At 63.0% G+C, this 47450-nt stretch carries 18 protein-coding genes and 1 pseudogene; 10 read left to right on the top strand and 9 right to left on the bottom strand.

Annotated features, from left to right (window positions below):
* Window positions 1-71 precede the first annotated feature (71 nt).
* Window positions 72-473 carry a lysozyme inhibitor LprI family protein gene (locus AC09SL_RS28120; protein ID WP_058544459.1) on the bottom strand — a complete coding sequence of 134 codons (402 nt, stop codon included), beginning with the start codon at window positions 471-473 and terminating at the stop codon, window positions 72-74.
* Window positions 474-616: 143 nt separating this feature from the next.
* On the opposite strand from AC09SL_RS28120, the gene AC09SL_RS28115 reads away from it, so the two are divergent.
* Complete coding sequence (locus AC09SL_RS28115; RefSeq protein ID WP_058544460.1) at window positions 617-1075, top strand: SRPBCC family protein; 459 nt, start codon at window positions 617-619, stop codon at window positions 1073-1075.
* A 477-nt stretch (window positions 1076-1552) separates the two neighbouring features.
* On the opposite strand, the gene AC09SL_RS28110 is transcribed toward AC09SL_RS28115, so the two are convergent.
* A complete protein-coding gene (locus AC09SL_RS28110; protein ID WP_058544461.1) occupies window positions 1553-2500 on the bottom strand; it encodes an AraC family transcriptional regulator in 948 nt (315 codons plus the stop codon).
* Between the two features lie 202 nt (window positions 2501-2702).
* On the opposite strand from AC09SL_RS28110, the gene AC09SL_RS28105 reads away from it, so the two are divergent.
* Window positions 2703-3440, top strand: a complete 738-nt coding sequence (locus AC09SL_RS28105) for an SDR family oxidoreductase (protein ID WP_058544462.1) — start codon at window positions 2703-2705, stop codon at window positions 3438-3440.
* Between the two features lie 60 nt (window positions 3441-3500).
* On the opposite strand, the gene inhA is transcribed toward AC09SL_RS28105, so the two are convergent.
* Window positions 3501-4184 carry an isonitrile hydratase gene (gene inhA / locus AC09SL_RS28100; RefSeq protein WP_058544463.1) on the bottom strand — a complete coding sequence of 228 codons (684 nt, stop codon included), beginning with the start codon at window positions 4182-4184 and terminating at the stop codon, window positions 3501-3503.
* Between the two features lie 99 nt (window positions 4185-4283).
* Here inhA and AC09SL_RS28095 point away from each other — a divergent pair, with 99 nt between their 5' ends.
* Window positions 4284-5276, top strand: a complete 993-nt coding sequence (locus tag AC09SL_RS28095) for a GlxA family transcriptional regulator (RefSeq protein WP_058544464.1) — start codon at window positions 4284-4286, stop codon at window positions 5274-5276.
* On the opposite strand, the gene AC09SL_RS28090 is transcribed toward AC09SL_RS28095, so the two are convergent.
* Together AC09SL_RS28090 and AC09SL_RS28085 are read right to left on the bottom strand one after the other, a co-directional pair.
* A complete protein-coding gene (locus tag AC09SL_RS28090; RefSeq protein ID WP_058544471.1) occupies window positions 5245-6147 on the bottom strand; it encodes an alpha/beta fold hydrolase in 903 nt (300 codons plus the stop codon). The genes AC09SL_RS28095 and AC09SL_RS28090 overlap by 32 nt on opposite strands.
* A 33-nt stretch (window positions 6148-6180) precedes the next feature.
* Window positions 6181-6558, bottom strand: coding sequence for a hypothetical protein (locus AC09SL_RS28085; RefSeq protein ID WP_058544465.1), 378 nt, complete (start codon window positions 6556-6558; stop codon window positions 6181-6183).
* Between the two features lie 630 nt (window positions 6559-7188).
* Between AC09SL_RS28085 and AC09SL_RS28080 the strand changes: the two genes are divergently transcribed.
* Window positions 7189-7554: a DUF6124 family protein gene (locus AC09SL_RS28080; protein ID WP_058544466.1), complete on the top strand. Its 366-nt coding sequence runs from the start codon at window positions 7189-7191 to the stop codon at window positions 7552-7554.
* Window positions 7555-7812: 258 nt separating this feature from the next.
* Here the strand turns inward: AC09SL_RS28080 and AC09SL_RS28075 are convergent, their stop codons facing one another.
* The 4 genes from AC09SL_RS28075 to tam all read right to left on the bottom strand — a co-directional run bounded on the left by AC09SL_RS28075 (window position 7813) and on the right by tam (window position 12640).
* A complete protein-coding gene (locus AC09SL_RS28075) occupies window positions 7813-9636 on the bottom strand; it encodes a glycoside hydrolase family 15 protein (RefSeq protein WP_064107115.1) in 1824 nt (607 codons plus the stop codon).
* Window positions 9629-10429 carry a glucose 1-dehydrogenase gene (locus tag AC09SL_RS28070; RefSeq protein WP_058544467.1) on the bottom strand — a complete coding sequence of 267 codons (801 nt, stop codon included), beginning with the start codon at window positions 10427-10429 and terminating at the stop codon, window positions 9629-9631. Before AC09SL_RS28070 ends, AC09SL_RS28075 begins: the two co-directional genes overlap by 8 nt.
* A gap of 215 nt (window positions 10430-10644) precedes the next feature.
* Window positions 10645-11778, bottom strand: coding sequence for a cupin-like domain-containing protein (locus AC09SL_RS28065; protein ID WP_058544468.1), 1134 nt, complete (start codon window positions 11776-11778; stop codon window positions 10645-10647).
* A gap of 91 nt (window positions 11779-11869) precedes the next feature.
* Window positions 11870-12640: a trans-aconitate 2-methyltransferase gene (gene tam, locus AC09SL_RS28060; protein ID WP_058544469.1), complete on the bottom strand. Its 771-nt coding sequence runs from the start codon at window positions 12638-12640 to the stop codon at window positions 11870-11872.
* 200 nt (window positions 12641-12840) lie between these two features.
* Here tam and AC09SL_RS28055 point away from each other — a divergent pair, with 200 nt between their 5' ends.
* From AC09SL_RS28055 to AC09SL_RS28030, 6 genes and pseudogenes are all read left to right on the top strand, one after another.
* Window positions 12841-13575, top strand: coding sequence for a thioesterase II family protein (locus AC09SL_RS28055; protein ID WP_058544470.1), 735 nt, complete (start codon window positions 12841-12843; stop codon window positions 13573-13575).
* 234 nt (window positions 13576-13809) lie between these two features.
* Complete coding sequence (locus AC09SL_RS28050) at window positions 13810-26724, top strand: non-ribosomal peptide synthetase (RefSeq protein WP_064107116.1); 12915 nt, start codon at window positions 13810-13812, stop codon at window positions 26722-26724.
* Window positions 26724-40487 carry a non-ribosomal peptide synthase/polyketide synthase gene (locus tag AC09SL_RS28045; protein ID WP_479571968.1) on the top strand — a complete coding sequence of 4588 codons (13764 nt, stop codon included), beginning with the start codon at window positions 26724-26726 and terminating at the stop codon, window positions 40485-40487. Before AC09SL_RS28050 ends, AC09SL_RS28045 begins: the two co-directional genes overlap by 1 nt.
* Window positions 40484-43708 carry a non-ribosomal peptide synthetase gene (locus AC09SL_RS28040; RefSeq protein ID WP_058542698.1) on the top strand — a complete coding sequence of 1075 codons (3225 nt, stop codon included), beginning with the start codon at window positions 40484-40486 and terminating at the stop codon, window positions 43706-43708. The genes AC09SL_RS28045 and AC09SL_RS28040 overlap by 4 nt, the downstream gene beginning before the upstream one ends.
* A 332-nt stretch (window positions 43709-44040) precedes the next feature.
* Window positions 44041-46503: a TonB-dependent siderophore receptor gene (locus AC09SL_RS28035; protein WP_058542699.1), complete on the top strand. Its 2463-nt coding sequence runs from the start codon at window positions 44041-44043 to the stop codon at window positions 46501-46503.
* Between the two features lie 275 nt (window positions 46504-46778).
* Window positions 46779-46856, top strand: a pseudogene (locus tag AC09SL_RS28030) (nucleoid-structuring protein H-NS); the annotation flags it as partial.
* Between the last annotated feature and the right edge of the window lie 594 nt (window positions 46857-47450).

The raw sequence follows: 47450 nt of genomic DNA, 5'->3' as shown, positions 1-47450 counted from the left end.
TGCCTGCAATAAAAAGTTTTGGCCAAAAAAAGGATGACCTGTAGAGATCATCCTTTTTTGCATCCGTGTTCTTAAGCCTCGGGTACTGGGCAGCTCAGATCCCCTTCCTTGCACTTGAGATAGGTCTTGAATGCCTCGATCCGGGTTTTGGTCTGGGCGGTGATGCAGTTGCTGTAGATCAGCGGATAGACGCTGCCGCCCTCGACCCCGGAGGCGGAGAAATTGCATTCGGCGTCACGGAAACCTATCCAGGCACGTTGCGCCTTGACCAGCATTTGCTTGGCCTGCGGATTGTCCTTCAGGCGTGCTGTGATCTGCTTGTACAAGCTGTTCAGCTCGTTGTCGGCGGCTTTATTTTCTTTGGCTGCGCATTGGTTCATTTCGCCTTGAGTGATGGCGTCGGCGCAATCGTCAGCTTGGGCAACGGTGACGAAAAGCAGCGGCGTCAGGGCTAGAAGCAAGCGTGGGGACATGTTTGGTCTCTCCTTGAGGGTTGAAAGCGCCGGGGGGAGTTTACATCGCTTTAAGACGGCGATCGCTAAACAAGGGGTTGATACAACTTTCCGGTTGGCCTTGTGGTCTTACAAGCCTACTGTTGAAACACAGGAGGTGACTTATGCATTCATCCGACCGCATTGAAAGAAAGATCCTGCTCAAGGCTCCGCGCTCTCATGTTTGGCGAGCCCTGGCCAACGCCGAAGCTTTCGGCCAATGGTTCGGTGTCGCCCTTGAGGGAAAACGGTTTGTGGCAGGGGAACGTACCCAGGGGCAAATCACTTATCCCGGTTACGAACATCTCATCTGGGACGTAGCGGTGGAGCGGGTGGAGCCCGAGCGGGTGTTCTCGTTTCGCTGGCATCCTTACGCTGTCGAGCCGCAGGTGGATTACTCCCAAGAGTCCGAAACCCGGGTGCAATTCGAACTCGAAGACATGGATGGCGGTACCTTGCTCAAAGTCGTGGAGTCGGGTTTCAACAACATTCCCGAGGCTCGCCGGCTCAAGGCTTTTCGCATGGACAGCCGTGGCTGGGACGAGCAGATGGCCAACATTGAAGCCTTCCTGAGCCAGTCTTGATCGGGGGCTGCTGAGGGGGCTGAGGGTTTTCGGAGGGGTTGTATAGCGAATGTCTTACACGAGATGGTAGCTATGTCGTCTATTTCATTTTGGATCCGAGGCGTAATCTGGACTCATCCACTGAAGCACAGGAAGTGCTCAGGATCAGGGACGATCGACCATGCAAGGAAAGCTATCGACAGGGAGTCGTAATGGTCTTGGAAAAACCCGCTTCGGCGGGTTTTTTTTCGCCCGCAAAAATCTGGAAAGGTCCTATAGCGAAACGCTTACACGCCGTTGCTGCTTTCTCGTCTTTTTCCAAGACACCGGTGGGCCTAATCTATGTTCATCCACTGGGTACAGGGAGTGCTCAGGGTCATGGATGATTGGATCAGGCATGGAACGCCGGACAGGAAGTCAAATTGGTCCTCAAAAAACCCGCCTAGGCGGGTTTTTTTTCGTCTGTGAAAAAGTGGCTCGATCCTGTTGCACCCAGGATCAGGCGCCACTGGCTTGCAGCGCCTGAGCACGCAAACGAGCGATGTCCTTGCTCGGGGAGGCGCCAAAAAGGCGGCTGTATTCACGACTGAACTGTGAAGGGCTTTCATATCCCAGCTTGTAGCCGATCGACGAAACGTCGCTGTTCTCTGCCAAGAGCAACCGTCGGGCTTCCTGCAAGCGCAGTTGTTTCTGGTATTGCAGCGGGCTCATGGCGGTCACGGCTTTGAAGCGGTGATGCAGTGCCGAAGGGCTGAGGTTGATCATTTTTGCCAGGCTGTCGATGCTCAGCGGCTCTGCGTAATGGGTATTGAGCCACTCGATGGCGCGGCTGATGCGATGGGTCTGGGTGTCGGGAATGGCGATTTCGTGCAAGCGCTGGCCTTGGGCGCCGCGCAACAGCCGGTAGAAAATCTCCTGTTGGGCCAACGGGGCGAGGGTGGCGATATCGTCCGGACAGTCCAACAGCCGCAGCAAGCGCAACATCGCGTCGAGTAACGGTGCATCGATACGGTCCAGGAACAACCCGCGTCCGGTTCTTTCGGTAGGCGCGCCGATAGGGCTAGTGTCAGCAATCAAGCGGCAGATCTGTGCCGGATCGATGTCGAGGCGGATGCACAGGTAAGGGCGCTCGGGGCTGGCTTCAATCACCTGGCCGGCCAGCGGCAGGGTCACCGAGACGACGAGGTAATTGAGGGGGTCATAGACGTAGCATTCGTCCGCCAGGTGCACCTCCTTGCGTCCCTCGATAATCACGCATAAACCAGGCTTGTGCACGCTGTGCAGTGCTCCGGTTGGCTGGTCGCTGCGAATCAGGTGCAAGGTCTCGATGGCTGTGGGGTGGACGCCGAATTCCGGTGCGAAGCGCATCATCAGGCTCGCCAGTTCGGCGCGGCGCTGGCTGACGCCGTCGTCTGGCGTGATGTGGATGGACGTGGATACCGACATGCCGATCAACCTCCCTGGCCAAATGAGTGGACCGCGCTAGTAAAGCCGATTGTGCGGCTGTCGACCAGAGCCGGTTTTATCACCACAGGATCGTGCAAGTGCGCAGGAGGATCCGGCTAACCCCGACCCCGGTCGGTTCCCTAATCTGGACCTGTCAAAACGCTCCCATTGGGGCCAACACATCCAGACGAGGGGAACCATCATGTCCGATATTCAAAACAAAGTTGTGGTCATCACTGGCGCCAGCAGCGGGATTGGCGAAGCTGCGGCGCGGTTGCTTGCGGCTCGCGGTGCTCGTGTCGTGCTTGGCGCCCGGCGCATCGATCGTTTGCAGACGTTGGTGCAAGAGCTCGAGACCGCCGGCCAGCAGGCAGTCTGTAAAGCCGTGGACGTGACCCGTCGCGAGGATGTCCAGCACCTGATCGACTTTGCTGTCGAGCGGTTCGGGCGGGTCGACGTGATCATCAATAACGCCGGGGTCATGCCGCTTTCCAAACTCGAGGCGCTGAAAGTCGAGGAGTGGGACCGCATGATCGACGTCAACATTCGTGGCGTGCTTCACGGCATCGCCGCCGGCCTGCCGTTGATGCAGCGCCAGCGCAGCGGCCAGTTCATCAACATCGCGTCCATTGGTGCCTACGCCGTCAGCCCGACTGCCGCCGTGTATTGCGCCACCAAGTTTGCCGTGCGGGCGATTTCCGAGGGCTTGCGCCAGGAAGTCGGAGGGGACATGCGCGTGACGGTGATTTCCCCTGGCGTGACCGAGTCGGAACTGGCCGAGAGCATTTCCGATGAAGGTGGACGTGCTGAAATGCGCGAGTTCCGCAGGATCGCCATTCCGGCCGAAGCCATCGCCCGGGCAATCGCCTACGCCATCGAACAACCGGCGGATGTGGACGTCAGCGAGCTGATCGTGCGACCCACCGCCAGCCCGTTCTGAGTCGTACTGACCCGACAGGAAAATCCTCATGTGGGAGCAAGCTTTGCTCCCACAGCTCAGCTATACCTCCAACCGCGCCGCAGCACGTTGGGCGATCTGCGAGCGCAGTTGGAACGACTCTGCGGTACGCCGGCGGGCTTGTTCCAGGACGCGCGTTGGCGCGGTGTCCGGGCTGCCGGCGTTGAACGGCGGGGCAGGGGCGTATTCGAGCTGCAGTTGGACCAGTTCGGCGGTGTCCTGGTCGAACAGTTCGGCTGCCAGGGTCAGGGCGAAATCGATCCCGGCCGTGATGCCGCCCCCGGTAAGTAGGTTGCCATCGCGGACCACGCGATCCTTGACCGGTGTCGCGCCCAAGGTTTGCAACAGGCTGTGATAGGCCCAATGGGTGGTGGCGCGCTTGCCTCGCAACAGGCCTGCCGCACCGAGCACCAGCGAACCGGTGCACACCGAGGTGATGTATTTCGCCTCGGCGGCCTGCCGCTTGATGAAGGCCAGCGTCTGCTCGTCTTCCATCAGGGGCCCGACGCCGGTTCCGCCGGGAACGCAGATCACGTCGAGCTTCGGGCAGTCCTCGAACGTGGTAGTGGGCAGCAACACCAGCCCGGTGCTGGCAGTGACCGGCGCCAGGTCCTTCCAGATCAGGTGGACCTTCACGTCTGGCAACGAGGCCAGTACGTCATAAGGGCCGGTCAGGTCCAACTGCTGGACTTGGGGGAATAACAGCAAACCGATCTGCAGCGTCATGTCGCGTGCTCCTTTGGATGATGCCCGAGGGGTGGACGGTTTTACTTTAGATCCGTAGGCTCTGGCGTATACGCCAATAAGCCCACGAATCACGCCAATATGCCCAACCTACCGAAAACCGTTCATGTACTGGCCTTCGCCAATGTGCAAGTGCTGGATGTCACCGGACCCTTGCAGGTGTTTGCCTCAGCCAACGACCTGGCGCGCCAGCAAGGCTTGCCGTTGCCCTACACGCCCAAGGTCATCGCAGTGGGTGGCGGGGCGGTGATGTCCTCGGCAGGGTTGGCGCTGTTAGCCGAGCCGCTGCCGTATGAAGGCAGCGACACGCTGTTGATCGCCGGTGGCTGGGGCGTGTACGAAGCGGCGAAGGACCCGGCGCTGGTGGCCTGGGTCAAGGAGCACGGCCTGCGTTCGCGACGGGTGGCGTCGGTGTGCACCGGGGCGTTCCTGCTGGCCGCCAGCGGTTGGCTGGACGGGCGGCGCGTGGTGACGCACTGGACCCGCTGCGAACAACTGGCCAAGCAGCATCCGCAGTTGCGGGTCGAACCCAACCCGATTTTCATCAACGACGGTCCGGTCTGGACCTCGGCCGGGGTCACGGCTGGCATCGACTTGGCCCTGGCACTGGTGGAGGAGGACCTGGGCCGCGCGGTGGCGCTGGAAGTCGCCCGGCAACTGGTGGTGTTTCTCAAGCGTCCCGGTGGGCAATCGCAGTTCAGCGTGACTTTGTCACTGCAAAAGCAGGGCAGTCGGTTTGATGACCTGCATGCCTGGATCGCCGAAAACCTCACCCGCGACCTGGGCCTGTCGAGCCTGGCTGCCGAGGTCGGCATGAGCGAACGCAGCTTTGTGCGGCACTACCGCGCCGACACCGGCCAGACCCCGGCGCGGGCGGTGGAGTTGATTCGCGTGGAAACCGCTCGCCGTCTGTTGTCCGACACCGCTGTGTCGATCAAGCGGGTGGCGGTGCAATGTGGCTTCGGCAGCGAAGAAACCCTGCGCCGCAGCTTTTTACGGGCCATGGGGGTGACGCCCCAGGCCTATCGCGAGCGGTTCGCCGTCAGCCCTCAAGCAGATCCAGTAATGCCTTGAGCGTGGCTTCGGGGGCTTCCTGTGGGATGTTGTGGCCGACACCGGCCAGCACGCGGCGCTCATAGAAACCCGTGAAATGCTCGGCGTCTTCATCGTGTTCCGGCGCTGGCCCCACGCCGTCGTCGGCACCGCACAGGGAAATGCTCGGTACGCTGATGGTCGGTTGTGCCGCCAGCCGTTCCTCCATCCACTCCAGCGTCGGGTCGCCCGGTGCGTACATGAAGCGATGGCGGTAGGAATGGATCACCACGTCGACGAAGTCCGGGTTATCGAACGATGCGGCGCTGAGGGGATAGCGTTCGGCGCCACGTTTCCAGGTCGGTGACCACAGGCGCCAGAGCAGTTCACACAGTTCACGTCGGTTCTGGGTCAGGCCCTCGACACCCCGCGCCGTGTGGAAATAGTACTGGTACCACAGGCGATGTTCGGTTTCCGGGTCCAGCGGCTGCTTGGAACGGGGAATGTCCTGCAGGTTGTAGCCGTCGCCAGTTACCAGGCAGCGAACGCGCTCGGGCCACAGCGCCGCGACGATACACGCCGCCCGACCGCCCCAGTCGTAGCCGCACAGCGCCGCTTGGGGGATGGCGAGTGCGTGCATCAGGTCCAGCAGGTCCTGGGCCAGCGCCGCTTGCTGGCCGGAGCGCAGGATGGCCGGGTTGTTGAACCGGGTCGGGCCGTAGCCGCGCAGGTAGGGCACGATGACCCAGTAGCCGCGCTCGGCCAAGGCGGGCGCGACTTCATCGAAAGCCCTGGGGTCGTAAGGAAAACCGTGCAGCAGGATGACTGGCTCGCCGCTGGCAGGGCCGTGTTCTTCGTAGGCGATGCGCAACAGCGGCGTCACGGCGAAGTTGACCTTGGGATCGAGGTTCATGCTGGCCTCCGGCATTGCCCGGCCCGGTAGCGGTCAGGCGGGTTCCTGGTTCACGTATTTGGCCCGATCCGGCGTGAACGTCACGATCATGTTCGTGCTGGAGCAGGTCAGGGTGCGCTCTTGGGCCAGGTCGATGTCCAGGTCTTCACCGCGCAGGCCCTGCCATTGGGCGAGGTACTTGAGACAGCCGAATTTTTCGTTTTTCTTCAAACTGCGGCTGACGCCACCTTTCCAGCCCAGTACCGGCAATTCACCGGCCAGGCAGCGTTGCGCCAGTTCGGGAAACTTCACCGCGCGGTCGCGGCCGATTTCCCAGCATTTGATCAGGCCCCGGTCCTGGCCCTCCCAGAGGTCTTCGCGGGTCAGGCCTGTTCGGGGTGGGGTGGTGATGGGGCGTTTGATATGGGTCATGTCAGGTCCTTGAGTCGGGTTTTTATCGGGCAGCTCCGCTGCACCCGTGAGAGCATCGATCTTAGGAGGGGTTTGGGGGGCTGGCAACTCGAAACGCGGCGTAACCATAAATGGGGCCGCAGGAACTGTGCAGGAACTGTGTAGGAGCTGTGCAGGAGCTGTGTAGGAGCTGTCGAGTGCAACGAGGCTGCGATCTTTCCCCATACACTTGAGTCTCAAGTGAAAGATCAAAAGATCGCAGCCTTCGGCAGCTCCTACAAGATGCAGTCCAGCGGGGATAAATCCCCTCGCCACAGTGGTGCGGTGTTCCTACAAAAAAATAGGCAAACCGGAATTTTCTGACGAGTCGCGGCGGTTGCCGGTTAGGAAAGGGCGGGGATAGGCTTTGCTCGTCGCTGCAAAATCAGCGACCGGGTTTGGTCACCCGTCCAATGTCAGGCGCACACGCGCCAACCTCAGCATGTCGGCGCTTTTTTGTGTGCTTGTCGGTATGCTTTGCGGTGGGCTGTGCGCGGGGCACTTTCGAGTGCGCCGGGTGCCTGACTTCCCGGTTGACCAACCTGCGTATAGCCCACCACCCTCGTTTGGTCACGAGGTGGGTGAGCTCAACTTCAAGTCAGGAGTTTCACAATGGTCAAGATCACCCCCAACCCTCCACGCGCCGAAGACCTCTCTGCCTACACCACCCTCGATTCAAAAAAACTCCGTGAAGCCGCCGACCGGGCGCTGAATATTCACCTGTCTCCTGCTCCAGCCAAACCCGACACCCAGGACGGCCAGGTCTTTTCAGTGGTTCCCGGCCTCAGCACCGAATCCGTGCTGACCACTCTCAGCGAAACCCTGGCCTCGGCTGATGCGCTGGTCAGTGACCTGACGTTCGATCTGGAAGGTTCCCGGCGGCATGTTGCGCTGGGGATTCAGCAGTTGATCGAGATGGCCAAGTTGCTGGCCAATCGTGCGTTGGATGACATCGAACTGACCAACTCAGCGCGGTAGTAGGAGCTGTGTAGGAACTCTGTAGCTGTGTAGGAGCTGTGTAGGAGCTGTGTAGGAGCTGTGTAGGAGCTGTCGAGTGAAACGAGGCTGCGATCTTTCCCAATACACTTGAGTCTCAAGCGAAAGATCAAGATCAAGATCAAGGTCAAGGTCAAGATCAAGATCAAAAGATCGCAGCCTTCGGCAGCTCCTACGAGGTGCAGCCCAGCGGGGATAAATCCCCTCGCCACAGGGATCGCGTTCAGGCTGAAGGGCAGTTCACGGCTGCCAATGCGTTTTCTCCCCGCTCAACTTGCGATCCAGGAAGCTCGCCGCGCTGATCAGCGCCAGGTGGGTCAGGGCTTGGGGAGTGTTGCCCAGGTGGTAGCCGTGGCTGTCGAACTCTTCGGCGTACAGCCCCAGCGGGTTGGCGTAGCGCAGCAATTGTTCGAATTCCAGTTGGGCTTTTTCCACGCGGCCGGCGCGGGCCAGGCATTCGACGTACCAGAACGAGCAGGCTGCGAATGAACCTTCGATGCCGCTGAGGCCGTCGATGGGGCTGTCGTCGTTGCGGTAGCGATAGACCATGCCGTCGCGCACCAGGTCTTTTTCGATGGCGTCGAGTGTCGAGAGCCAGCGCGGATCGCGGGCGCTGACGAAGCGCACCAGCGGCATCAACAGCATCGAGCCGTCCAGGGCGGTGCTGCCCAGGCGCTGGATGAAGTGCTGGTGTTCGTCGTTCCAGAAGTTTGTCCAGATGTCTTGGTAGATGGCCTGGCGGGTCTTGTCCCAGCGGACGAACGGGGCGGGCAGGGAGCGTTTTTCGGCCAGGCGGATGGCGCGGTCCACGGCGACCCAGCACATCAGCCGCGAATGCAGGAAATGCTGCTTGTCGCCGCGCATTTCCCAGATACCCACGTCCTTGTCCTGCCAGACCTTGCACACCTGGTCGACCACGTCGACGGTGTGTTTCCAGTCTTGATGGGAAATGGCTTCGCCGTATTTATTGACCAGGTACACGGCGTCCATCAGCTCGCCGAAAATGTCCAGTTGCATCTGTTTGTAGGCCAGGTTGCCGATCCGTACCGGCTGCGCATTGCCGAAGCCGCCCAGGTGCGGCAGCGCGGTTTCCGGCAGTTCCAGTCGACCGTCCAGGCCGTAGAGGACGTTGAGTTTGATCGGCTGGTCTCGGCAGTCGCTGACCCGCCCGCGCAGCCAGCGCATGTAGGCGTTGGCCTCATCGACGAAGCCCAGGCGCATGAAGGCGTAGACGGTGAATGAGGCGTCGCGGATCCAGGTATAGCGGTAATCCCAGTTGCGCTCGCCGCCGCGGGTTTCCGGCAGGCCGAAGGTGGCGGCGGCGAGGATGGCACCGTGTTTGCGCGAAGTCAGCAGCTTCAGTGCCAGGGCAGAGCGGTTGACCACTTCCCGCCAGCGTCCGCGATAATTGGATTGGGCGATCCAGCCGCGCCAGAACGCCAGGGTGCGTTCCAGGCATATCGCGCTGACATCGTCCTGAAGTCGCGGGTCGTCGATGCCGCCCAATAGGAATTCGGCGCTCTGGCCTTGTTCCAGGGTGAATTCGGCCACCGCCGCGTTGCCGTCCAGCGTCATGGGCTGGTCGGCACACAAGCGCAGGCTCGGTTGTCCCGGCGCCTCGAAACAGATGTGGGCAGCGTCCTGGCGCGCAGTGGTGGTGGCCCGGGCGTAGTCATGCCGCACCGCGCAACGCATGCGAAACGTCGCGCTGCCGACGGTCATGTGCACTTTGCGCATCAGCACCGGTAAATCATCCTCGCTGTCGCCGATGGGCAGCAGGTCGGTGATTTCCACCACGGCGCCGTCGCTCAGCCAGCGGGTTTGCAGCACGTTGGTATCGGGCAAGTAGATCTGCTGGCGACGGGCATGCGGCAGGTCCGGAGCCAACTGGAAAATGCCCGCTTCGGGGGTGTCCAGCAGCGAACAGAAGATCGATGGGCTGTCGAATTCCGGCCAGCAGAAAAAGTCGACGCTGCCTCGATCATTGACCAGCGCGGCGCTGCGCATGTCGCCGATGATGCCGTGGTTTTCGATGGGGCTTTGTGGTTCATGATTGTTAGCCATTGTCGCGAAACCCCGGATAAAGGCTCATCCCGCCATCGATGAACAACGTGGTGCCCACTACATAATCGGACAAGTCCGACGCCAGCCAGGCCACCGCGTTGGCGATGTCTTCCACGTCACCAATGCGACCGTAAGGAATCAGCTCCAGCAATTTCTGCTCCTGTTCGCCTTCTGTGGCGTCGCGGTTGATGGCCGTGCGAATGGCGCCCGGGGCGATGCTGTTGATGCGGATGCGCTGGTGGCTGGTTTCCTGGGCCAGGCTCTGCATCAGCAGATCGACACCGCCCTTGGATGCAGCATAGTTGGCGTGACCGGCCCAGGGAATGCGTTGGTGCACCGAACTCATGTGAATGATCTTGCCAGCGGCCCGGGACACGCCCTGGCGAATGCCCTGGCGATTGAAAATCCGCAGGGCGGCGCGGGCGCAGAGGAATTGGCCGGTGAGGTTGGTACCGATCACGGTGTTCCAGTCTTCCAAGTGCATGTCGACGGCGGGCGCGTCTTTCTGCAGGCCGGAATTGGCGACCAGGATGTCCAGCGAGCCAAAGGCTTCGAGGGTCTGGGCGAACAGCCGCTCGACGTCCGGCTCCTTCGAAACATCAGCACCGACGGCGATGGCGCGGCCGCCGTTGGCGTTGATTTCACGAGCCAAGTCTTGCGCCGGGCCGGCACTGGAGTGGTAATTGAGCACCACGGCGGCACCGGCCGCCGCCAATGCCTGGGCCGAAGCCGCGCCAATGCCGGAACTGGCGCCGGTGACCAGGGCAACCTGTCGGGCGAGGGAAATCTGCATGGTCTAGCACCTTGAATTGAGGGCCTTACCTGCTGACTGGCGTGAGGCGTGCAGAGTTCATTTGGGTGATGTAGGAGCTGCCGAGCGAAGCGAGGCTGCGATCTTTCCCCAGACACTTGAGTCTTAAGCGAAAGATCAAAAGATCGCAGGCTTCGCCAGCTCCTACACAGCCCAGCGGGAGCAAGCTCCCTCGCTACGAAAGCGGTGTTCGGCTGTTACCAACCCCGCCCCGAATTCACCCAGAAATTCACCGACAACGACGTAGACACCGACTCCACCTGATGAAACCAACCTTCAGGCAAAAACAGCAAATCCCCAGCATCCAATGTCACACGCAGGAACGTCACGTCCCGGGCGAGGGGGAAGCGTTGGTAGTCCGGCGCGTCCGGGTTGAAGTCACAGCCGTCCAGCCCGCCTTGGGGCGCCGTGGACCAGGTGCCCAGGGCTTCGCGATGGTGAGGCGCGGCGAGGGTGAAGGTTTTCTGGCCCCAGACCTGGGCGAACAGGTTGTCGGTGTCGTCGCGGTGCAGCGGCGTCAGGGTGCCCTTGGGGCCGATCCAGATGCGCGGCGGGATGAACAGCGAGGGGTCGAAGTAGGGCGGGTACTTGATCTGCTCCATCAGTTGCGCCGGCAGGATGTTGTTGCCCATGTAGGCCGGTGGTTCGCCGTCGGCGCCCTTGGTCGCCGGGCTGTCGAGGGCGGCGATGAAGTCGGCCATGGACGTGGAGCGAAAATCCCGTTCGGTGGAGAAGGTCTTCTTCACGTAGTCGCCGTGGCGGGTGATGCCTTGCAGCTCGGCAAAATGCACCAGGGATGCTTCGCGGCTGAGCTTGAACAACGGCCAGTCCTGCAAGGCATCGCTGATGACCAGCGGAATGCCGTGGGGCAAATAGTGCGCTTGAAACGCCTGCACCGACAGCTCGCTGCGAGGCCGACGCTCCACGCTGCGTTGGGTCGGCAGGCTGGCGGTGAGCTTTTCGCTGAAGCGCGACGGGGTGGGGTAGCGCTTGTTCATGTCGACCTTTTCCACCACGCCACCGCCATGCCGGGCATGGTCGATGATCTGCGGCAGCAACGTCGCCAGGCCCATGTTGCCGGCGATCTTCAGGCGCCCGCTGGCGAACAGTTCCTCGACATTGGCCATGCCGGCCATGATCCCGAGAAAATCCTTTTCTGCCACCTCGATGGTGACATCGGGGCTGGTGTGGCGGCCGGCCTGGGTGCGGCTGCTGGCCTTGACCTCGGACCAGTAGGCCTGGTGCGGACCGAACACGAATTGAAAGACGCCTTCGATACCAACGGCGCCGGCATTGGCGAACAGTTTGCCCAGGATGGTTTGCAGGTCCACGGCGGTCACTCTTGCGGGTTTTTGGTCTTAGCAGGTAACGAGGGCCTGGATCAGAAATTTAGTCCCCATCGCTGCGTCATCGACCGTCGCCCTAACGCGTCGCGACCATGAACACCCGGGGAAACGGCAGCAGCACCGTTCCATCGTCCAAGGTGGGATAGGCCTGTTCGATCGCCTTGAGGTACTGCGCCAGGTACTGCTCGCGCTGCGCCTCGTCCAGCGGTTCGAGAAACGGCCGCAAGCCGCTGCCCTTGAACCATTCCACCACGCCTGCGGCGCCATCGGCCAAGGGGTGATGGTAGGTGGTGCGCCACACATCGACGCGGCTGCAGTGGGGCTTGAGGATCGCGTAATACGCGCTGGCGTCTTCCACGTCGGTCCGCGAATCAGCCGCCCCGGCCAGTTGGTTGGCCCACGGGCCGTTGGCGGCGATTTCCCGCATCAGGCGGTGGGAAGGCTGGTGCAGGGTGTCGGGCATCTGGATCGCCAGGCTGCCACCGGGGGCGAGTTTTTCCACCAGCGAGGGCAGCAGGGTGGCGTGGTCGGGCAGCCATTGCAGCACGGCGTTGGCGAAGATCACGTCGAACGGCCCGGGTTCGTCCCATTGGCCGATGTCGACGGTGTCGAACGCTACGGCGGGCAGGCGTTTGCGTGCGGCGTCGACCATATCGCTGGAACTGTCCAGGCCGCGTACCGTGGCGTTGTTGAAATATTCCACCAGCAGTTCAGTGGAATTGCCCGGGCCGCACCCCAGGTCGATCACCGAGCGGGCCTGTGTGGGGGGAATGGCGGCGAGCAGGTCCCGGGATGGACGGGTGCGTTCCTGTTCGAAGGCGACGTATTGCTTGGCGGACCAGCCCATGGCGTTCTCCTGTGTGGTGCAGTGTTCGAGGTATCGCCAGTATAAGGTCGGGCGGGAAGATGAACCGCGTTATCGTTCATCGCGGGCAAGCCTTGCCCCCTCAAGGTGCCGTCATCTCGTAGCGAACGTCACGGTTTTGACTAAATCGGTGGGTTACGATTTCGTTATCTTGCTTACACGACCGATCGGAGAAAACCGCAGTGACCCAACTGACCCTGCTGTGCCTGCCTTATTCCGGCGCCAGCGCGATGGTGTACAGCCGCTGGCGGCGCAAGTTGCCGCAATGGCTGCACGTGCATCCGGTGGAATTGCCGGGACGCGGGGCGCGCTTCGACGAGCCGCTGCAAACCGACATGGGGCCGTTGGCGATGCAACTGGCACGGGAGCTGTCCGCGACGCTCCAGGCCCCTTACGCCTTGTTCGGCCACAGCCTGGGCGCGCTGCTGGCCTGCGAGATCGGCCATGCCCTGCGTGAGCTCGGCGGCCCGGAACCGGTGGCGCTGTTCGCGTCCGGCACCGCGGCGCCGACGATGCGCGCCGACTACGACCGCGGTTTCGCCGAACCGAAAACCGACGCTGAACTGATCGAGCAACTGCGCACCCTCAACGGCACCAGCGAAGAGATATTGGCCAATGAAGAACTGATGGCCCTGACCTTGCCGATCCTGCGGGCCGATTTTTTGCTGTGCGGACGTTTCCAGCCGCGGATCCGGCCTCCGCTCAACTGCCCGGTGCATGTGCTCGGTGGCACCACCGACAAGGCCACCACGGAGCAACTGATTGGCTGGCGCCAGGAAACCACGGGCAGCTTTTCGGTGGACATGCTGGCCGGTGGGCACTTCTTCATTCACGAGCACGAGGCCAAGGTGCTGCGGCTGATCAAGGATCAGTTGAGCGTGCATCATCGGCGGCATGGGTTGGCGATCAGCGCCTGACCTGCGGATTCCATAGCGGTTCATCGGTCCCTGTAGGAGCTGCCGAAGGCTGCGATCTTTTGATTTTGATCTGCTGATCTTTCGCTCGGGGCTCAATGGGCAGGGGAAAGATCGCAGCCTCGTTGCACTCGTCAGCTCCTACATTCTCAAGCGCTAATTTTTCCGGTTTGCATTCGTTTCATAGGGACGACTTGCCTTTGTGCCTTGTGCCCACTGATTCCGGATACCCCAGAAATGAATGCTGAAGACGCCTTGAAACTTGCTCGCCGGTTTATCGGGTTGCCCCTGGAAAAGCGCCGGATGTTCCTGGCCGCGCTGGACAAGGAGGGCGTGGAGTTCAGCGGTTTTCCCATCCCTAGGGGCGTCGAGGCCGAGGATCGCCAGGCGTTGTCCTATGCCCAGCAGCGCATGTGGTTTCTCTGGCAACTGGAGCCGGGCAGCGGCGCCTACAACCTGCCGGGAGCGGTGCGGCTCAAGGGCGCGTTGAGCCTGCCGGCGCTGGAGCAAGCTTTCGCCAGCCTGGTGGCCCGTCATGAAACCCTGCGCACGGTGTTCCAGCGCCAGGCCGACGACAGCCTTCTGCAAGTGCCCTCCAGCACTGCACTGGCGATCGGGCACAAGGACTTCAGTGCCTTGCCGGCTGCCGAACGCGAGCAGGCAGTGCGCCGGGCCGCCGAAGCACAATCGATGCAGCCCTTCGACTTGTCCAGCGGCCCTTTGCTGCGGGTCGAATTGCTCACGCTCGATGAGCAGGAACATGTGCTGCTGCTGACCTTGCACCACATCGTCTCCGATGGCTGGTCGATGAATGTACTGATCGACGAGTTCATCCGCTGCTACGACGCCCATGAAGCGGGCATTGCGCCGCAACTGGCCGACTTGCCGATCCAGTACAGCGACTACGCCTTGTGGCAACGCCGCTGGCTGGAAGCGGGTGAGCAGGCGCGTCAACTGGCGTATTGGCAGGCGCAACTGGGCGATGAACATCCCGTGCTGGAATTGCCCATCGATCACCCGCGCCCGGCGATGCCCAGCTATCGCGGCACGCGTTTTGAGTTTGCCGTGGAGCCGGCATTGGCCGAGCAACTGCGCACCACGGCCCAGCAGCACAACATCACTCTGTTCATGCTCCTGCTCGGCGCGTTCAATGTGTTGCTGCATCGCTATACCGGCCATACCGATATCCGCGTCGGCGTGCCCATCGCCAACCGCAACCGCGCGGAAACCGAAGGGCTGATCGGCTTCTTCGTCAACACTCAGGTATTGCGCACCGAGCTCGGCGGCCAGACCCGTGTCGATGAGTTGCTGCGAACGGTCAAGGAAGCGGCCCTCGGCGCCCAGGCCCATCAGGACCTGCCGTTCGAACGGTTGGTCGAAGCCCTGAAACTGGAGCGCAGCCTCAGCCACACGCCGCTGTTCCAGGTGATGTACAACCACCAGCCGCAAGTGGCCGACATCGCCAGCATCCGCACCGCCTCGGGGCTGGAGTTGTCGATGCTGCAATGGCAGAGCCGCACCACGCAGTTCGACCTGACCCTCGACACCTGGGAAAAGGCCGGCAAGCTGCACGCGGCGCTGACCTACGCCAACGATCTGTTCGACGCCGCCACGGTCGAGCGCATGGCCCAGCACTGGACGCGACTGCTGCAGGGCATGGTTGCCGACAGCCGCGCGCTCGTCGCTGAGTTGCCGTTGCTGGAAGCTGATGAGTACCAGTGCCTGATCCATGACTGGAACCCTGTGGACGCGCCGTTCGAGCAAGCATTGTGCATTCACCAGATGATTGCTCGCCAAGCCCAAGCCACGCCAGATGCCCTGGCCGTCACTTTCTCCAACACCCAACTGAGCTACAGCGAGCTCGACGGTCGCGCCAATCGCCTGGCCCATAAACTCATCGAATTGGGTGTAGGCCCGGAAGTGCGGGTGGGCGTGGCGATGCCGCGTTCCGAACACCTGCTGATCGCCTTGCTGGCAGTGCTCAAGGCCGGTGGCGCCTACGTGCCGCTGGACCCGGATTACCCGGCCGAGCGGGTGGCCTACATGCTCGACGACAGCCGTGCGCGGGTGTTGCTGACTGAGCAAGGGGTGGCGGCGACGCTGAGCGTGCCGGCTGAAACCACCGTGCTGATGCTGGATCGGATCGAGCTGGGGCAGTACCCACTGAGTGCACCGATCACCCAAGTCACGCCGGACAACCTCGCCTACGTCATCTACACCTCCGGCTCCACCGGCAAGCCCAAGGGCGTGGCGATTGCCCATCGCAACGTGCTGGCGCTGATCGACTGGTCTCAATCGGTCTACAGCCGCGATGACATCCAGGGTGTGTTGGCTTCGACATCGGTGTGCTTCGATCTGTCGGTGTGGGAGTTGTTCGTGACCTTGGCCAACGGCGGCTCGCTGATCATCGCCCGCAATGCCCTGGAATTGCCGCAACTGCCGGCCCGGGATCAGGTGCGCCTGATCAACACCGTGCCCTCGGCGATTGCCGCGTTGCTGCGCAGCGATGAGATCCCGGCCAGCGTGCGCATCATCAACCTGGCCGGTGAGCCACTGAAACAGAACCTGGTGGATGCGCTCTACCAGCGCCCCACCTGTGGGAGTGAGCCTGTGCAAGCAGGGCCAGTAGGAGCAAGGCCAGTAGGGGGAGGGACAGTAGGGGGAGGGACAGTAAAAGTAGGGCCTGTAGGAGCAAAGCCTGTGGGAGCAAAGCTTGCTCGCGATAGCCTCCTATCGGCTGGCCCATGTGTGACTGACCCACCGCCATCGCGAGCAAGCTTTGCTCCCACAGGCCTAGCTCCCACAGGTCTCGCTTCCACAGGTCTCGCTTCCACAGGTTCTGATCTTTCAGGATCTGCTTCCACAGGCTCACTCCCACAAGGGATCGAGCATGTGTACGACCTTTATGGCCCTTCGGAAGACACCACCTATTCCACCTGGACCCGCCGCACCGCTGGCGGCACGGCGAACATCGGTCGGCCCCTCAAGCACACCGCCAGCTACCTGCTCGACGCCGATCTGCAACCCGTCCCCCAAGGCGTTTCGGCAGAGCTGTACCTGAGCGGCGCGGGCATCACCCGTGGCTACCTTGGCCGCGCGGCGATGACCGCTGAAAAATACGTGCCCAACCCGTTTTCCACCACCGGCGAACGCCTGTACCGCACCGGTGACCTGGCCCGTTATCAGGCCAACGGCAATTTGCAGTACGTCGGCCGCATCGACCATCAGGTAAAGATCCGCGGCTTCCGTATCGAGCTGGGAGAAATCGAAGCGCGGCTGCAGCAACAACCCCAGGTGCGCGAACTGGCGGTGCTGGCCCAGGACGGCGAACACGGCCAGCAACTGGTGGCCTTCATCGTCCCGAGCGACGCCACCGTGCTGACCCAGGTCGAGGCCCAGGTGCACGTGCGCGAAACCCTCAAGGCCGCCCTGCGCGAACACCTGCCGGACTACATGGTGCCGGCCTACCTGGTGTTTCTCGCACAACTGCCGCTGACCCCCAACGGCAAACTCGACCGCAAGGCGTTGCCGGCCATTGACGGCAGCGAGCAGCAACGCGAATTCGTCGCGCCCGACAGTCCACTGGAAAAAGCCCTCGCGACGATCTGGCAGGACGTGCTGAACCTCGACAGCATTGGCCTGGAAGACAACTTCTTCGAGCTGGGCGGCGACTCCATCGTCTCCATGCAAGTGGTCAGCCGTGCGCGGCAGGCCGGGATCGTGCTCAATCCCAAATCGCTGTTTCAACACCAGACCCTGCGCAGCCTGGCACGGGTAGCGCGCCAGGGTGACAGTCATGCGATCGATCAGGGCCTGGCGCGCGGCGCGGTGCCGTTGACGCCGGTGCAGCATTGGTTCTTCGAGCGCGACATTCCCGAGCGGCAACACTGGAACCAGTCGCTGTTGCTGGTGCCTGGCGAGCGTCTCGACGTCGTGGCATTGGCATCGGCCCTGGCCCGTTTGGTTGAACACCATGACAGCCTGCGCCTGCGCTTTACCCAAGTGAACGGGCAGTGGCAGCAAGCCTATGCCGAGCCGTCGGCGGCCAGCCTGTTGTGGCAGCGGCAGGCGACGTCGGTGGAACAGCTCAACGCCCTGTGCGACGACGCCCAGCGCAGCCTCGACCTGGAAGACGGGCCGCTGCTGCGGGCCTTGCTGGTGGACATGGACGATGGCAGCCAGCGCTTGTTGCTGGCGATCCATCACCTGGTGGTGGACGGCGTTTCGTGGCGTGTGTTGCTGGACGACTTGCAAGCGTTCTACGGCCAGTTGCAGGCCGGTCAGGCGATCCAGGTGCCGGCCAAAACCAGCGCGTATGGGCAATGGGCCGCGCGCCTGCACGGGCATCTCGATGGCTTCATGGACAGCCTCGATTACTGGCGCGCCCAGGGCACTGCACCGGCGGGCAACGGCTTGCCATGCGATTACCCCGAGCCGCTGCTGCAAGCCCGTGACGAGCGCAAGGTCCAGGTGCGGCTGGACGCCGAACAGACCCGCCAACTGCTGCAACAGGCGCCGAAGGCCTACCGCACCCAGGTCAACGACCTGCTGCTGACCGCGCTGGCCCGTACGATCTGCCGCTGGACCGGCCAGGACAGCACGCTGATCCAACTCGAAGGCCATGGCCGCGAAGACCTGTTCGATGGCGTTGACTTGACCCGTACCGTCGGCTGGTTCACCAGCCTGTTCCCGGTCAGCCTCAGCCCGGCGCCGGCGTTGAGTGCCTCGGTCAAGGCCATCAAGGAACAACTGCGCGCCGTGCCGGACAAGGGCTTGGGCTACGGCGTGCTGCGCTACCTGGGCGAACCTGAAGTGCGTGCCGAACTGGCGGCCTTGCCGGCACCGCGTATCACCTTCAACTACCTGGGCCAGTTCGACCGGCAGTTCGACGACGGCGCGCTGTTCGTGCCGTCCAGCGAAGGCAGTGGCGCGGCGCAACATGCCCGGGCGCCGCTGGCGAACTGGTTGACGGTGGAAGGCCAGGTCTACGGCGGTGAGCTGTCCCTGAACTGGGGGTTCAGCGAGCGGATGTTCAAGCACCGGACCATCGAGACACTGGCCGCTGACTACCTCGCCGAACTCGGCGCATTGATCGAACACTGCTGCGCGCTGGAAACGCCGCAGGCCACGCCATCGGACTTCCCCCTGGCACGCATCCGCCAGGCGCAACTCGACAGCCTGCCGGTGCCCGCCGGGCAGTTGGACGACCTGTATCCACTGTCGCCGATGCAGCAGGGCTTGCTGTTCCACACCTTGTACGAGCAGGCGGCGGGGGAGTACATCAACCAATTGCGGGTGGATATCCAGGGCATCGATGCGCAGCGCTTCGCTGACGCCTGGCAGGCCACCCTCGACGCCCACGAAATCTTGCGTAGCGGCTTTGTCTGGCAGGGCGACCTTGAGCAGCCGTTGCAGATCGTCCGGCGCCAGGTCGAGTTGCCGTTCACGACCCTCGATTGGCGCGGGCGCGATCACCTCACCGACGCCTTGAATGAGCGCGCCGACGCCGAGCGCCGCCAGGGCTTCGACCTGGCCCAGGCGCCGTTGCTGCGCCTGGTGCTGGTGCAGACCGAGGCCGAGCGCTGGCACCTGATCTACACCCATCACCACATCCTGATGGACGGCTGGAGCAACGCCCAACTGCTCGGCGAAGTCCTGCAGCGCTACAGCGGTCGCTTGCCCAAGGCCAATGTCGGGCGTTATCGCGACTACATCGCCTGGCTGCAACGCCAGGACGCTCAACTGGGCGAGACGTTCTGGACCGACCAGTTGGCAACCCTGCAAGCGCCAACCCGGTTGGCGCGCGTCATGTCCGTCGGCGAAATCCACAGCGGCCACGGCGACCATTTCCAGACGTTGGACGCTTCTCGCACCCTGGCCCTGGAACAGTTCGCCCGCCAACAGAAAGTCACCCTCAACACCTTGGTGCAAGCGGCGTGGCTGTTGCTGCTGCAACGCTACACCGGCCATGACAGTGTCGCCTTCGGTGCCACCGTGGCTGGGCGTCCGGCGGATCTGCCGGGCATCGAGCAGCAGATCGGCCTGTTCATCAACACCTTGCCGGTGATCGCTGCGCCGCGTCCGGACCAGTCGGTCGGTGCCTGGCTGCAAGCCGTGCAGGCGCAGAACCTCAGCTTGCGGGAATTCGAGCACACGCCATTGGCGGACATCCAGCGCTGGGCCGGGCAGGGCGGCGAGGCGCTGTTCGACAACATCCTGGTGTTCGAGAACTACCCGATTGCCCAGGCCCTGGCAGAAGGTGCCGGGCAGGGCGCGGTGTTTGGCGAAGTCACCCACCTGGAGCAAACCCATTACCCGTTGAGCGTGGCCGTGACCCTCGGCCAGACCCTGACGCTGCACTACAGTTTTGACCGGGCGCATTTCAGCCCGACGGCCATCGAAGGCATCAGCGCGCATCTGTCGCAGCTGTTGGAGCGCTTCGCCGAGTCGGCGGTGCGTAACCTGGGGCAAATCGCCCTGGTCAGCGCCGAGGAACAGGCCTGGCAACAGGCCGCCAACTCTGCGCAGCCGTACCCGACCGACATCGCCGTGCATCAGCGCATCGCCGATCTGGCGGCGCAAAAGCCCCAGGCTACGGCGGTGATCTTCGACGGTCAGCGTTTCAGCTATGGCGAGATCGACCGGCGCGCCAACCAGTTGGCCCACGCCTTGGTTGCCCGTGGCGTGGGGCCGGAAACCCGCGTTGGCGTGGCCCTGCCGCGCAGCGAAGGGGTGATCGTCGCGCTGCTGGCAGTGCTCAAGGCTGGCGCGGCCTATGTTCCACTGGATACCAGTTACCCACGTGAACGCCTGGCCTACCTGATCGAGGATTCCGGGCTGGCGCTGTTGCTCACCGACTCCCGGGTGTCGGCGCAGTTGCCCCTGGCAGGCGCCGCCCAGGTGCTGGAACTCGATCGCCTGGACCTGAGCCAGCAACCGACCGACGCCCCAGCCGTGCGTATCGATCCGCAGAACCTCGCCTACGTTATCTACACCTCCGGTTCCACCGGCAACCCCAAAGGTGTGAGCGTGGCCCATGGTCCGCTGGCGATGCACTGCCAGGCCATCGGCGAGCGCTATGAAATGCGCGACAGCGATTGCGAATTCCATTTCATGTCGTTCGCCTTCGACGGTGCCCATGAGCGCTGGCTCACCAGCCTGACCCACGGCGCTTCGCTGCTGATTCGCGATGACAGCCTGTGGACCCCGGAGCAGACCTACAACGCGATGCGCGAACACGGCGTGACGGTGGTGGCGTTCCCGCCGGTGTACCTGCAACAACTGGCCGAGCACGCCGAGCGCGAGGGCAACCCGCCGAAGGTGCGCATCTACTGCTTCGGCGGCGATGCGGTGCCCAACGCCAGCTTCGAACGGGTCAAGCGCGCCCTCGATCCGGACTTCATCATCAACGGCTATGGCCCGACCGAAACCGTGGTCACCCCGCTGATCTGGAAGGCCGGCCGCGACGTTGTCTGTGGCGCCGCCTATGCGCCCATCGGCAGCCGCATCGGCGACCGCAGCGCCTACGTGCTCGACGCCGACTTGAACCTGCTGCCCCAGGGCATGGCCGGCGAACTGTACCTGGGTGGCAGCGGGCTGGCCCGGGGTTACCTGAACCGTCCGGGCCTGACGGCCGAGCGCTTTGTCGCCGACCCGTTCAGCGCTTGCGGCGGCTTGCTGTACCGCACCGGCGACCTGGTGCGCCAACGCGCCGATGGCACTTTCGATTATCTGGATCGCATCGACAATCAAGTGAAGATCCGCGGCTTCCGCATCGAACTGGGTGAAGTCGAAGCCAGCCTGCAAGCCCTTGAAGGCGTGCGCGAAGCGGTTGTCGTAGCCCAGGAAGGCGCTGCTGGCAGTGGCAAGCGCCTGGTCGCCTATGTGGTGGCCAATGAAGCCGTGCAAAAGGATTTCGCCGAGCACTTGCGTGACCAGCTCAAGGCGACATTGCCGGCGCACATGGTCCCGGCTTATCTGCTGCTGCTCGAATATCTGCCGCTGACCCCCAACGGCAAGCTCGACCGCAAGAACCTGCCCAAGCCCGACGTCAGCCAATTGCAGCAAACCTACGTGGCACCGCGCAGCACGCTGGAACAGCAACTGGTGTCGATCTGGCAGGACGTGCTCAAGCTCGCGCAAGTGGGCCTGCGGGACAATTTCTTCGAGCTGGGCGGTGATTCTATCGTCTCGATCCAGGTGGTCAGTCGTGCGCGTCAGGCCGGCATTCATTTCACCCCCAAGGACTTGTTCCAGCACCAGACCATCGAGGCGCTGGCGGCGGTGGCACGCCTGGGCGAAACCAGCCAAGCCGTCGATCAAGGGCCGGTGACCGGCGAGTTAACGCTGTTGCCGGTGCAACGGCTGTTCTTCGAACAGGCTATCCCCCAGCGTCAGCACTGGAACCAGGCGGTGATGCTCAAGCCGACACAAGGACTCGATGCGCGGGTGCTGGAGCACGCCTTGAACGCGCTGGTGGTGCATCACGATGGCCTGCGTTTGAGCTTTACCGACGCGGGCGAGGGTTGGCAGGCACGTTACCGTTCGCCAGCCAGCCACGGCGAAGACCTGCTCTGGTTGGCGGACGTGCCAGATGCTCAGGCCCTGGCAAACCTTGCCAACGCAGCGCAACGCAGCCTGGACCTGCAAGACGGGCCGCTGCTGCGCGCGGTATTGGCGACGCTGGCCGATGGCAGCCAGCGGCTGTTGCTGGTGATTCACCACCTGGTGGTGGACGGCGTGTCGTGGCGGATTCTGTTCGAGGATCTGCAAAGCGCCTACCGTCAGTTGTCCAGCGACCAGGCCTTGCAGTTGCCGCCCAAGACCACTTCGGCACGGGCCTGGGCCGAGCACCTGCAAGGCTATGCCGGCAGCACGCCGTTGCAGGAAGAGCTGGCGTACTGGCAGGCGCAGCTCGATGGCGTCGATGGGCAGTTGCCGATGGACAATCCACAGGGCGGCCAGCAGAACCGTCTCGCACTGACCGTGCGCAGCCGACTCGATGCGTCACTGACTCGCCAGTTGCTGCAAGATGCGCCCAAGGCCTATCGCACCCAGGTCAATGACCTGCTGCTCACCGCATTGGCCCGGGTCATGGTGCGCTGGACCGGCGCCGACAGCGCGCTGATCCAGCTCGAAGGCCATGGCCGCGAAGCCTTGTTCGATGACGTGGACCTGACCCGTACCGTCGGTTGGTTCACCAGCCTGTACCCGGCCAGGCTCACGCCGGTGGCGGACCTGGGGCAGTCCCTCAAGCAGATCAAGGAACAACTGCGGGCGATTCCGAACAAGGGCCTGGGCTTTGGGGTCATGGCCCATCTGGGCGATGACGCGGCGCGGGCGACCTTGGCGCGCCTGCCGATACCGTGCCTGACCTTCAACTACCTGGGCCAGTTCGACGCCAGTTTCAATGAGGCCGACGGTGCCTTGTTCGTGCCGGCCAGCGAAACGGCCGGCGATGAGCTGGACGCCGAGGCGCCGCTGTCCAATGTCCTGGCCCTGAACGGGCAGGTGTTCGGCGGCGAGCTGAACCTGGGGTGGACCTTCAGCCGCGAGGTGTTCAACGAAGCCACCGTCCAGGCCCTGGCCGACGATTACGCCCGCGAGCTGCAAGGGCTGATCGAGCATTGCTGTGACGACAGGCATTGCGCCGTGACGCCGTCGGACTTCCCCCTGGCGAGCCTGGACCAACAGCAATTGGACGGGCTGCCGATGGCGCCGGCGCAGATCGCCGACCTGTATCCGCTGTCGCCGATGCAGCAGGGGATGTTGTTCCATGCGGTCTACGGTGACGCCAGCGGCGATTACATCAACCAACTGCGCCTGGACGTCGAGGGGCTGGACCCGCAGCGCTTCCGCCAGGCTTGGCAGGCGGCGGTGGACGCCCATGACATCCTGCGCACGCGGTTCGTCTGGCAGGGCGATTTGCCGGGGCCGGTGCAGGTGGTCAGCAAACACCTGGCGCTGCCTTACAGCCTGCATGACCTGCGGGCCGACCCACAGCGCGACCAGACCTTGCAGGCCCTGGCCGATGGCGAACGCCAGCAACTGGACCTGAGTGCCCCGGCCCTGTTGCGACTGGTGATCGTGCGCCTCGACGAGCAGCGCTACCACTTGATCTACACCCACCATCACATCCTGATGGATGGCTGGAGCAACTCGCAATTGCTCGGCGAAGTGCTGCAACGCTACAGCGGTCAGCCCGTGGCCGTTCATGGCAGTCGTTACCAGGATTACATCGCCTGGCTGCAACGCCAGGATGCCGCCGCCAGCGAGGCGTTCTGGACGCCTGCGCTGCAACGCCTGGAGACGCCGACACGGCTGGCGGACGTCATGGCGAAACCGCAGGCGGCCGGCACCGGTTATGGCGACCATGTGCAGGTCCTGGACGAAGCGCTGACCCGACGCCTGGAAGCGTTCGCCCGCACCTCGAAAGTCACCGTCAACACGCTGGTGCAGGCCGCGTGGCTGCTGCTGTTGCAGCGTTACACCGGCAAAGACACCGTGGCGTTCGGCGCAACCGTGGCCGGTCGTCCGGCGGACCTGCCGGGCATCGAGCAGCAGATCGGCCTGTTCATCAACACCTTGCCGGTGATCGCCAGCCCACGGGCCGAGCAATCGTTGGACAGCTGGCTACAAACGGTGCAGGCGCAAAACCTGGCGCTGCGCGAGTTCGAGCACACCGCGTTGCTGGACATCCAGCGCTGGGCCGGGCAGGGCGGTGAAGCGCTGTTCGACAGCCTGTTGGTGTTCGAAAACTATCCGATTGCCCAGGCCCTGGAACAGGGCGCGCCGGATGGTTTGCGCTTTGGCCCGGCGGCCACCCAGGAGCAGACCAACTACCCATTGACCTTGCTGGTGGGCCTGGACCGTCAATTGTCGGTACACATGAGCTACCAGCGGGCGAGCTTCGAACCCGCCACCGTGGTGCGATTGGCCACGCATCTGGCCCAGTTGCTGGGTCAGATGACGGCCCATGGCGAGCGCTGCCTGGGTGAACTGTCGATGCTGGAGTTCGATGAGCATCAGCGCCTGACCCATGACTGGAACCCGGTTGACGCGCCGTTCGAGCAAGGGCTGTGCATTCACCAGATGATTGCTCGCCAGGTTGAAGCCACGCCAGATGCCTTGGCGGTGACCTTCGCCAACACTCAACTGAGCTACAGCGAGCTCGACGGTCGCGCCAATCGCCTGGCCCACAAGCTCATCGAACTGGGCGTGGGTCCCGAAGTCCGGGTCGGCGTGGCGATGCCGCGCTCCGAACACCTGCTGATCGCCTTGCTGGCGGTGCTCAAGGCCGGTGGCGCCTACGTGCCGCTGGACCCGGATTACCCGGCCGAGCGAGTGGCCTACATGCTCGACGACAGCCGTGCGCGGGTGTTGCTGACCGAGCAAGCGGTGGCGGCGACGCTGAGCGTGCCGGCTGAAACCACCGTGCTGATGCTCGACCAGCTCGATCTTTCACGCTATCCATTGAGCGCACCGCACAGCAGCGTCACGCCAGACAACCTCGCCTACGTCATCTACACCTCCGGCTCCACCGGCAAGCCCAAGGGCGTGGCGATTGCCCATCGCAACGTGCTGGCGCTGATCGACTGGTCTCAATCGGTCTACAGCCGCGATGACATCCAGGGTGTGTTGGCTTCGACATCGGTGTGCTTCGATCTGTCGGTGTGGGAACTGTTCGTGACCTTGGCCAACGGCGGCTCGCTGATCATCGCCCGCAATGCCCTGGAATTGCCGCAACTGCCGGCCCGGGATCAGGTGCGCCTGATCAACACCGTGCCCTCGGCGATTGCCGCGTTGCTGCGCAGCGATGAGATCCCGGCCAGCGTGCGCATCATCAACCTGGCCGGTGAGCCACTGAAGCAGAGCCTGGTGGATGCGCTCTATCAGCACCCCACCTGTGGGAGTGGGCCTGTGCAAGCAGAGCCATTAGAGGCAAGGCTAGTAGGGGTAGGGACAGTAGGGGAAGGGACAGTAGAAATAGGGCCTATGGGAGCAAAGCTTGTGGGAGCAAAGCTTGCTCGCGATAGCATCCCATCGGCTGGCCCATATGTGACTGACCCACCGCCATCGCGAGCAAGCTTTGCTCCCACAGGCCTAGCTCCCACAGGTCTCGCTTCCACAGGTTCTGATCTTGCAGGATCTGCTCCCACCGGCTCACTCCCACAAGGGATCGAGCATGTGTACGACCTTTATGGCCCTTCGGAAGACACCACCTATTCCACCTGGACCCGCCGCACCGCCGGCGGCACGGCGAACATTGGCCGGCCTCTCAAGCACACTGCCAGCTACCTGCTCGACGCCGACCTGCAACCCGTGCCCCAAGGCGTTTCGGCGGAGCTGTACCTGAGCGGCGCGGGCATCACCCGTGGCTACCTTGGCCGGGCCGCGATGACCGCCGAAAAATACGTACCCAACCCGTTCTCTACTACCGGCGAACGCCTGTACCGCACTGGGGACCTGAGCCGTTACCGCGCCGATGGCGTGCTCGAATACCAGGGCCGCATCGACCATCAAGTGAAGATCCGCGGCTTCCGTATCGAACTGGGGGAAATCGAAGCGCGACTGCTGCAACAACCCCAGGTGCGCGACGTGGCGGTCCTGGCCCAGGACGCATCGGGCGCTCAGCAACTGGTGGCCTATGTGGTCGTCCCGGCGCTGAACCTGAATGCCACCGAAGCCCAACGCGCCCTGCGCGATGAACTCAAAGTCGCCCTGCGTGAACATCTGCCGGACTACATGATCCCGGCGCACCTGTTGTTCCTCGAGCAACTGCCCCGGACCCCCAACGGCAAGCTCGACCGCAAGGCCCTGCCAGCGGTGGAGACCGGCCTGTTGCAGGCCGGTTATGTCGCCCCGGCCAGCGAGCTTGAACAGCAGGTGGCGGCGATCTGGTCCCAAGTGCTCACGGTGGAACGCGTGGGCCTGAACGATCACTTCTTCGAGCTGGGCGGTCATTCGCTGCTGGCGGTCAATGCCGTCTCGCGCATGGCGCTCGAACTGGGGTTGACGCTGACCCCGCAATTGATTTTCCAGCACCCCGTCCTGGGGGAATTTGTCGCGCAACTCGACACAGCGGACGGGCCGATCGATGAACAGAAACTGAACAAGCTGGAAGCCCTGCTTGATGAAATGGAGGAAGTCTGATGGACAAGAGTGTTGCTTTGAGGATTGCCAAGCGCTTTATCACTCTGCCGCTGGACAAACGTAAGCGCTACCTGGAAAAGATGCTCGAAGAGGGCGTCTCGCCGGCCAACCTGCCGATCCCCGAGGTCCGCTCCGGATTCGAACAGATCGCGCTGTCCTACGCCCAGGAACGCCAGTGGTTCCTGTGGCAGATGGACCCCCGCAGCTCGGCCTACCACATCCCCAGCGCCTTGCGCCTCCAAGGACGGCTGGACGTAGCGGCCCTGGAGCGCAGCTTCAACGCCCTGGTCGAGCGCCACGAGAGCCTGCGCACCACCTTCATCGAGCACGGCGAGCAGACCGTGCAGGTCATCCACCGCCAAATGCCCCTGCGCATCGCGGTCGAGGCGTTGCCCGTCGGTTCGCCGCTCAGCCAGGACGACAGCATCAAGGCGTTCGTCGAGCGCGAAATCGCCCGTCCGTTCGACCTGCGCCAAGGGCCGTTGCTGCGGGTTGCGCTGTTGAACATCGCCGAGGACGACCACGTGCTGGTGTTGATCCAGCACCACATCATTGCCGATGGCTGGTCGATGCAGGTGCTGGTGGACGAACTGGTGCGCCATTACGCCGCCGACACTGCCGGCCAGTCCCTGGTCTTGCCGGAACTGACCGTGCAGTACGCCGACTATGCGATCTGGCAACGCCACTGGCTCGAAGCCGGTGAGCGCGAGCGACAATTGGCCTATTGGGTCCAGACCCTGGGCCGCGAACAGCCGGTGCTGGCGTTGCCGCTGGATCATCCGCGCCCACCCGTGCAGAGCTTTCGTGGCGCGCGCCTGGACTTGAACCTGCCACCGGAACTGGGCGCGGCGCTCAAACAACTGGCCCAGCGCGAAGGGGCCAGCCTGTTCATGGTGTTGCTGGCCTCGTTCCAGGCCTTGCTGCACCGCTACAGCGGCCAGCCGCAGATTCGTGTCGGGGTGCCGGTGGCCAACCGCAACCGGGTCGAGACCGAGGGCCTGATCGGCTTTTTCGTCAACACCCAGGTGCTCAACGCCGATGTCGATGGGCAAATGCCGTTCGACCGCTTGCTCGCCCAGGTCAAGCAGTCGGCCATGGCCGCCCAGGCTCATCAGGACCTGCCGTTCGAACAGTTGATCGAGGCCCTGCAGCCGGAGCGCAGCCTCAGCCACAGCCCGATCTTCCAGGTCATGTTCAACCACCAGACCGCCAGCGACACCCAGGACCGGCAGATGCAATTGCCGCAACTGAGCATCGAGGACCTGGTGTGGGAGGGGCACACCGCCCAGTTCGATTTGACCTTGGGCACGTATGAAACCGGGCAGGGTGTGGTCGCGGAGCTGACCTACGCCACCGACCTCTTCGAACCTCAGACCATCGAACGCCTGGCCCGGCACTGGCAGAACCTGCTGCAAGGTATCGTCGATGCACCGCAGCAACGTATCGGCGAGTTGCCGTTGCTCGATGCCACCCAGCAGCGTCTGACGCAGCAAGATTGGCACCGTGTGGTTGATCATGGCCCCACTGCGTGTGTACACCAGCGCATCGCCGAACAGGCCCGCGCGACCCCGGACGCACTGGCGCTGACGATCGATGGGCAGGCCCTGACCTACGGGCAGTTGGACGCACGCGCCAACCAGCTCGCCCACCGCTTGATTGCCCTGGGCGTGACGCCTGACCAACCGGTGGGGATCGCGGTGGAGCGCAGCGCCGAGATGATTGTCGGCCTGCTGGCGATCCTCAAGGCCGGCGGCGCCTACGTGCCACTGGACCCGGCGTACCCTGAGGATCGCCTGGCCTACATGATCCAGGACAGCGGCATCGAGTTGCTGCTGACCCAGGCCCGTTTGCAGGCTCGATTACCGATCCCGGCAACGCTCGAAACCCTGTTGCTGGACCAGCCGGATGCTGCCTTGCAGGACGCACCGAGCATATGCCCGGCGGTGCCACTGAGCGCCGAGCACCTGGCCTACGTGATCTACACCTCTGGTTCTACTGGCAAACCCAAGGGGGTGATGGTGCGCCATGGCGCGCTGAGCAATTTCGTCTCCAGCATGCTCGCCCAGCCAGGTCTCACGGCCGACGATCGCATGCTGTCGTTGACCACCTTTTCCTTCGATATTTTTGCCCTGGAAATCTATGGGCCGCTGTCGGCCGGGGCCAGCGTCGTGCTGACCGGGCAGAACGTGCACCAGGACCCGCAGGCGGTGCTGGCGCTGATCGAACGGCACGACGTGACGGTGCTGCAAGCCACCCCTTCGAGCTGGCGCATGTTGCTGGATCACGAACAATCTGCGCTGCTGGCCGGTCGCACCTTCCTGTGCGGCGGCGAGGCGTTGCCCCAGGAGTTGGCGCAACGGCTGCTGGCGTTTTCGCCGAAGGTCTGGAACCTCTACGGCCCGACCGAAACCACGATCTGGTCGGCGGTGCATCCGCTGAGCCCTGAAAACAGCCGTCCGTTCCTTGGCCAACCCCTGGACAACACGGCGCTGTACATCGTCGGCAGCGACCTGACGCTCAACCCGCCCGGCGCGCCGGGTGAACTGCTGATCGGTGGCGACGGACTGGCCCGCGGTTACTTCCAGCGTCCGGCCCTGACCGCCGAACGCTTTGTGCCGGACCCGTTCTCCACCACGGGCGAGCGCCTGTACCGCACCGGTGACCTGACCCGCTATCGGGCTGAAGGCGTAGTCGAGTACATCGGCCGCATCGACCATCAGGTCAAGATCCGCGGCTTGCGCATTGAACTGGGGGAAATCGAAGCGGCGCTGCTGGCCCAGGCCAGTGTGCGGGAAACCGTGGTGGTGGCTCATGAAGGGCCGACCGGCGCGCAACTGGTGGGCTATGTAGTGCCCATTGACGCAGTGCCGCAAGCGGATGCCGAGGCCTCATTGCGCACCGCGCTCAAAACCGCGCTCAAGGCGCAATTGCCGGAATACATGGTGCCGGCGCATCTGCTGTTCCTCGCGCAACTGCCGTTGACGCCCAACGGCAAGGTCGATCGCAAGGCGTTGCCGGCCCCGGATGCCAGCGAGTTGCAACGTGCCTATGTGGCGCCCGGCAGTGCCCGTGAGCAACAGGTGGCGGCGATCTGGCAGGAGGTGCTCAAGCTCGAGCGTGTCGGGCTTGCGGACAACTTCTTCGAGTTGGGCGGGCATTCGTTGCTGGTGACCCAAGTGGTGTCGAGGGTCCGTCGGGCGCTGGATATCGAAGTGCCGTTGCGCAGTCTGTTCGAACACAGCACGTTGCAGAATTTTGTGCAGGCCCTCGACGCCGGCCACGGTGAACAACCGTTGGCGCTGGTGCCGGTGCCCCGTGACAAGCCGTTGCCATTGTCCTTTGCCCAGGAACGCCAATGGTTCCTGTGGAAAATGGATCCCGACAGCGCCGCCTACAATATTCCGACGGCGCTACGGCTGCACGGTGCGCTGGATACAGGCGCCCTGCGTCACAGTTTTGCAGCGCTGCTGGAGCGTCACGAAAGTTTGCGCACCGCCTTCGTCGAAGACGATGGCCGGACCTGTCAGGTGATGCGTGCCCAGGGGCAGGTCGACTTCGTCGAGCAGCGTCTGGCGGTGGATGACGAGGCCGGTATCCAGGCATTTATCGAGCAGCAGACGCAACGCTCGTTCGATCTGCTGAACGATGCGCTGTTGCGCGTCGGCCTGCTGGCGCTGAGCGAGCAAGAGCACATCCTGGTGCTGACTCTGCATCACATCGTTGCCGACGCCTGGTCGTTGCAGGTGATGGTCGATGACCTGATGAGCCTGTACTCGGCGTTCATCCAGGGGCAGTCGGCGCAGTTGCCAGCCCTGGCGGTGCAATACGCCGACTATGCCGTCTGGCAACGGCAATGGATGGCTGCCGGTGAGCGCGACCGGCAACTGGCCTACTGGACCGAACAACTGGGCGATGAACAACCGCTGCTGGAACTGCCCACCGACCATCCGCGCCCGGCCCAGCAAAGCATGCGCGGCGCGCGGTTGCCGATTGTGCTCGATCGCACGTTGAGCGACGACCTCAAGGCTTTGGCTCGCCGGGAAAACATCACGTTGTTCGTGCTGTTGCTCGGTTCCTTCCAAGCGTTGTTGCACCGTTACAGCGGCCAGGCCGACATTCGCGTCGGGGTGCCGATTGCCAACCGCCAGCGCCTGGAAACCGAGCGATTGATCGGGTTTTTCGTCAATACCCAGGTGCTGCGAGCCGAATTCCACAGCGACTTGACCGGCGCCGCTTTGCTGCAACAGCTCAAGCAGACGGCCATGGCGGCGCAGATGCACCAGGACCTGCCGTTCGAGCAATTGGTCGATGCCCTGCAGCCGCAACGCAACCTGAGTCACAGCCCGCTGTTCCAAGCCATGTTCAACCATCGCAACGAAACCGACACGGCCTTGACGACTGCCTTGCCGGATCTGGCCATCGAGCCTATGGGTTGGGCGCAGCGCACCGCGCAGTTCGACCTGAGCCTGGACACCAGCGACAGCGCCCAAGGCCTGCACGCGGCCCTGACTTACGCCACGGATCTGTTCGAGTCGGCCACCATCGAACGCATGGGCCAGCATTGGCTCAACCTGTTGCAAGGCTTGGTGCAGGACCTGCACCGCCCCGTTGCGCAGTGGGCGTTACTGGACGCTGACGAGCGCCGACGCATACTGGTGGAGTGGAACGCCACGGCGGTCCAATACCCGCTCGATCGCAGCGTGCACAGCTTGATCGAAGAGCAGGTGTTGCGGACCCCGGACGCCCCGGCACTGGTGTTCGGCGAGCAACGCCTGACCTACGCCGAACTCAACGCCCGGGCCAACCGCTTGGCACATCGGTTGATCGCTCAGGGGGTCGGTCCGGATGTGCTGGTGGGTATCGCCGTCGAGCGTTCCGTGGAAATGGTCCTGGGGCTGTTGGCGATTCTCAAGGCCGGCGGTGCCTACGTACCGTTGGACCCTGAATATCCACGGGATCGCCTGGCCTATATGTTCGACGACAGCGGCATCGGTCTGCTGTTGACCCAGCGCCATTTATTGGACGCGTTGCCCGTCCCGGAGGCCATTCGCTGCCTGCTGCTGGATCAGCCCGAGGACGGGCCGCAAGCCGGTCGCGATGCCAATCCGTGCGTCGACGTCGACCCTGAAAACCTGGCGTATGTGATCTACACCTCCGGCTCCACCGGCAAGCCCAAGGGTGCGGGCAATCGTCATTCGGCCCTGGTCAATCGGCTGTGCTGGATGCAGCAGGCCTATGGGCTCGATGCCACCGACAACGTGCTGCAAAAAACCCCTTTCAGTTTCGACGTATCGGTGTGGGAGTTCTTCTGGCCATTGTTGACCGGCGCGACGCTGGTGGTGGCCGCGCCGGGCGCTCATCGCGACCCGACGCAGTTGATTGAGCTGATCACCGCGCAGCGCATCACCACGTTGCACTTCGTGCCGTCGATGTTGCAGGCGTTTGTGCAAGACCCGCACGTGGCCCAATGCTCCAGCCTGAAGCGGATCGTGTGCAGTGGCGAAGCCCTGCCGGTGGATGCGCAGCAGCAGGTGTTCGCCAAACTGCCGAATGCCAGCCTGTACAACCTCTACGGTCCGACCGAGGCAGCCATCGACGTCACCCATTGGACCTGTGTCGAGGATGGTCGCGACAGCGTGCCGATCGGCCAGCCGATTGCCAACCTGGGCACCTACATCCTGGACGCTGAATTGTCGCCCGTGCCGGTCGGTGTGACGGGCGAGCTGTACCTGGCTGGCGAGGGCCTGGCCCGGGGTTACCATCGACGCGCGGCGCTGACCGCCGAACGCTTCGTGACCGGCCCCTTCGGCACGGGGCAGCGGCTGTATCGCACCGGTGACCTGGCGCGCTACCGCGCCGATGGCGTGATTGAATACGCCGGGCGCATGGACCATCAGGTGAAAATCCGTGGCTTGCGCATTGAACTGGGGGAAATCGAAGCGCGCCTGGCCGAGCACGCCGAGGTGCGCGAAACCGTCGTCATCGCCCAGGACGGCACCTTGCTGGTGGCCTACCTGGTGCCAGCCCGCGCTGAACTGCTGAGCGCCGAAGACGCCGTCCGCCAGGTGCTGCAAGGTCGCCTCAAGGAGCATTTGAGCCGGTCCTTGCCCGATTACATGGTGCCGCAGCACTGGGTGTGGCTGGAAAAAATGCCCGTCAGCCCCAACGGCAAACTGGAGCGCAAGGCGCTGCCCAAAGCCGATATCAGCGCCAGCCCGAAGGCTTACATCGCACCGATCACCGCCCTCGAACAGACCCTGGCCGCGATCTGGCAAAGCGTGCTCGGGCGCGAGCAAGTGGGGGTGGGTGACAACTTCTTCGAGCTGGGGGGCGATTCGATTATCTCGATCCAGATGGTCAGCCGGGCGCGGCAGGCCGGGGTTCATTTCAGTCCCAAGGATCTGTTCGTCCACCAGACCATCCAGGGCCTCGCCAGCGTGGCGACCCAGGGGGCCAGCGGCCCGGGCATCGACCAGGGCCCGGTGACGGGCGACGCACTGTTGCTGCCGTTCCAGCAACTGTTTTTCGAAAAGGACATGGCCGAGCCCCATCACTGGAACCAATCGGTGCTGCTCAAGGGGCTGCGGCCGCTGGATGCTGCTCATCTGGAGCAGGCATTGCAGGCACTGGTTGCCCACCACGATGCCTTGCGCCTGGCCTTCACCCGTGAGCACGACACCTGGACCGCTCGCCATCAAAGCCTCGCCGAGCAGCAGGCGCTTTGGCAACGCTCACCCCTGTTGTGGACGACCGACGTGGCAGATGCTGCGGCGCTTGAACGGTTGGCCGAACAGGCCCAGCGTAGTCTCGAACTGTACAACGGCGCGCTGTTGCGCGGGGTCTTGGCGCGCCTGGCCGATGGCAGCCAACGGTTGCTGCTGGTGATCCATCACCTGGTGGTGGACGGGGTGTCCTGGCGCATTCTGCTGGAAGACCTGCAACAGGCTTATCAACAACTGCAAGCCGGCCAGGCCCTGGAACTGCCCGCCAAGACCTGCGCCACCCAGGCTTGGGCGCAACGGCTGCAGGGGCATGCCGGCAGTGCGGCGTTACAGGCCCAAATGGCCTACTGGCAAGGGCAACTGCAGGGCGCTCGCGCCGATTTGCCTTGCGACCGGCCCGAGGGCGAACTGCGCAGGTGCCATGGGGCGCAGGTTCAGACGCGGCTGGATAAAAACCAGACCCGACAACTCTTGCAGCAGGCGCCGGCGGCCTACCGCACCCAGGTCAACGATCTGCTGTTGACGGCCCTGGCCCGAGTGATCGGCCGCTGGACCGGCGACGCCTCGACCTTGATTCAGCTGGAGGGGCACGGCCGTGAGGCGCTGTTCGATGATCTGGATCTGAGTCGTAGCGTCGGCTGGTTCACCAGCCTGTTCCCGGTGCGCTTGACCCCGGCCGCCACCGCTGGGGATTCGCTCAAGGCGATCAAGGAGCAATTGCGGGCGATACCCGACAAGGGGCTCGGATTCGGTGTGCTGCGCTACCTGGGGGATGAGCAGACCCGTCGTACCCTCCAGGCGTTGCCTGTGCCACGCATCACCTTCAACTACCTGGGCCAGTTCGACAGCGGATTCGCCGATGACGCCGACGGCTTGTTCATCCCGGCCAGCGAATCGGCGGGCGCGCCACAGAGCCCGCTGGCGCCGCTGGACAACTGGTTGACCCTCAATGGCAGTGTCTACGCCGGCGAACTGAGCATCGACTGGACGTTCAGCACGCAGATGTTCGACGAATCGACGATCCAGACGCTGGCCCGGGACTACGGCCAAGAGTTGCAGGCCCTGATCGAACACTGCTGCCAGGCACCGCACCAAGGTTTCACGCCGTCGGACTTCCCGCTGGCCGGGTTGACCCAGGCTGAGCTGGACGCGTTGCCACTGGCGCCCCGGCAAGTCGAAGACATTTATCCGTTGTCGCCCATGCAGCAAGGCATGCTGTTCCATACCTTGTATGAGCAACAGGCCGGCAGCTACATCAACCAACTGCGGGTGGATGTCCAAGGGTTGGACGTCGAGCGCTTCCGCCAGGCCTGGCAGGCGGCCATGGATGCCCATGAAGTGCTGCGCAGCAGTTTCGTCTGGGAAGGTGAATTCAAGCGTGCACTGCAGGTCGTGCACAAACAGCTGGACGTTGCCTTCCTGTTCCATGACTGGCGTGCCAGTGCGCAGCTGTCCGAGGACCTCGACACCCTTGCCCTGGCGCAGCGCCAGCAGGGTTTCGCGCTGGAGGCGGCGCCCTTGCTGCGCCTGGTGGTGACACGTGTGGCAGAGGACCGCTACCACTTGATCTACACCTGCCATCACATCCTGATGGACGGCTGGAGCAACTCGCAGTTGCTCGGTGAAGTGTTGCAACGCTACAGCAGCCAACCCGTCGTCGCATCGGGCAGCCGCTACCGGGACTACATCGCCTGGCTGCAACGCCAGGATGCGGTGGCCAGCGAGGCGTTCTGGAAGCCCGTGCTGCAACGCTTGGAGGCCCCGACGCGGCTGGCCGATGCCATTGCACCACCGGCCCAGGCCGGTGCTGGTTATGGCGACCATGTGCAGGTTTTGGATGAAGCATTGACCCGGCGTCTGGAAACCTTCGCCCGCACCTCGAAAGTCACCGTCAACACGCTGGTGCAGGCCGCGTGGCTGCTGCTGTTGCAGCGTTACACCGGCAAAGACACCGTGGCGTTCGGCGCAACCGTGGCCGGTCGTCCGGCGGACCTGCCGGGCATCGAGCAGCAGATCGGCCTGTTCATCAACACCTTGCCGGTGATCGCCAGCCCACGGGCCGAGCAATCGTTGGACAGCTGGCTGCAAACGGTGCAAGGGCAGAACCTGGCCTTGCGCGAGTTCGAGCACACCGCGTTGCTGGATATCCAGCGCTGGGCCGGGCAGGGCGGTGAAGCGCTGTTCGACAGCCTGTTGGTGTTCGAAAACTATCCGATTGCCCAGGCCCTGGAACAGGGCGCGCCGGATGGTTTGCGCTTTGGTCCGCCGCTCACCCAGGAGCAGACCAGCTACCCGTTGACGCTGTTGGTGGGATTGGATCGGCAACTGTCGGTGCACATGAGCTACCAGCAGACGAGCTTCTCGGCGGCCACGGTGCAACGGCTGGCGGCCCATCTGGCTCAGTTGCTGGGACAGATGACCGATGGCGGCGAGCGCTGCCTGGGTGAACTGTCGATGCTGGATTTCGATGAACATCAGCGCCTGATCCATGACTGGAACCCTGTGGGCGCGCCGTTCGAGCAAGCATTGTGCATTCACCAGATGATTGCTCGCCAAGCCCAAGCCACGCCAGATGCCCTGGCCGTCACTTTCTCCAACACCCAACTGAGCTACAGCGAACTCGACGGTCGCGCCAATCGCCTGGCCCACAAGCTCATCGAACTGGGCGTGGGTCCCGAAGTCCGGGTCGGCGTGGCGATGCCGCGTTCCGAGCACCTGCTGATCGCCTTGCTGGCGGTGCTCAAGGCCGGTGGCGCCTACGTGCCGCTGGACCCGGATTACCCGGTTGAGCGAGTGGCCTACATGCTCGACGACAGCCGTGCGCGGGTGTTGCTGACTGAGCAAGCGGTGGCGGCGACGCTGAGCGTGCCGGCTGAAACCACCGTGCTGATGCTGGATTGGATCGAGCTGGGGCAGTACCCACTGAGTGCACCGATCACCCATGTCACGCCGGACAACCTCGCCTACGTCATCTACACCTCCGGCTCCACCGGCAAGCCCAAGGGCGTGGCGATTGCCCATCGCAACGTGCTGGCGCTGATCGACTGGTCTCAATCGGTCTACAGCCGCGACGACATCCAGGGTGTGCTCGCCTCCACGTCGGTGTGCTTCGATCTGTCGGTGTGGGAGTTGTTCGTGACCTTGGCCAACGGTGGCTCGCTGATCATCGCCCGCAATGCCCTGGAATTGCCGCAACTGTCGGCCCGGGATCAGGTGCGCCTGATCAACACCGTGCCCTCGGCGATTGCCGCGTTGCTGCGCAGCGATGAGATCCCGGCCAGCGTGCGCATTATCAACCTGGCCGGTGAGCCACTGAAGCAAAGCCTGGTGGATGCGCTCTATCAGCACCCCACCTGTGGGAGTGAGCCTGTGCAAGCAGGGCCATTAGAAGCAAGGCCAGTAGGGGGAGGGACAGTAAAAGTAGGGCCTATGGGAGCAAAGCTTGTGGGAGCAAAGCTTGCTCGCGATAGCCTCCTATCGGCTGGCCCATGTGTGACTGACCCACCGCCATCGCGAGCAAGCTTTGCTCCCACAGGCCTAGCTCCCACAGGTCTCGCTTCCACAGGTTCTGATCTTGCAGGATCTGCTTCCACAGGCTTTGCTCCCACAGGCTCACTCCCACAAGGAATCGAGCATGTGTACGACCTTTATGGCCCTTCGGAAGACACCACCTATTCCACCTGGACCCGCCGCACCGCCGGCGGCACGGCGAACATCGGTCGGCCCCTCAAGCACACCGCCAGCTACCTGCTCGACGCCAACCTGCAACCCGCCCCCCAAGGCGTCTCGGCGGAGCTGTACCTGAGCGGCGCGGGCATCACCCGTGGCTACCTTGGCCGCGCGGCGATGACCGCCGAAAAATACGTACCCAACCCGTTCTCCACAACCGGCGAACGCCTCTACCGCACTGGCGACCTGAGTCGTTACCGCGCCGATGGCGTGCTCGAATACCTGGGCCGCATCGACCATCAAGTGAAGATCCGCGGCTTCCGTATCGAACTGGGGGAAATCGAAGCGCGGCTGCTGCAACAGCCTCTGGTGCGCGACGTGGCGGTCCTGGCCCAGGACGCACCGGGCGGCCAGCAACTGGTGGCCTACGTGGTTGCTCCGGCGTTGCAAATGGACGAAAGCAACCTGCGCGCTCAGCTCAAGGCAGGTCTCAAGGAACACCTGCCGGACTACATGATTCCGGCGCACCTGGTGTTCCTCGAACAACTGCCCCTGACCCCCAACGGCAAGCTCGACCGTAAGGCCCTGCCGGCGGTGGAGACCGGGTTGTCGCAAAGCGGTTACGAGGCGCCCGTCAGCGAACTGGAGCAACAGATCGCCGGTATCTGGCAAGAGGTGCTGGAAGTGGAGCAGGTCGGTCGCAACGACCATTTCTTCGAGCGCGGTGGCCACTCCTTGCTGGCAACCCAGGCCGTCTCGCGTTTGCGCAAGCTGACGGGCTATCCGCTGAGCCTGCGTGACTTGTTCAATCATCCGCAGCTCAAGGCGCTGGCGGTCCTGATGGCCGGCACTGCCGATGGACCGGTTCGGGCTGGCGATTCCCATGAGGTGCGGCTCAAGGCCCATGGGCCGCGACGTTCGGCACCGCTGTCGTTGGTGCAGCGACGTTTGTGGATCGCCGAACAATTGTCCGGCGGTACGTCGGCCTATGGCATGCCCATGGCGCTGCGCCTGTGCGGCGAGTTGTCGGTGGCGCACCTGATGAGCAGCTTTGCCAATGTGGCTCGCCGTCATGACGTATTGCGCACCGCGTATGTTCAAGACGAAGAAGGCGATCCGCTGGCGCTGATTGCCGATGAGGTGCAACTGGACTTCCCGGTGATCGACCTCTCTGGCCTGTCGCCCAGTGCCCAGCAGGAACAGGTGGCCCAGGCGACGCTGGAAAACGCGCGCATCCCCATCGACTTGGAACAGGCACCGTTGTTGCGCGGGCGGATCCTGCGCCTGGGGCCGACCGAGCACGTGTTGTTGTATGCCATGCACCACATCATCTCCGATGGCTGGTCGATGGGGCTGTTGATCAATGAACTGGTGCAGGGCTATGAGGCGTCCCTCAAGGGTGAACCGATGCCGCTGCCGCCCCTGGAGGTTCAGTACCATGACTTCGCGCTGTGGCAACAGGCGCTGGAGCAGCAGGGCGTGCTGGCGCGACAGGCCGAGTACTGGAAACACCGGCTCGGCGGCTACGAAGGGCGCCTGGACTTGCCACTGAGCAGCCCCCGGGGCCAGACCGCGTCCTACGATGGCGATGCGCTGCAGTTCCAGCTTTCCACTGGGCTGAGCGAGGCCTTGCGCCGGTTAGCCAGCGAGGCCGGTGTCACGCTGTACAGCACGCTGCTGGCGTCCTTCCAGGTGTTGTTGCATCGGCTCTGCGACGCGCAAGACCTGGTGGTCGGCGCCGACGTGGCCGGTCGTGAACAACCCGAGCTGGAGCGGCTGATCGGTTTCTTCGTCAACGTACTGCCCCTGCGTTCGCACTTCGACGCCACGGTCACGTTCTCGCGGTTCCTGGGGCAGACCCAGGACAACCTGCTCGGTGCCCTGGAGCATCAGGACTTGCCCTTCGACCAGATTGTCGAAGCCTCGGGCGTACCGCGACACAAGGGCATGAACCCGTTGCTCCAAGTGTTGTTCGTGATGAACAACGTGCCGGTGCGCACCCGCGCCATGACGGGGTTGAGCGTGGAAATGCTGCCGGCGCTCGAGACCCATTCTAAATTCGATATGGCGTTGTTCGTTGACGAAGAAGAAGGGCAATTGCGCGGAAATTGGCAATTCGCCACAACCTTGTTCGGACATGAGCGTATTCAGCACCTGATTCAGGCCTGGACAGCCCTGTTGGAACAGATCGTCGCTGATCAGGATATTCAATTGGGAGCTATCAGCATGCCAGTCGACAACAGGGCGGCATCCGTCACGCCTGCCACCGTCCCAGGGCCCAAGGCCGACAAACTGGGCAAGTTTCTCAAGCGCTCCGTAACGCCGCTCGCCAAGCCTCGTGCGGCGCGGGTGCGTGAATCACTGGTGGCTGCACCGCAGCGCTTTCCCTTGATGCTGGAACCGGGCGAGCCCCATCTGGATGTCATCGACTGGATCCACCAGAACCGGCCGCTGATCGAGCAAAAGCTGGCCGAACATGCGGGCGTTCTGTTCCGCGGTTTCGAGCTGGACGGTATCCAGGGTTTTGAAGCGTTCGCCGAAGCGGTACAGCCAGGGCTTTATGGTCAGTACGGCGACCTGCCGAAAAAAGAAGGCGGCAAGAACACCTACCGTTCCACGCCGTACCCCGAGCGCAAGATGATCCTGTTCCACAACGAAAGCTCCCATCAGGACCGCTGGCCGCGCAAGCAGATGTTCTATTGCGAGCAGGCCGCGCCCGTAGGCGGCGCGACCCCGGTGGTGGATTGCCGGTTGATGTATGAACGATTGCCGGCGGACCTTCGCGAGACGTTCGAAGACAAAGGGTTGCTGTACGTACGCACCTTCACCGCCAAACTCGATGTGTCGTGGCAGCACTTCTTCAAGACCGAAGACCGCCTTGAAGTGGAGGCCCGCTGTCGGGCGGGCGGCATCCAATGGCGCTGGCTCGATAACGACGAGTTGCAGACCCGCACACCGGGGCCCGCGATCATCACGCACCCGATCACCGGAGAAAAGTCGTTCTTCAATCAGGTGCAATTGCATCACATCTATTGGCTGGACCCGGACGTGCGGGAGGACCTGTTGGCGATGTTCGGCCTGGAGCGCATGCCTCGGCATGTGTATTACGGCGACGGCACACCGATTGAAGACGAGGTGATGGCGCGTATCGGTGAGCTGTATGAAGCCTGCGCGGTGCGTTTCGACTGGCAAAAAGGTGATGTGATCCTGCTGGACAACATGCTGGTGGCCCACGCCCGCGACCCGTTCGAGGGCCCGCGCAAGATCGTGGTGGCCATGGGTGATATGTACGACCGTAGCGCGCTGGACAACCCGGCCAGTGCCGGGCACGCGATTCAGGGCAGGCGCAATCTGGAGGAAACCGGAGCATGAGCGAAGTAAGGATGGATCAACAGGACCCGAGTTTCCCCCTGACGCCCGAGCAACAAACGCTGCTCGAACAACTGTCGCCCACGGCGACCTGTGGCGAGGCGTTGCGCTGGCTGAACGTGGTGATCGACGGTGATCTCGATCCGCAGCGCTTGCAGGTCGCGTTCGATACGCTGCTGGCGCAGCAGCCGATGCTCTTGGCGCGGCTGGGCAAAGTCGCCGGTTTCCACGGTTGGCGTCAGGCCGCCGCCAGCGCCGCTCGCTTCCCGCTGACAGTACAGGCCAGCGAGCAACGGGCCGAGGACATCCAGGCGCAGATCAAGGACTCGATGGGTCGCGCTTTTGTGCTCGGCGAATCGGAAAGCCTCCAGGCCGGGCTTTATCGTCTGGCGCCACGGCAATGGCAACTGGTGCTGGGTATCGCCAGCTGCAGTGCCGATGGGCAATCCCTGAATCTGCTGCTTGAGCAGGTGCAGCAAGCCTACGCCGGGATCCAGGGAGTGGAAGACGCGCCGGGGGAGTTCACCCAATACCTGGAATGGCGCAGTGAGGTGGTGCTGGATGAAGATGCCGCCACCGGACGCACCTACTGGCAGCAGCACCTGCACGGCCTGCAGACGGACATCGCCACGCCGTGGCTGGCCGCACGCAGCGCCGGCAGTGAGACCGGTGCAGGCGACAGGTGCGTGTCGCTGACACTGGAACCTGCCCAGCGTGACGCGTTGTACCGTCTGGCCGAGCAGCTCGGCCAGCCGCTTGCCACGCTGCTGCAAGGCGCGTGGTGGGTGTTGCTGGGACGTTTGAGCGGGCTTGAGCAGGCGCTGGTCGGCGTGCGCCATGACAGCCGTGGCGACTATGAATACTTCGCCCATGCCGTGGGCGTGTTCGAGAAAACCCTGCCGCTGTGCGTTTCGTTGCCCGCCAACATGGCGTTCAGCGAGTGGTTGAGCGAACTGGCGGCGGGCCTCGAAGCCCATCGCACCTGGCAGGAGTACTGGACGCCGGACCTGGCGCCTGACGCACGCCCGGCCTATGGCTTTACCCTGGGGCAGGCCAGCGGTGCCCGGAGCAGTGGCGGCCTGAACTGGGCGGCGCCGGAGCCAATGCTCACGCAGGCCGATGCGTTCGAGTTGCTTTTACAGGTTCAATTGGACGATGCCCAGCGGCTTGCCGCGGTCGATCTGTCTTACGCCAGTTCGCGTTACTCGCTCGCGTCGGCCAGCGTTGTGCTGGAACAGTACGCCGAGCTGTTGGCATCGATCCTTGCTGCACCGCAAACCGCGCTGGCGCAGCTCAATTTGCTCAGTCGCAGCGAAGAGCGGCGCTTGCGGGCGATCAACCCGCCGATGCAGGCATTGGCGGATGGCCGTTATCTGCCGCAGCGCATCGCCGACCTGGCAGTTCATACGCCGGACGCCATCGCCCTGGCCGACGCCCATCAGCACTTGAGCTATGGCCAGTTGCAAGCCCGGGTCGACCGTGTGGCGCAGGGCCTCAAGGACCAAGGTCTGGGCCAGGGTTCGATTGTCGCGCTGGCGTTGCCGCGCTCCGCGCAGCTGGTGATTGCAATGCTGGCGAGCTGGCGCATAGGGGCGGCGTACCTGCCCCTGGATGTGCAGTGGCCCCAGGCGCGTCAGGCGTTGATGCTGGAACAGGCCGACGCGGCCGTGTTGCTCACCGATGCGGCACATCTGCCGGCCTGGCAAGGGCAGCCGTACAAGGCGCTGACATTGGCTGAACTCAGTCAGTCGGCAGCGCCCTTGCCGGCGCTCGCCACCAAAGGCAACGACATCGCCTACGTGTTGTTTACATCCGGTTCCACCGGGGTGCCCAAAGGCGTGGTGATCGAGCATCGGCAATTGCTCAACTACACCGCTCAGGCCAGTCAGGCCCTGGGGCTGGGGCAGTGCAAAAACGTCGGTTTCAGCTCCACCGTGGCGGCGGATCTGGGCAACACGGCGTTGTTTGGCGCGTTGTTCAATGGCGCCACCCTGCATGTGGCCAGCGATGAGCAGATGCAGGACGGCGCGTTGTTTGCCCAGTACGTGCAGCAGCAACGGATCGACTGCCTGAAAATCGTGCCGTCGCACCTTGCGGCGTTGCTCGACAGTGAGCAGGCGACACTGCCGCTTACGCTGATTCTGGGCGGCGAGCCGATTCCCGCGACGTTGATCGAGCGCATCGCCCGGTTGCGCAGCGATTGCCGCGTGTTCAACCACTATGGACCGACCGAAACCACGGTGGGGGTGATGATCCATCCATTGGCCCTGGACGGCGCTGCCGGCGATTGTGCGGCGCTGACTCAGGTGCTGGGCAACAATCAGGTTTACCTGCTGGACGCCGAGCTGCGCTTGGCGCCGGTGGGCGTGCTGGGTGAGGTGTACCTGGGCGGCGCGCAGCTGTGCCGGGGCTATCTGAATGCCGAGGCCGATGAGCAGACGTTCATCCAGAGTCCGTTCGATCCGGCGCAGCGTTTGTATCGCACCGGCGACCTGGCGCGTTATCGCCCGGATGGGGCGATCCAGCTGTACGGTCGGCGTGATCAGCAGGTCAAGGTGCGCGGGTACCGTATTGAACTGGCGGAGATCGAGGCCGTGCTTCTGCGCATGCCGCAGGTGGCCGAAGCCCTGGTGCTGCCGGCGGCGTCGGTCGAGCAGGGGCTGTTGGCGTTTATCGTGGCGCAGCCGGGTAGCGCGACGGGCGTGTTGGACGCCGCCCGTGCCGGGTTGAGCGCCCGCCTGCCCAGCGTGATGGTGCCCCAGCACATGCAACTGATCGAAGCGTTCCCGCGGCTGGTCAACGGCAAGATCGATCGCAAGGCATTGCAGCAGTTGGTGGGTGCGACAGCTTCTGGCGAAGACGCAGCGCCGCGCGATGCGCTGGAGCAATTGCTCGCCGCACGCATGGCGCAGTTGCTGGGGCTGGAGCGATTGGGTATCGATCGTGACTTCTTCGCCGCCGGAGGTCATTCGTTGCTGGTGATCAAGTTGGTGGCCGGTATTCGCAAGTTGTTGCAGTGCGAAATTCACCCGGGACTGGTCTTCGATCATCCGACCGTGGCGTCGCTGGCACTGGCGTTGCGGGCGCTAGAGAGCAGTCCGGGGCAACTGGAGAAAATGGCCCAGGTACGCCTGCGCATGGAAGCGATGAGCCCCGAGGAAAAGCTCCGCCTGACCGAACAGGCTCGGCAGCTGCAAGCCGCCAAGGCTGCGCAAGGCAACTGACATCACACGAAACAAAAGGCCGTCGCCTAACAGCGACGGCCTTTTTTTTAATATTTTTCGCGAATGATAAATAAACTCATTCCGGTTTTTGGCACGTGCTGCGTCTTACTTAGGTATGTGGGCAAATCGGGTCGGGCAGGACGTCCAGGCACCGGGTTTGTCCAGCAAAGCTTTCGCCGTCGTCCAGCCAGATGACCGTGCCCGGGGAGGGGCCGGTCGGCCACGCACTGACATTGCCCTGGCGCAATCGACCGTGCGGGTTCACGTGTGCTGGCGAGCGGCGGGCCCTTCGGCCCCATGGACTTTTACTTCTATCAATAATAGAGAGCACGATGTCATCCATTCATGAGTTGAAACCTCTGTTCAAGGCACTTGTCATGTCCCGCGGCCTGCGTTCGCGGCGGGTGTTGGCCGGTCTGGGGTTGGTCTGCGTACTGCCCCTCAGCGCTCAGGTGATGGCTGAAGACGTCAGCATCAACATTCCTGCGCAACCACTGCCCCAGGCACTGCAAGCGTTTGGTCAGCAGACCAACCAGCAAGTGATCTACAACGCCGCTGACATGGCCGACCTGAAGAGCACCCGCGTCAGCGGCAAGATGAGCCCGCAGGCGGCTATTGCCGAGTTGCTCAAGGGCACGGGGGTGCGGTACAGCGTTGAGGGTAATACCTTGATGCTGGTGCGCGGTTCTGCGGGCTCGGTCATCGAGCTGGGTGCCACCACTATCAGCGGCCAGCAATTGGGTGTGATCACCGAGGGCAGCAACTCTTACACCACGGGGGCGGTGACCATCGGAAAAGGGGAGCAGAAGCTCAAGGATATCCCTCAGTCGGTCAGTGTCTTGACTCGCAAGCGCATGGATGACCAGAACATCACCAACCTGACCCAGGCCATTGAAAACACCCCAGGAATGAGCTCGATCAAATCACCCGGTCCCGGCATGTTCATCTATGCCCGTGGTTTCGACATCGAAGCGCTGCAGTACGACGGTGTACCGGTGCCGCGTAACGTGTACTCGCTGGGCAGTTACATTACCGAAAACATGGCTATTTACGACCGCATGGAATTCCTGCGCGGCGCTGCCGGCCTGTTGCAGGGTGCCAACAGTCCTGGTGGCGCGATCAATATGGTGCGCAAACGCCCGCAAGCCGCACCAACGGTTACGTTGAGCGCCAAGGCTGGCAGTTGGGATCGCTATGCAAGTCAAGCTGATGTCGGCGGCCCGCTGAACTCCGAAGGCACCATTCGCGGTCGGGCCGTGGTCAATTATGAAAAAGGCAATTCCTTCACCGACTACGTGTCGAACTGGGAGCAGACGGTCTATGGCGCTGTTGATTTCGACCTGAGCCCGGATACAGTGCTTGGCATCGGTGCCAGCAACAAGAAAGGCCACTCCACCCCTTACCTTATCGGTCTGCCGCGTTACAGCGATGGCACGGCCTTGAACTTGGGGCGCTCCTCGTTTGCCGGCGCCAGTTGGAACCGTGCGGTGAATGATCAGACCTCGGTGTTCCTGGATCTGGAACACCGCTTCAATGATCACTGGAAGGCCAAAGCCGCCGCGATGGCGATGAACGAGTCCAATGAAGCGACGTATCAGTTCATCACCGGGACGATAGCGGCCGATGGTACCGGTGCGCGTTATGCGGATTATTCCACCGACTTCTCCACCAAGACCCTTGGGTTCGATGCCTACGTCAATGGCGACTTCGAAGCACTGTCGTTCAAACAGAACGTGATGCTGGGCACCAACTACTCCAAGCTCAAAACCAATGATGCCTACGCCCGGGCTTTTACTCCCGGCGTGGATATCGACAACATCGATCATCATCGACCGTTTCCAACCTTTGACAGCATCGCCGACAGTGCAAACTTGACCGAAAGCACCTATGACGTGCGGCAGAAGGGCATTTACGGCACTTGGCGTGTCAACGTGACTGAGCCGCTGACGCTGATTGTCGGTGCGCGAGCCAGTTGGTATGACTTTGCCTATGATGCGCAGACCTACTTCGCCCGTGTTGCGAACGGTACCTCAAGCAGCACGGCCAAGCACAGCGGCAAGGTCACACCCTACTACGGACTGGTCTACGCCCTGAACGAGCAATGGTCGGCCTACGCCAGCTACTCTGATGTGTTCATTCCCCAGACCGTGCGGGATACAAGTCAATCGATCCTCAAACCGATCGAGGGCACCAACTACGAGCTGGGCCTCAAGGGCGAGCTGATGGATGGCCAGCTCAATACCTCGTTTGCGATCTTCCGTTACGATCACGAGAACCGTGCAGTCAGCGACATCAGCGGTGGTTACGCTTGTGATGGCTGGTACTGTTCGGTGGCCTCGGGCAAGGTCAGAAGCCAGGGTTTTGAAGCCGAAGTCAGTGGCGAAGTGGCGCCAGGCTTGCAGGTATCGAGCAGCTACACCTACAACACCACCAAGTTTCTGGAAGACGTGGATAACAAAGGCAAGGTGTTCAGTACCTGGACACCCAAGCACATGGTACGCATCTGGGCTGACTATCGGTTGCCGGGTGATTGGCACAAGGTCAGCGTGGGTGCTGGGGTCAACACCCAGAGCAGCACGGTTAGCTACGATCGCCAATTCGATCAGCCGGGCTTCTCCATTTGGAGCTCGCGAGTGGGGTATGACCTGAACGATGAAGTGAATCTGGCGGTGAACTTCAACAACATATTCGACAAGAAGTACTTTATTCCGTCCTACAGTCAGCTCAGCGCGAATAATTACTACGGTGATCCACGCAACATGATGTTCAGCGTGACTTACAAACCGCAGTTCTGATTTGCGCGAGAACTAGAAAAACGTCTTGTGCGTAATGCTGTTCACTTGGAAAAACGGCGCTTCTTTCAGGAATGGGAGGCGTCGTTTTTTTTGGGCGTGGGGAGGGGGCATATCCGTTTCTTCGGTAGTGGCTACTGGCGGTTCCGCTCTTACAGCGGGTCACTTTTGAAGAGCCCGGAAGCCGGCCCAGTCGAAAGTAACCACAACGCTCATGCCCCACCACTCGGTGCCTCGCCTAGGCTCGGCATGCCTGAACGAAGGCATCGCTCCGTGGGCCCACTGCGCAATACCTTCGTTCAGCCAGCGTGGTTAACGGGGCGCCCCAGATCAACGTCCACCGCGAGGCGGCCTGATAGCCGACCTGGTTCTTGGTGGGACCGCGTTTCTCCTGTGGGAGCGGGCTTGCTCGCGAAAGCGGAGGGTCAGTTTTCGGTGATGTTGGCTGTGCTGGCGTCATCGCGAGCAGGCTCGCTCCCACAATGAGATCGGAGTACGACCGGGAGAGCCAGGCCGGCTGTAAGGCCGCCTCGCGAGCAAGCTTTGCTCCCACAGATTCTGCTCAAACAGATCTGATGGGTGTACGACCGGGAGAGCCAGGCCGGCTGTCAGGCCGCCTCGCGAGCAAGCTTTGCTCCCACAGATTCTGCTCAAGCAGATCTGATGGGTGTACGACCGGGAGAGCCAGGCCGGCTGTCAGGCCGCCTCGCGAGCAAGCTTTGCTCCCACAGATTCTGCTCAAGCAGATCTGATGGGTGTACGACCGGGAGAGCCAGGCTGGCTGTCAGGCCGCCTCGCGAGCAAGCTTTGCTCCCACAGATTCTGCTCAAGCAGATCTGATGGGCGTACGACCGGGAGAGCCAGGTCGGCTACTAGGCCGCCTCGCGCTGGACGTTGATCTCGGCGCCCCGTTAACCACGCTGGCCGAACGCAGGCATTGTGGAGTGGGT

The organism is Pseudomonas sp. PF05 (genome assembly GCF_056521845.1).
This window is presented reverse-complemented; position numbering and strand designations above follow the sequence as displayed.

What these genes read in the sequence shown, in the direction of transcription:
- AC09SL_RS28120 (WP_058544459.1), bottom strand. Translation starts at nt 473, where the DNA reads ATGTCCCCACGCTTGCTTCTAGCCCTGACGCCGCTGCTTTTCGTCACC.
- AC09SL_RS28115 (WP_058544460.1), top strand. Translation starts at nt 617, where the DNA reads ATGCATTCATCCGACCGCATTGAAAGAAAGATCCTGCTCAAGGCTCCG.
- AC09SL_RS28110 (WP_058544461.1), bottom strand. Translation starts at nt 2,500, where the DNA reads ATGTCGGTATCCACGTCCATCCACATCACGCCAGACGACGGCGTCAGC.
- AC09SL_RS28105 (WP_058544462.1), top strand. Translation starts at nt 2,703, where the DNA reads ATGTCCGATATTCAAAACAAAGTTGTGGTCATCACTGGCGCCAGCAGC.
- inhA (WP_058544463.1), bottom strand. Translation starts at nt 4,184, where the DNA reads ATGACGCTGCAGATCGGTTTGCTGTTATTCCCCCAAGTCCAGCAGTTG.
- AC09SL_RS28095 (WP_058544464.1), top strand. Translation starts at nt 4,284, where the DNA reads ATGCCCAACCTACCGAAAACCGTTCATGTACTGGCCTTCGCCAATGTG.
- AC09SL_RS28090 (WP_058544471.1), bottom strand. Translation starts at nt 6,147, where the DNA reads ATGAACCTCGATCCCAAGGTCAACTTCGCCGTGACGCCGCTGTTGCGC.
- AC09SL_RS28085 (WP_058544465.1), bottom strand. Translation starts at nt 6,558, where the DNA reads ATGACCCATATCAAACGCCCCATCACCACCCCACCCCGAACAGGCCTG.
- AC09SL_RS28080 (WP_058544466.1), top strand. Translation starts at nt 7,189, where the DNA reads ATGGTCAAGATCACCCCCAACCCTCCACGCGCCGAAGACCTCTCTGCC.
- AC09SL_RS28075 (WP_064107115.1), bottom strand. Translation starts at nt 9,636, where the DNA reads ATGGCTAACAATCATGAACCACAAAGCCCCATCGAAAACCACGGCATC.
- AC09SL_RS28070 (WP_058544467.1), bottom strand. Translation starts at nt 10,429, where the DNA reads ATGCAGATTTCCCTCGCCCGACAGGTTGCCCTGGTCACCGGCGCCAGT.
- tam (WP_058544469.1), bottom strand. Translation starts at nt 12,640, where the DNA reads ATGGGCTGGTCCGCCAAGCAATACGTCGCCTTCGAACAGGAACGCACC.
- AC09SL_RS28050 (WP_064107116.1), top strand. Translation starts at nt 13,810, where the DNA reads ATGAATGCTGAAGACGCCTTGAAACTTGCTCGCCGGTTTATCGGGTTG.
- AC09SL_RS28045 (WP_479571968.1), top strand. Translation starts at nt 26,724, where the DNA reads ATGGACAAGAGTGTTGCTTTGAGGATTGCCAAGCGCTTTATCACTCTG.
- AC09SL_RS28040 (WP_058542698.1), top strand. Translation starts at nt 40,484, where the DNA reads ATGAGCGAAGTAAGGATGGATCAACAGGACCCGAGTTTCCCCCTGACG.
- AC09SL_RS28035 (WP_058542699.1), top strand. Translation starts at nt 44,041, where the DNA reads ATGTCATCCATTCATGAGTTGAAACCTCTGTTCAAGGCACTTGTCATG.